55 protein-coding genes and 1 pseudogene (1 of these 56 cut by a window edge) are annotated in these 56,785 nt (G+C 67.2%); 26 read left to right on the forward strand and 30 right to left on the reverse strand.

Features of this window, described 5'->3' with window-relative positions:
• Positions 1–62: 62 nt before the first annotated feature.
• From ACFVH2_RS22065 to ACFVH2_RS22090, 6 genes are all read right to left on the reverse strand, one after another.
• On the reverse strand, positions 63–1,766 hold the full coding sequence (locus ACFVH2_RS22065; protein ID WP_378427126.1) for a 3-ketosteroid-delta-1-dehydrogenase: 1,704 nt from the start codon (positions 1,764–1,766) through the stop codon (positions 63–65).
• A 125-nt stretch (positions 1,767–1,891) separates the two neighbouring features.
• Positions 1,892–2,779: a mycobacterial-type methylenetetrahydrofolate reductase gene (locus tag ACFVH2_RS22070; RefSeq protein WP_378427124.1), complete on the reverse strand. Its 888-nt coding sequence runs from the start codon at positions 2,777–2,779 to the stop codon at positions 1,892–1,894.
• Between the two features lie 5 nt (positions 2,780–2,784).
• On the reverse strand, positions 2,785–3,558 hold the full coding sequence (locus ACFVH2_RS22075; RefSeq protein WP_378427122.1) for a class I SAM-dependent methyltransferase: 774 nt from the start codon (positions 3,556–3,558) through the stop codon (positions 2,785–2,787).
• Between the two features lie 11 nt (positions 3,559–3,569).
• Entirely contained in the window at positions 3,570–4,364 is a 795-nt protein-coding gene (locus ACFVH2_RS22080) for a class I SAM-dependent methyltransferase (protein WP_378427120.1), read from the reverse strand.
• A 170-nt stretch (positions 4,365–4,534) separates the two neighbouring features.
• Complete coding sequence (locus ACFVH2_RS22085; protein WP_378427118.1) at positions 4,535–4,894, reverse strand: hypothetical protein; 360 nt, start codon at positions 4,892–4,894, stop codon at positions 4,535–4,537.
• Between the two features lie 185 nt (positions 4,895–5,079).
• Positions 5,080–5,412 (reverse strand): hypothetical protein, encoded by a 333-nt coding sequence (locus ACFVH2_RS22090; protein WP_378427116.1) that lies wholly within the window; start codon positions 5,410–5,412, stop codon positions 5,080–5,082.
• Positions 5,413–5,591: 179 nt separating this feature from the next.
• On the opposite strand from ACFVH2_RS22090, the gene ACFVH2_RS22095 reads away from it, so the two are divergent.
• Complete coding sequence (locus ACFVH2_RS22095; RefSeq protein ID WP_378427114.1) at positions 5,592–6,998, forward strand: cellulase family glycosylhydrolase; 1,407 nt, start codon at positions 5,592–5,594, stop codon at positions 6,996–6,998.
• A 49-nt stretch (positions 6,999–7,047) separates the two neighbouring features.
• On the opposite strand, the gene ACFVH2_RS22100 is transcribed toward ACFVH2_RS22095, so the two are convergent.
• On the reverse strand, positions 7,048–8,481 hold the full coding sequence (locus tag ACFVH2_RS22100; RefSeq protein ID WP_378427112.1) for a PLP-dependent aminotransferase family protein: 1,434 nt from the start codon (positions 8,479–8,481) through the stop codon (positions 7,048–7,050).
• Between the two features lie 80 nt (positions 8,482–8,561).
• On the opposite strand from ACFVH2_RS22100, the gene ACFVH2_RS22105 reads away from it, so the two are divergent.
• Positions 8,562–9,221 carry a pyridoxamine 5'-phosphate oxidase family protein gene (locus ACFVH2_RS22105; protein WP_378427110.1) on the forward strand — a complete coding sequence of 220 codons (660 nt, stop codon included), beginning with the start codon at positions 8,562–8,564 and terminating at the stop codon, positions 9,219–9,221.
• 125 nt (positions 9,222–9,346) lie between these two features.
• Here the strand turns inward: ACFVH2_RS22105 and ACFVH2_RS22110 are convergent, their stop codons facing one another.
• On the reverse strand, positions 9,347–10,954 hold the full coding sequence (locus tag ACFVH2_RS22110; protein ID WP_378427130.1) for an AMP-binding protein: 1,608 nt from the start codon (positions 10,952–10,954) through the stop codon (positions 9,347–9,349).
• A gap of 125 nt (positions 10,955–11,079) precedes the next feature.
• Entirely contained in the window at positions 11,080–11,871 is a 792-nt protein-coding gene (locus ACFVH2_RS22115) for a hypothetical protein (RefSeq protein WP_378427108.1), read from the reverse strand.
• A gap of 195 nt (positions 11,872–12,066) precedes the next feature.
• On the opposite strand from ACFVH2_RS22115, the gene ACFVH2_RS22120 reads away from it, so the two are divergent.
• Both ACFVH2_RS22120 and ACFVH2_RS22125 read left to right on the forward strand, forming a co-directional pair.
• Positions 12,067–12,501: a hypothetical protein gene (locus tag ACFVH2_RS22120; protein WP_378427106.1), complete on the forward strand. Its 435-nt coding sequence runs from the start codon at positions 12,067–12,069 to the stop codon at positions 12,499–12,501.
• 170 nt (positions 12,502–12,671) lie between these two features.
• A complete protein-coding gene (locus ACFVH2_RS22125; RefSeq protein ID WP_378427104.1) occupies positions 12,672–13,076 on the forward strand; it encodes a DUF4259 domain-containing protein in 405 nt (134 codons plus the stop codon).
• A gap of 161 nt (positions 13,077–13,237) precedes the next feature.
• Here ACFVH2_RS22125 and ACFVH2_RS22130 read toward each other — a convergent pair whose 3' ends face one another.
• Together ACFVH2_RS22130 and ACFVH2_RS22135 are read right to left on the reverse strand one after the other, a co-directional pair.
• Positions 13,238–13,726, reverse strand: a complete 489-nt coding sequence (locus tag ACFVH2_RS22130) for an SRPBCC family protein (protein ID WP_378427102.1) — start codon at positions 13,724–13,726, stop codon at positions 13,238–13,240.
• Positions 13,727–13,848: 122 nt separating this feature from the next.
• Positions 13,849–14,190, reverse strand: coding sequence for a YciI family protein (locus ACFVH2_RS22135; protein WP_378427100.1), 342 nt, complete (start codon positions 14,188–14,190; stop codon positions 13,849–13,851).
• Positions 14,191–14,449: 259 nt separating this feature from the next.
• Between ACFVH2_RS22135 and ACFVH2_RS22140 the strand changes: the two genes are divergently transcribed.
• Positions 14,450–15,358, forward strand: a complete 909-nt coding sequence (locus ACFVH2_RS22140) for a hypothetical protein (RefSeq protein ID WP_378427098.1) — start codon at positions 14,450–14,452, stop codon at positions 15,356–15,358.
• Between the two features lie 131 nt (positions 15,359–15,489).
• On the opposite strand, the gene ACFVH2_RS22145 is transcribed toward ACFVH2_RS22140, so the two are convergent.
• A complete protein-coding gene (locus ACFVH2_RS22145; RefSeq protein ID WP_378427096.1) occupies positions 15,490–16,983 on the reverse strand; it encodes a GMC family oxidoreductase in 1,494 nt (497 codons plus the stop codon).
• Positions 16,984–17,128: 145 nt separating this feature from the next.
• On the reverse strand, positions 17,129–17,548 hold the full coding sequence (locus ACFVH2_RS22150; RefSeq protein ID WP_378427094.1) for a nuclear transport factor 2 family protein: 420 nt from the start codon (positions 17,546–17,548) through the stop codon (positions 17,129–17,131).
• Positions 17,549–17,703: 155 nt separating this feature from the next.
• Here ACFVH2_RS22150 and ACFVH2_RS22155 point away from each other — a divergent pair, with 155 nt between their 5' ends.
• Entirely contained in the window at positions 17,704–18,282 is a 579-nt protein-coding gene (locus ACFVH2_RS22155; RefSeq protein WP_378427093.1) for a TetR/AcrR family transcriptional regulator, read from the forward strand.
• A gap of 62 nt (positions 18,283–18,344) precedes the next feature.
• Here the strand turns inward: ACFVH2_RS22155 and ACFVH2_RS22160 are convergent, their stop codons facing one another.
• On the reverse strand, positions 18,345–18,797 hold the full coding sequence (locus ACFVH2_RS22160; protein WP_378427091.1) for a winged helix-turn-helix transcriptional regulator: 453 nt from the start codon (positions 18,795–18,797) through the stop codon (positions 18,345–18,347).
• Between the two features lie 138 nt (positions 18,798–18,935).
• On the opposite strand from ACFVH2_RS22160, the gene ACFVH2_RS22165 reads away from it, so the two are divergent.
• Together ACFVH2_RS22165 and ACFVH2_RS22170 are read left to right on the forward strand one after the other, a co-directional pair.
• Positions 18,936–19,853 (forward strand): NADP-dependent oxidoreductase, encoded by a 918-nt coding sequence (locus tag ACFVH2_RS22165; protein ID WP_378427089.1) that lies wholly within the window; start codon positions 18,936–18,938, stop codon positions 19,851–19,853.
• Positions 19,854–19,932: 79 nt separating this feature from the next.
• Positions 19,933–20,307: a DUF4267 domain-containing protein gene (locus ACFVH2_RS22170; RefSeq protein WP_378427088.1), complete on the forward strand. Its 375-nt coding sequence runs from the start codon at positions 19,933–19,935 to the stop codon at positions 20,305–20,307.
• Positions 20,308–20,814: 507 nt separating this feature from the next.
• Here the strand turns inward: ACFVH2_RS22170 and ACFVH2_RS22175 are convergent.
• Positions 20,815–21,210, reverse strand: coding sequence for a hypothetical protein (locus tag ACFVH2_RS22175; RefSeq protein ID WP_378427086.1), 396 nt, complete (start codon positions 21,208–21,210; stop codon positions 20,815–20,817).
• Positions 21,211–21,433: 223 nt separating this feature from the next.
• On the opposite strand from ACFVH2_RS22175, the gene lepB reads away from it, so the two are divergent.
• Positions 21,434–22,213 carry a signal peptidase I gene (lepB, locus tag ACFVH2_RS22180; protein ID WP_378427084.1) on the forward strand — a complete coding sequence of 260 codons (780 nt, stop codon included), beginning with the start codon at positions 21,434–21,436 and terminating at the stop codon, positions 22,211–22,213.
• A gap of 9 nt (positions 22,214–22,222) precedes the next feature.
• On the opposite strand, the gene ACFVH2_RS22185 is transcribed toward lepB, so the two are convergent.
• The 3 genes from ACFVH2_RS22185 to ACFVH2_RS22195 form a co-directional block, all read right to left on the reverse strand.
• Positions 22,223–23,413, reverse strand: coding sequence for a glycosyltransferase 87 family protein (locus tag ACFVH2_RS22185; protein WP_378427082.1), 1,191 nt, complete (start codon positions 23,411–23,413; stop codon positions 22,223–22,225).
• Positions 23,414–23,870: 457 nt separating this feature from the next.
• Complete coding sequence (locus ACFVH2_RS22190; protein WP_378427080.1) at positions 23,871–24,335, reverse strand: hypothetical protein; 465 nt, start codon at positions 24,333–24,335, stop codon at positions 23,871–23,873.
• Positions 24,336–24,457: 122 nt separating this feature from the next.
• Entirely contained in the window at positions 24,458–24,646 is a 189-nt protein-coding gene (locus ACFVH2_RS22195) for a hypothetical protein (protein ID WP_378427078.1), read from the reverse strand.
• A 656-nt stretch (positions 24,647–25,302) separates the two neighbouring features.
• Between ACFVH2_RS22195 and ACFVH2_RS22200 the strand changes: the two genes are divergently transcribed.
• Complete coding sequence (locus ACFVH2_RS22200; protein ID WP_378427076.1) at positions 25,303–26,220, forward strand: esterase/lipase family protein; 918 nt, start codon at positions 25,303–25,305, stop codon at positions 26,218–26,220.
• A gap of 175 nt (positions 26,221–26,395) precedes the next feature.
• On the opposite strand, the gene ACFVH2_RS22205 is transcribed toward ACFVH2_RS22200, so the two are convergent.
• The 11 genes from ACFVH2_RS22205 to ACFVH2_RS22255 all read right to left on the reverse strand — a co-directional run bounded on the left by ACFVH2_RS22205 (position 26,396) and on the right by ACFVH2_RS22255 (position 38,322).
• Positions 26,396–27,418 (reverse strand): hypothetical protein, encoded by a 1,023-nt coding sequence (locus ACFVH2_RS22205; protein WP_378427074.1) that lies wholly within the window; start codon positions 27,416–27,418, stop codon positions 26,396–26,398.
• 191 nt (positions 27,419–27,609) lie between these two features.
• Positions 27,610–28,122 (reverse strand): DUF664 domain-containing protein, encoded by a 513-nt coding sequence (locus tag ACFVH2_RS22210; RefSeq protein ID WP_378427072.1) that lies wholly within the window; start codon positions 28,120–28,122, stop codon positions 27,610–27,612.
• 533 nt (positions 28,123–28,655) lie between these two features.
• The gene (locus tag ACFVH2_RS22215) at positions 28,656–29,405 is read right to left on the reverse strand and encodes an SDR family NAD(P)-dependent oxidoreductase (RefSeq protein ID WP_378427070.1); all 750 of its coding nucleotides are present in this window, start codon (positions 29,403–29,405) and stop codon (positions 28,656–28,658) included.
• 3 nt (positions 29,406–29,408) lie between these two features.
• Positions 29,409–29,939: an SRPBCC domain-containing protein gene (locus tag ACFVH2_RS22220; protein WP_378427068.1), complete on the reverse strand. Its 531-nt coding sequence runs from the start codon at positions 29,937–29,939 to the stop codon at positions 29,409–29,411.
• A 254-nt stretch (positions 29,940–30,193) separates the two neighbouring features.
• The gene (locus ACFVH2_RS22225; protein WP_378427066.1) at positions 30,194–31,297 is read right to left on the reverse strand and encodes an alkene reductase; all 1,104 of its coding nucleotides are present in this window, start codon (positions 31,295–31,297) and stop codon (positions 30,194–30,196) included.
• Between the two features lie 45 nt (positions 31,298–31,342).
• A complete protein-coding gene (locus ACFVH2_RS22230; protein WP_378427064.1) occupies positions 31,343–32,386 on the reverse strand; it encodes a 2Fe-2S iron-sulfur cluster-binding protein in 1,044 nt (347 codons plus the stop codon).
• Between the two features lie 57 nt (positions 32,387–32,443).
• On the reverse strand, positions 32,444–34,096 hold the full coding sequence (locus ACFVH2_RS22235) for a flavin-containing monooxygenase (RefSeq protein WP_378427062.1): 1,653 nt from the start codon (positions 34,094–34,096) through the stop codon (positions 32,444–32,446).
• 86 nt (positions 34,097–34,182) lie between these two features.
• Positions 34,183–34,908 carry an SDR family NAD(P)-dependent oxidoreductase gene (locus ACFVH2_RS22240; protein ID WP_378427060.1) on the reverse strand — a complete coding sequence of 242 codons (726 nt, stop codon included), beginning with the start codon at positions 34,906–34,908 and terminating at the stop codon, positions 34,183–34,185.
• Positions 34,901–35,881 carry an alpha/beta hydrolase gene (locus ACFVH2_RS22245; RefSeq protein ID WP_378427058.1) on the reverse strand — a complete coding sequence of 327 codons (981 nt, stop codon included), beginning with the start codon at positions 35,879–35,881 and terminating at the stop codon, positions 34,901–34,903. The genes ACFVH2_RS22240 and ACFVH2_RS22245 overlap by 8 nt, the downstream gene beginning before the upstream one ends.
• 161 nt (positions 35,882–36,042) lie before the next feature.
• Complete coding sequence (locus ACFVH2_RS22250; RefSeq protein ID WP_378427056.1) at positions 36,043–36,861, reverse strand: SDR family NAD(P)-dependent oxidoreductase; 819 nt, start codon at positions 36,859–36,861, stop codon at positions 36,043–36,045.
• Between the two features lie 84 nt (positions 36,862–36,945).
• A complete protein-coding gene (locus tag ACFVH2_RS22255; protein WP_378427054.1) occupies positions 36,946–38,322 on the reverse strand; it encodes an MFS transporter in 1,377 nt (458 codons plus the stop codon).
• A gap of 461 nt (positions 38,323–38,783) precedes the next feature.
• Here ACFVH2_RS22255 and ACFVH2_RS22260 point away from each other — a divergent pair, with 461 nt between their 5' ends.
• Positions 38,784–39,812 carry a TetR/AcrR family transcriptional regulator gene (locus tag ACFVH2_RS22260; RefSeq protein WP_378427053.1) on the forward strand — a complete coding sequence of 343 codons (1,029 nt, stop codon included), beginning with the start codon at positions 38,784–38,786 and terminating at the stop codon, positions 39,810–39,812.
• Positions 39,813–39,893: 81 nt separating this feature from the next.
• Here the strand turns inward: ACFVH2_RS22260 and ACFVH2_RS22265 are convergent, their stop codons facing one another.
• Positions 39,894–41,114: a Zn-dependent alcohol dehydrogenase gene (locus ACFVH2_RS22265; protein WP_378427051.1), complete on the reverse strand. Its 1,221-nt coding sequence runs from the start codon at positions 41,112–41,114 to the stop codon at positions 39,894–39,896.
• 373 nt (positions 41,115–41,487) lie between these two features.
• Between ACFVH2_RS22265 and ACFVH2_RS22270 the strand changes: the two genes are divergently transcribed.
• The 15 genes and pseudogenes from ACFVH2_RS22270 to ACFVH2_RS22340 all read left to right on the forward strand — a co-directional run.
• Positions 41,488–42,513 carry a Rieske 2Fe-2S domain-containing protein gene (locus ACFVH2_RS22270; RefSeq protein WP_378427049.1) on the forward strand — a complete coding sequence of 342 codons (1,026 nt, stop codon included), beginning with the start codon at positions 41,488–41,490 and terminating at the stop codon, positions 42,511–42,513.
• On the forward strand, positions 42,510–43,667 hold the full coding sequence (locus ACFVH2_RS22275) for an acyl-CoA dehydrogenase family protein (RefSeq protein WP_378427048.1): 1,158 nt from the start codon (positions 42,510–42,512) through the stop codon (positions 43,665–43,667). The genes ACFVH2_RS22270 and ACFVH2_RS22275 overlap by 4 nt, the downstream gene beginning before the upstream one ends.
• A gap of 6 nt (positions 43,668–43,673) precedes the next feature.
• On the forward strand, positions 43,674–44,759 hold the full coding sequence (locus ACFVH2_RS22280; RefSeq protein WP_378427046.1) for an acyl-CoA dehydrogenase family protein: 1,086 nt from the start codon (positions 43,674–43,676) through the stop codon (positions 44,757–44,759).
• Positions 44,756–45,565 (forward strand): enoyl-CoA hydratase, encoded by an 810-nt coding sequence (locus ACFVH2_RS22285; RefSeq protein WP_378427044.1) that lies wholly within the window; start codon positions 44,756–44,758, stop codon positions 45,563–45,565. Before ACFVH2_RS22280 ends, ACFVH2_RS22285 begins: the two co-directional genes overlap by 4 nt.
• Positions 45,562–47,130, forward strand: a complete 1,569-nt coding sequence (locus ACFVH2_RS22290) for a class I adenylate-forming enzyme family protein (RefSeq protein WP_378427042.1) — start codon at positions 45,562–45,564, stop codon at positions 47,128–47,130. The genes ACFVH2_RS22285 and ACFVH2_RS22290 overlap by 4 nt, the downstream gene beginning before the upstream one ends.
• A 45-nt stretch (positions 47,131–47,175) precedes the next feature.
• Positions 47,176–49,071 (forward strand): flavin-containing monooxygenase, encoded by a 1,896-nt coding sequence (locus ACFVH2_RS22295; protein WP_378427040.1) that lies wholly within the window; start codon positions 47,176–47,178, stop codon positions 49,069–49,071.
• A gap of 53 nt (positions 49,072–49,124) precedes the next feature.
• Positions 49,125–50,183 (forward strand): alcohol dehydrogenase catalytic domain-containing protein, encoded by a 1,059-nt coding sequence (locus ACFVH2_RS22300; protein WP_378427038.1) that lies wholly within the window; start codon positions 49,125–49,127, stop codon positions 50,181–50,183.
• A gap of 9 nt (positions 50,184–50,192) precedes the next feature.
• Complete coding sequence (locus ACFVH2_RS22305) at positions 50,193–51,029, forward strand: mycofactocin-coupled SDR family oxidoreductase (protein WP_378427036.1); 837 nt, start codon at positions 50,193–50,195, stop codon at positions 51,027–51,029.
• 320 nt (positions 51,030–51,349) lie between these two features.
• Positions 51,350–52,102: an IclR family transcriptional regulator gene (locus ACFVH2_RS22310; protein ID WP_378427034.1), complete on the forward strand. Its 753-nt coding sequence runs from the start codon at positions 51,350–51,352 to the stop codon at positions 52,100–52,102.
• A 693-nt stretch (positions 52,103–52,795) separates the two neighbouring features.
• Entirely contained in the window at positions 52,796–54,325 is a 1,530-nt protein-coding gene (locus ACFVH2_RS22315) for an MFS transporter (protein ID WP_378427032.1), read from the forward strand.
• 185 nt (positions 54,326–54,510) lie between these two features.
• Positions 54,511–55,446, forward strand: a complete 936-nt coding sequence (locus tag ACFVH2_RS22320) for a tyrosine-protein phosphatase (RefSeq protein WP_378427030.1) — start codon at positions 54,511–54,513, stop codon at positions 55,444–55,446.
• 97 nt (positions 55,447–55,543) lie between these two features.
• Positions 55,544–55,756 (forward strand): annotated as a pseudogene (locus ACFVH2_RS22325) (hypothetical protein); the annotation flags it as partial.
• A gap of 171 nt (positions 55,757–55,927) precedes the next feature.
• The gene (locus tag ACFVH2_RS22330; RefSeq protein ID WP_378475726.1) at positions 55,928–56,125 is read left to right on the forward strand and encodes a hypothetical protein; all 198 of its coding nucleotides are present in this window, start codon (positions 55,928–55,930) and stop codon (positions 56,123–56,125) included.
• A gap of 59 nt (positions 56,126–56,184) precedes the next feature.
• Positions 56,185–56,307 carry a hypothetical protein gene (locus ACFVH2_RS22335; RefSeq protein WP_378475725.1) on the forward strand — a complete coding sequence of 41 codons (123 nt, stop codon included), beginning with the start codon at positions 56,185–56,187 and terminating at the stop codon, positions 56,305–56,307.
• 289 nt (positions 56,308–56,596) lie between these two features.
• Positions 56,597–56,785, forward strand: partial view of a cyclase family protein gene (locus ACFVH2_RS22340; RefSeq protein WP_378427025.1) — the beginning only. 705 nt of this gene lie beyond the right edge of the window; 189 of the gene's 894 nt are visible here — the first part of the coding sequence; it begins with the start codon at positions 56,597–56,599; its stop codon lies off the right edge, out of view.

Here is a 56,785-nt window from a genome sequence, read left to right on the forward strand (position 1 = left end):
GATAATCCGGCGCCGCCCGTCTTCCCGCGGGCGGCCCGGCTACCGGGTTGCTCGGGTGGGGGTCAGTTCGACTGCTGCGCGGCGTCGAGTGCCGCGATGTAGCCGTACACGAGTCCCTGGCCGATGGTGGCGCCGGCTCCCGGGTAGACCTTGCCGAATGCGTTGCCCGCGGTGTTGCCGATGGCGTAGAGCCCGGCCACCGCGCTGCCGTCCTCGCGCAGCACCCGGGCCCGCTCGTCGGCCTGGACGCCGCCGCAGGTCCCGAGGTCGCTGAGCGTCATCTTCACCGCGAAGTACGGGCCCTTCTCGAGCGGCCGCAGGTTCGGGTTCGGGGCGACGGTCGGGTCGCCGTAGTAGCGGTCGTAGGCGCTGGCGCCGCGCTGGAAGTCGGGGTCGTTGCCGGCGGCCGCGTTCTCGTTGAACCCGCGGAAGGTGTCGACGAACGTCTCCTCCGGCACGCCGATCGCGCGTGCGAGTTCGGCCGGATCGGCGGCGCGGTGGGCGATCCCGGCGTCGTACCAGGCCTGCGGCAGCGGCTGCCGCGGGAACAGCGCGCCGGCCATGATGTAGCTGTTGCGGTACGTCTGGTCGAACACGATCCACATGGACTCGATCGGGTCACCGGCCCGCTCGCGGTCGAGGACGAGCTGCCCGAAGGACATGTAGTCCTTCGCCTCGTTGACGAATCGCTTGCCGGTCTGATCGACGATGAACGAGCCGGGCAGCGCCCGCTCGGCGAGCATGACCGACGGCGTGCCGCCCGGCAGCGCCGCGATCGCCGGGAACCACCAGGACTGGTCCATCAGCGTGATACCGGCGTCGACGCCCTGCTGCGCGATCTTGATCGCGTCGCCGGTGTTGCCCTCCGCGCCGAGGCTCTCGTGGTCGGCGAGGTTCTCCGACTGGAACTTGTGGCGCATGTCCATGTCGTGGTCGAAGCCGCCCGCGGCCAGCACGACGCCGCGCCGGGCGGTCACGGTGAACTCGCGGCCACCCTGCTCGACGACGGCGCCGGTGACCTTGTCGCCCTCGGTGACCAGGCGCACCAGGGACGTCTCGGTCCACACCGGGATGCCGGCGCGCAGCACGCCGGCGAACATGCCTGCGGCGAGCGCCTGACCGCCGGCCATGTACTCGCGGCCCAGCGCGAGCCCGCCGATGCCCTGGGCGACACGCTTGAGGATGCGCGGGATGCCCTTGGTCGGGACCTTGGCCATCAGGTTCATCCACTTGTAGTCCGCGCCGGTGGTCGGCATGGGGACCGGGGCCTCCATCACGCCCGGCCGCAGCCGGCCCCGCTCGCCCTTGAGCACCGAGGCATTGAACGGGCGGCACTCGCAGGTGCGCCCGGCCGCGGATCCGCCGGGGAGCTCGGGGTGGTAGTCGGAGTAGCCCTCGGCCCAGAAGAACTTCATCGGGGTGGTGCGGCTGAGCATGTCCACCGTGGCGGCGCCGTGGTCGAGGAAGGCCTGGCCGCGCTCGGCGGGCGCGGAGTCGCCGACCACCGCCTGCACGTAGGTCTCCGCCTTCGCGGGGCTGTCGCCGGCGCCGGCCTCCCGCAGGATCGGGTTGTCCGGGATCCAGAACGCGCCACCGGAGCGGGCCGTCGACCCGCCCACGTACTTCGTCTTCTCGACGATCAGGGTCGACAGGCCCTTCTCGTGCGCGGTCAGCGCGGCCGCCATGCCGGTGCCGGCCCCGATCACGAGCAGGTCGACCGTGGTGTCGTGTGCGGGTGTGGCCGCCGGTGCTACGCGCTTGCCCATGGGGGAACTCCTACTTCTCCAGGTTGTGCTGCCGACGCTAGGAGGGTGAGGACCACCACGCCACGGTGGTGTCCGCGGAGTGGGAGGAGATCTTGGCGGTCGAGCCCTGCCGGGTTCGGCGGACTCTACCGAGCGCGCGGTGACCAGTGGTCGAGCATCGTCGCGAAGGTCTCGCACGCCGACTCGGAGACGCCGTAGGGCGCCTCGAGATGCACGCTCAACGGAAATCCGAGATCGCGCACGCCGTCGACGACGCGTCGATACAGGTCGACCAGGTCGCGTCGACGCTGCCGTGACGAGCCGCTCGCCGTGTGTGCGACGAACTCCCGCTCCTGACGGACCAGGTCGTTCCCCGGGTCACGGATGAGCCAATCGATCAGGCGCACCTGCCGTTCCATGCCGGGGACGAATCCGAACGACAGGAGGATCTCGGGGCGGTGCTCGCAGTGTGCCGCGAATTCGCGCAGGAACCCCACGATCCGATCGGAGTACAGCAGCTGCGTCAGCGCGAAGGTCGCACCGCGGTCGCACTTGTCCACGAACCTGCCGCGCTCACCCCGTCGGGTGGGAATCAGCACCACCCCGCGGTGGGGGAGCAGACTCCGGAAGCGAGCCACGGCCTCGTCGGGGGAGACGCCCCGAGCCTCGCTTGCCGGTAGCCCGTGGGGCTTGCCGACGAACGTGATGCCGTCCATCCCGGCGTCACACAACCGCTGCACGCGGGCGGTGAGCTGCTCGCGGCCCTGGAAGACGGTGACCTGGGTGCACAGGCCGGAGACGGCGCCGAACGACGGGCGCGCTGCCGCCCAGAAATCGAGCACGTCCATCCGTGTCGTCAGCGCCACGGGCCGATCCGGATCCTCGGCGACGAGGCCCGGGATCATCACGTGTCTGACGTGGTCGGCCAGCCCGTGGCGGCGGCAGTGCTCGGCGGCGGTCCGACTCGCCTCGGCGGCCCGGGCCGTGCCCGCCTGCAGTTCGGGCGGCACCAGCTCCAGTGCCACCGTGGTCATGGCGGTCAAGGACGTTCGGCCGTGGCCAGCCAGGCCGGAGCGAGGAGGCGGTCGCGGGCGTCGAAATCGAGTGCTGCGGCGACGGCGGCCAGCGACGACGTGGGTTGCTGCGCCAGATCGTCCCGGGTGATTGCGGTGGTGTACGTGGTGCGTTCGAGCCGTCGGACCAGCCATCCGGCATCGCCGAGGGTGCCCCGAAGGTTGTCCTCGGTGATGCGGAAGGGGCCGGGGAACTCGTCGGGAACCTGATCGGAGAAACACACCAGATGCAGCAGAGCGTGCGGGCGGCAGGCACCGTGCACCGCCGCGACGTAGCCGTGGCGCTGGTCTTCGGGGAAGCAGTGGTACAGCGCGCTGTCCATGACGGTGCTGAACCGATCGGTGTAGCCGCTCAGGACTGTGGCGTCGGCAACGTCGAACTCGACGGCGCGCTCCAGCCCGCGCTGCCGGGCCCGTTCGCGCGCGATGTCGATTGCTGCGGGTGCGGCGTCGAGGCCGCACACCCGATACCCCCGATCGGCGAGGAACAACGCGTTCTCGCCTGGGCCGCAGCCGATGTCGAGCACTTCACTGGTGAACTGACCGTCGGCCTCCAGGTTGCGGACCGCCGGTTGCGCCTCGCCGATGTCCCAGGGCACCCGGTCGAACTGGAACTCGATGTACGGCGCGGTGCCGGCCGGCTGTGCGATGCGCTTGAAGGTGTCGAAGTCGCCGCGGTACAGCGCATCGAACGCGGCGGGGCTCGGCTGGTCGGGCGATTGGGGGATGTCGCTAGTCACGAGCTGCTCCTTCACGGCGACGTGGACTTCCGATCCCGGGTGGCGATCGGCGCTCGGGCTCGTACGGTGAGCATGTTGTACTGCTGACGGCTGTAGATGCGTGCGCATCCGAGCTTCTCGAGCAGGATCGCCAGGTCGTCAGGGTTGAACATGCGCGCCCCGCCGAAGTGCCCGAGGAGGTCCGTGAGCGGGCCGGTGACCGCGGCGGCGGGTCCGTCGGGTCGGCACGGGACCATCACCAGCAGCCACCCGCCCGGTGCCACGACCCGGATCATTTCCGTCAGCGCGTCGACCGGTTCGGGTACGAGCATGATCACCGCAGTAGCGCAGGCGGAGTCGACGCTGTGGTCGCGCAGCGGGAGCCGGGTGGCATCGGCACGCAGAAGTCCGATGTTGGGGCGGGACTGACGGGCGGCGAGCGCCAACATCGGGGCGGAGAGATCCACCCCGACCGCCATTCCGTGCGGACCGACCGCGTCGGCCAGTCTGTTGGTGACGTTGCCGGGCCCACACCCCACATCGACGACCGTCTGCCCCGGCCGGAGTTGGAGCTGGGCGGCGATGGTGGCGTATCCCGGCGCCAACAGCGCGGCTACGACTCGTTGCACCCGTTGGTACAGCGACGCCCCGAGTGATGTCTGCCAGGCGGCCTGCGCTCGTCCCGGTGGAGGTACGGTCACGCCCGGTAGGGCGTCCATGAATCCGTCCGGGGAGGGCACCCACGTGACGTCGGGTCGAAGCAGTGCTTGCAGCCGCTGCGCGGTCGCGAGGGTCGAGATTCGTTCCGGCTCCGACGGTCGGGTCACCGCGACCATCCCCCTTCGCTGTCTGCCCAACCATGGGCGCGAGACGAGTGAAGCGAGGCGGGTGACTCTGGATGTGCCGCCCCGGCCAGGATTTCATCCGAGTCTAAACCCGACCGATGGCGATGTGAACCTTCGCGTCGGCGAAGGGGAGTCGGTCGGACCGACACCACCTATCGCCAGATGTAGACCTTTCCGCCTGCGTACCCGGCGCCGGACCCCGAGCCGAAGAGTCCGATCGCGGCGGCCGCGTTCTCGAGGGCGTGTGCCTTGCCCTGGGGATCGGTCTGGCTCGCGTAGAAGAACCCGTGCCAGGAACCGCATTCGATACGGTCCGTGCCGTACGGGCTGAGGACGACCTTCTTGTCGGTGGTCCAGGCCTGCGGATCGAGCGGCACCACGAACTGGTCGCTGCACGGCTGCCACTCCGGTCCACCCCGTCCCGTGGTCGCGTCGGCGGCTGCGGTCGGAGCGAGCGCCGTTCCGAGGGCGACTGCCAGGGCCCAGGAGCCCACGAGGAGTGCGCGGTTCATCGTCGGTCGCCTCTCGGAGCGTGAAGAAGAACGGACAGTCGGTTCATCGGATGGCCCCGTGCCCCCGTTACGCGCGCGGTGCGCGATGCCGGCCCACACGTCCCGAGCGTTGGGCGGCAAGGTATGCGCACCAATCGTTTCGGAGGAACCGGCACCGTCCGTTCGACCAACCGTCGAGCGTCCGCCTAGCCCGTCCTGGCGAGATGTGCCGCAATGACTGATTCGACGGCGTCGGGGTCTCGGGGGGTGAATGCGGGCGTACCGCGCCCCAGGATCTCCAACACGATGGCGGTGTGCTTCGTCGGCCGCAGCAGATCGAGGCTGTACCAACAGCTGAAATCCGTGGTGCCCCAGATTCTCCAGCGCCCGCCGAGACCGGGTAGCACGCCGCTGTGCACGGATTCGATCCTCTCGTACGGCACCGTCTTGCCGACGAATGGGAAGTAGTAGTGCCGAATCGTCACGCCTCTGCTGTCGATTCGTACGGTCCCGTCCTGATAAAGCGTTCCGGCGTTCACCTCTCCGACGGTAGCCGCACGCACCCTCGTGTCGTCCACCGCAACGAGTCTGGGCAAGATGTGCAGTGCGATCCCGGGTGTACGCGTGTCTGGACCCATGTACAGTGCGCGAAACACTCGGGGGTCGGGTTGCCGTGAGGATGGGGCGCATTCAGGTGAGATGGCTCGGTTCCGTTGTCGTGTCGGTATTTCTGGTGGTCGGTGGATACACCACGAGTGCGTCGGCTGCCCCGATCGAGTCGGGGCCGCCGACGACGGTGACGGGTGAGAACGGCGTCGTCTACCCGGCCGATTCCGAGGGCCGTGCCCTGCTGTTGCGGGGGTGGGAGTTCTCCGACGACTCGTGCGGGCCGAACCCGTTCTCCGGCGCGGCCGAGAAGTTCCGGCAGATGGCGGCGCTCGGCTACAACGCGGTACGGGTGCCGTTCAACTGGGAGTGCGTCGAGCCGACCCTCGGTGCCTACGACGAGGCCTACCTCGGCGCCTTCGCGCGGGTCTTCCGAGCGGCCGAGGACGCGCATCTGATGGTCACGCCCGACCTCAACGACCACTTCCCGACGTGGGTGCTCGACCGTGCCCGGCGCCAACCGGGTACGAGCTCAGCCGAGTTCGGCTCCACGGCTCTCGGTTCCGCCGAGCTCGGCCCCTCCGTGCTCGGCAAGCACGGCGACCTGGGGTTCCTCGCCGCCTGGGGTCTGGTCTACGACAATCCCGAGGTGCGGGGCCGTGTCCTGGACCTGTGGTCGATGTTCGCCGGCCGCTTCCACGAGGAACCCTCGCTGTTCGGCTACGACCTGTTCAACGAACCGTTGTTCGACCCTCTGGCCCAGGGCGCCGGCCCGATCGACCCCCTCGCCGCCGAGGCCGACAAGCTCACCCCGCTCTACCAGGACATCACCGACAGGATCCGCGCGATCGACACCACGCACTGGGTGCTGGTCGAGCCCTTCTGGGCCGGTGTCGGCAGCCTCGCCCAACCCACCCGCCTCGGCGAGATCCACGACCCGCAGCGGAAGATCGCCTACGCACCCCACATCTACGACCTGGTCATGGAATCCGGCGGCGACTACGACCCGGCCGGTGGATTCGTCCAGAGATACTGGGATGCGGTGGTGCGCTATCCGCAGCAGCACGGGCTGCCGCTGCTGATCTGGGAGTGGGGGCCGCGTGACCCGAAGTCCCCCAACGCCGGTCGCTACGTAGACGAGGTGACCGCGGGCATCGATGCCCATGCCGCCGGTTCGATGGCCTTCGTGTGGTGCACGGGTCTGTCCGGTTGGTGCAACCTCGACGAGAACGGGATCCCCGGCGCCGCCATGGCCGGGACCGTCAGTGCGTATCCGCAGCGGATTGCGGGCGTGCCGATCACGCTCGGCACGAGCCGGGTCGGTACCAACCTGCGCTACCGTCCGAGCGGTGACCAGCCCACGCTGATGGTCGTGCCCAAGGCGGCGTACCCCCGAGGCTACGAGGTCGACGTCGTCGGGGCGACGTACACCGTGACGCCCGACGACACGTTCGATGTCGTTGGTATCAGCGCCGATCCGGCGTCCGCCACGGTCGAGGTGACGGTACGGCCTCAGTGAGCCGACGCTGACCGAGGGCCAACCCCGCCACGGCCCGGTGATTCCGGATTCAGGCGAGGTGCCGCCGCGTCACGTCGGCGATGAGCGCGGCGACCCCGTCCGCCTGAGTCTCGGTAAGGCGCGCGTATCCGCACACCAGCCCCCGTGGGCCGCGGGAGTCGGCGAGGAACGAGGACAGCGGCGGCAGGGTGACTCCGCGGCGGCCGAGGTCCGTGGCGATGGCGGCGTCGTCGCTTCCGTCGGGCAGGCGAAGCACCAGATGCAGCCCCGCCTCGACGCCGGACAAGCCGACTCCGCCGTAGTGCCGCCGGAGCGAACTGACGAGGGCGGACCGGCGAGCGGAGTAGGTGCGCGATGCCCTGGCGAGGTGCCGGGTGAGGGCGCCGGACTCGATGAACCGTGCCAATGCCAGTCCGGTGACCGTGCAGACGGTTTCGCCGCTGAGCGTGAGCGCCTCGGCTACCGGTTCCCGCAGAGCGGCCGGCGGCAGTATCCAGGCCAGTCGCAGCGAGGGCGCGAGAACCTTCGAGGCCGTGCCGACGTAGGCCACGCAGTCGCGACCGCCGTCGATGCTGCGCATCGCGGGCAGGGCGGATACGTCGTACCGGAACTCGCCGTCGTAGTCGTCCTCGATGAGCAGTCGTCGGGAGTCGGCGGCCTCCGCGACGAGTTGGGCGCGCCGGGGAACGGGAAGACGCGCGCCGAGCGGATACTGGTGTGCCGGCGTGCAATACACGGCTGCATCGGTGTCCCGCAGGGACGCCGGGTCGAGGCCGTCTGTGTCGACCCGGACGGAACGCATCCGGGCGCCGGACATCTGGAGGGCCCGCCGCGCCTCGGCGTAGCCCGGTTCCTCGAACGCGACAGTGCGGCCGGCGAGGCCGGCCGCCGCGGTGAGCGCCCGCAGGGCGGATGCCACACCCGGCACTACGATCAATTCGTCTGGGCTCGAAACGATTCCGCGCGTGCGGCGCAGGTGTCCGGTGAGAGCGAGACGAAGCTCGGTGTGCCCGCCGGGTCCCACCGGGGTTGTCGGGACCGGAGCGGCGGCGGCTGCCCGCCAGGCGCGGCGCCAGTCGGTGGTGGAGATCAGGGTCGTGTCCGGTTGGCCGGGGGTGAGATCCCACGTCGGCGGCGGTTGCTGCGACGCCCGGGCCGTCGCGGTGGCCGCGGTCGCCGCAGGAACGTGCGAGGCGGCGCCCGCGGTGGCCGCGGAGTCCGCGCCGGCGGCGACCCGGGTGCCGGACCCGGATCGTGCGACGACGTAGCCGGCCGCCGCGAGTTCGTCGTACGCGTCCACCACGGAACTTCTGGCCACGGCCAGTTCCGTGGCCAGGGTGCGCGTCGACGGGAGAGCGTCGCCGGGGTGGAGGCGACCCAAGCGGATCTGCTCGACGATCGCCTCCGCGATGCGGTGCCGCAGCGGCGACTCGCTGACCGGCAGCCGCAAGGCGAGGTGCAGGTCGTGGGCATGACGGGACACGACGGACAGGATAGTGGTCTGGCAGTTTGGTGCAGTTCTGGACCTTCCGGGCATGCCGGAATGTGGGGACGATTCGGTGCATGGAGAAGATCAGGAGATACCCCGACCTAGCCGGCAGCCACCGAGCCGACCTCGACGCGGTGCTCGACGCCGCGGCGGTGGGCACCCTCGCGACGGTGGTGGACGGATTGCCGTGGGTCGTGCCCATGCTCTACGCCCGTGACGGCGACCGCATCGTGCTGCACGGGTCGACGGGTGCGGGTGCCCTGCGCCACGTCGCGGCCGGTGCGCCGGTGGCACTGGCCGTCACGATGCTCGACGGAATCGTGGTGGCGGACACTCTTTTCGACTCCACCGCCAACTACCGATCCGCTGTCGTGCGTGGTCGGTTGACCGTGCTCGACGGAGGCGGCGCCGTGCACGCCCTCGATCTGATGTCCGACTCGCTGATCCCCGGTCGTAGCTCGGAGGTACGCACCCACACCAAGAAGGAACTCGCGGCGACCCTCGCGATGGCCCTGCCCATCGAACCGGGTTGCTGGACGGTGAAGGTGCGCGACGCGCCGCCGCCGGAGCCGTCGGCGGACTCCGGCGGCTGGGCGGGGGTGGTCCCGCTGCGGACCTCGGCGTGTGAGCCGGTCGCCGCCCCGTGGGTGGAGGCGGGCACGGTGCAACCCGAATCGGTGCGCCGCCTGGTCGGCGGGCGCTCGTCCTCTCCGCGGGCTCGGCTGCGGCTGTAGTCGTCGCGGCATGGATCCGTGCCGGGCACCCGACCGGTGACCCGCGGCGGCCTGCGAACGTGAAGGCCGCCCCTCCCGCGACGGGAGGGGCGGCCTTCGCCGGCGGTAGGTCCTTCTGCTTCCGGCTACGGGGAGGCCAGGTCCGTCGCCCAGCGATAGTCGGCCTTGCCCGCCGGGGTTCGCTTGACCTCGTCGACGAGGATGATCGTGCGCGGAACCTTGTAGCCGGCCAACGTCTTACGGCAGTGCTCCTGAACCTCGTCCAGGGAGAGCTCGGGCGAGCCGGGATAGGTCGCGATGACAGCCGCGACCTGCTGTCCCATCCGGGCGTCGGGCGCAGGCACGACGAGGGCGTCGACGATCGTCGGGTGCGCGTGCAGCGCGGCCTCGACCTCCTCGGCGAAGACCTTCTCGCCGCCGGTGTTGATGCACTGCGAACCGCGGCCGAGGAAGACGATGGTGCCGTCCGATTCGACCTTGCCCATGTCGCCCAGCACCGAGATGCGGGTGCCGTCGGAGCGGGTCGGGAAGGTCCGGGCCGTCTTCTCCTCGTCCTTGTAGTAGCCGAGGGGGACGTTGCCGATACGCGCGATGTAGCCGACGTCGTCCGATCCCGGTGCGATCTCGTTCAGGCTCTCGTCGACCAGGATCATGTTGGGAGACGGCGGCATTCGCAGATTGCCTGCCTCGTCGATCGAGAAGGCTCCGTCGTTCCCCGATTCCGAGGCTCCGAAGTTGTCGCGCAGCAGCAGGTCCGGCTTCACCGCCAGCATGCGATCCCGCACGCTCGTCGACCAGAGCGCTCCACCCGAGGTGATCGAGAAGAGCGAGCTGAAGTCGACCTCGCCTTGGCGGCGCTCCATCTCGTCGACCAGCGGCAGGCCCATGCCGTCGCCGACGATCAGGATCACCTGCACTCGGTCCTTCTCGATGGCTTCGACCACCTTCCATGGGTCGAAGTCGCGCCTGAGGACGACACGGGCGCCGAGGGTGAAGAAGGTGAACAGCGAGTACATCGCCGCCCCGTGCATGAGGGGCGCGGCGATGAGAAACGCGAGTTCGGGAAACTCCTTCGCGGCGGCGGCGACCTCGGCGAGATCCTGCCTGGCGTCGTCGCCGTACGGATTTCCGCCGGAGAGCGGCTTGCGGAAGAAGTCGTCGTGGCGCCACATGACGCCCTTCGGATACCCGGTGGTCCCGCCGGTGTAGAGCAGGTACAGGTCGTCACCCGAGCGGGTGGCGAACTCGGCGGTGGGCGACATCTCGTCCGCGTCGGCGAAGGCGATCACGGAGACCGCGCGGTCCTCGGCAGCTGCGCGGAGCTCGTCGACGGTGTCCCCGACGACGAACACCGTCCGAAGCATCGGGCAGCGGTCGAGGAGCGAGGCGAGAACACGCTGGTGCTCGGGGAGCTCGACGACAACCGCGACCGAGTCGGAGTTGGTGAAGATGTACTCGAGTTCGGCCGGCGTGTACCGGTAGTTGACGTTGATCGGCACCGCGCGGATCTTGATCAACCCCAAGATGCTCGTGACGTGCTCAACGCTGTTCTTCAGGAACAGGGCCACGTGATCGTCTCGGGAGATGCCGGCCTGCGCGAGGAGGTGCGCGGTCCTGTTGGCCGCGGCGTCCAGCTGCGCATAGGTGAGGTTCTGGCCCTCGTAGGTCAATGCGACACGATCGGGCACGGCGGAGGCGACGGTCTCGAAGACGTCCGCGAGGTTGAACTGCATCGTCATTCCTTCCAGGCTGGGCCGCGATGTCGAGGCCATGACCTAAACCTAGAACACGTTGCAAGTCCTGGGCGCAGTAACGAACCGAATGATTATTTCGGATCACCCCGACATTCCGGACCCGACTACTGGCGTCGAAGGTCCAGGTCGGAGCTGATGTCTCCGATGGCCGAGCCGGAAGAGCCGACGGAACCGTTCCCCTCGGCCCCGCCGGGTGCCGGGTTGTCCGAGGGTTCGCGCACGTAGGCGTACATCTGCGAGGGGGAGGTGGACGTGCCGCCGAAGTAGAATCCGGAGTACCACTTTCCGGTGTCGGCGGGGCTCGCGGGGCAGAACCGGGGAAGCGTGGCCGCCTCGTGGATGACCCGGTCGCGGACGGTGCCGTCGATGGCGAAACGGTAGACGGACCCGTCGATCTGGATCGAGTACCTCAGGGGCGCGCTGGCCGCGAGGTCGTCGTGGGAGAGCGTGACGAGTGCGTTGTCCGGGTATTGATGCACGCCGTTGGCATTGGCGTACGGCACCAGTTCGAGTACGCGGGGCGACGTGTCGGTGCGCCACCGCCAGCCGAACATTGCGCCGTTGCGAGCGAGGTCGAAGTCGCCGCAGTCCGAGAAGCCGGGCAGCTTGTTCCAGTCGAACTGGTCCTCGGGTTGGGTGGGCGAGGTGAGGACGTACTCCGCGGTCGGGGTCAGCACGAAGTCGTAGGTCCGCGACGCGCCACCCGGGCTGATCCAGCCCGCCAGGGGTCCGGTCGCGCCGGCGGGGCGATCCACCGACGCACTGTGCGCTCCCTGCGCGATGGTGTAGCTCGACCATCCGGAGGGCGTGCCGGGGGCCAGGCAGCCGCTCAGCCCGGTGGCCGTCGCCAGCACGACGGTGGCGATGCCTACCTTTCGGATGATCGTGCGGCTCACGGTGCTCCCTCCGGTTCGGTGCCGCGATCCTTCCACACCTCCTCGCGCCCGTCCGCGAGATCTGAATGTGCGCTGTGGCAATCTGGCGAGGTGGCGGAACGGGCGGGCGCAACGACACCTCGACCCGTCGGTGGCAGCGGGGGGAGCTTCGGTTCGCGACGCGAGGGTGGGGGATACCTGCGTGGCACTGCCTGGGTGGCGGGGGTGGCACTTCTGCCGCTGCTGCTCCTCCTCGGATCGCTGCTGGGTGCGCTCGTCGAGGACAATCGGGGAACGATGATCGGCGACGTGCTGACTTTCTGGAACCTCGTCGGCATCTTCGGCTTCGTGGTGTACGTCCCGGTAATGGCGATCTCACTGTCCGGTGCACTTCTCCTGCCAAGGAAGTTCCGACTCGGGCGGTGGCTGGCGTCGATCGGGAGCGTGGCGATGGTGTTCGTGGCTGCCGCCCTCGTCTTCGCTGGGATTGCCGACGTGGTTGCGCCGCCCGAGCATCGCGATCCGGACAGTTGGGCGGGTCCGCTCTCGCCCTTCGGGACGGCGGTCTTCGTCGCTCCGTATGTGGCGATGTTGGCAGCGAATGTGGTTGTGCTCGTACGCCTCTGGAAGCGGACGAAGCGTCCGGCATAGCGCGACAGGCGGGTCCGGCCCGCGGCGACGAAAGCCCGCCGCTACCGCCAGAGGCCACGTGGTCCCGCCACGACACGGTCAGGTTGCCGGCGGCAGTTGTCCGCTGTCGGTGGTCGATCGTACGGTCGACCCGACAGGCAGTGCAGTTCGAGGAGCGGGAGGAATGGCGAATGGGAACCTGGGGTAGCGGACCGTTCGAGAACGACGGAGCGGGAGATCTGCTCGCGGCGCTTCGAGCCGGTGACTTCGACATCGACGACTACCACAGGCACGTCGACGAGGAGTACGTCGAGGCCGACGACGCGCAGGCCGCCGTCGCGCTCGCGGAGGTCGTCGCGGTGGCCCACGGACTGCGGCCGGCGCCACCGCAACTCGACGGCATCGACGCCGCCGCCTACGCAGGCTCCTTGACCCCGGAGCAGCGCGGGTGGATCCTCGCGACCCTCGAACGCGCGATCGCCGACAGCGACACCTCGGAGCTCCACGAGTTGTGGGCCGAGAACGGTCCGGAAGATCTCGAGGCGTGGCGGGCACCGATCCTGGCGAGGCTGGAGGGTCTCAGGGCGCTGGGGTGAGCCGAGCGCTGCCTGGATGGACTCGACTCGGACATGATCCGAGGGTCAGCGCAGCGGCGATGGTCGCCACCTGCTGACGCTCGCCCGCGCGGACCGCTGGGCGCGGACAAGCCGGCCGCGTCAATCTTGGCGCGGCGCGGCGCGGCGCGGCGCCGCCGCCGTCAACCGGCGAGCTGCTTGAGCGCCGACAGGTTGGCTTCCATGCCCGCTCGCCACACGGCCATCCGGCGGGCGAGAATCGTACCCTCCTTGTCCGGGTGCTGGTCGATGAAGTCGGAGAGCGGTGACCGCCCGGTGCCCACCTTTGCCCACTGCCGAACGACGGCACCGTCACCGTCAGGGTCGACTTCGAATCCCCAGACAGCGAGTGGCGCGTCCGCCGGACCGACCCTCCACACCCAGCGGCGGCCGTCCTCGACCTCGATGATCTCCGGCTCGGTGTGCCACTCTCCGATCCGTGGGTCGGCGTTGTACCCGCGGAATCGGGCACCGACGGCGACCCCGGTCGCCCCGTCCAGCCACTCTGCTCGCTGCAATTCGCCGTCGGCACGGGTGGGCAGTTCGATGTCGGTGATCAGAGCCCAGGCGCGCTCAGGGCTGCAGGCCAGATGTTCGGTGACCTCGACGGTTGGCGTATCGCGCAGACGCATGGGGCTCCTTCGGGTATCGAGGTGGAGTTCGGTGTCGATCCTATTCGAAACCCACCAGGTCACCCTGCAGCAATACAGGAACGTCGCCCACGGCGGGCCGGGCCCCGGGAGGTCGAACTCCGTCAGCTGGCGGGGTCGTAGTGGAACGCGCGCACCTCCTGTGCGCACCGACAGGCAGCCGCGAGTTTCGCGGCCCAGTCCAGTGCCGCCTCGCGGGAGGGCAACTCCAGCACCGCGTAGCCGCCGTCGATCTGCCTCGTCTGCGGGTACGTGCCCTCGGTCACCGTGCCGTCCCCATCGACCAGGACCGGCGGAACGCTCTCGTCGATTCCGCCGCCGAACACCCAGACGCCGGCGTCCTTCGCCTCCTCCACCACGGCGTGCGACGCCTCCGAAGCCGCCTGCAGATCCTCGTCGGGAAGGACCATGGCGCCGCTCGGGAACGAGATCAGGTACTTCGTCATCGCGTGGACTCCTTCTTCACGTTTCAGGGATCGGACCCATCCTCGCCGACGCGGGCACGCTGCGCACAGGACTCGCTCCACCCCCAAGGGGCGGAAGAGGCTGCCGGAGCGGCGGTTCCGCCGCAACCGAATGCGTGACCGCCCAAGAACCGCAGGATCGTGCGAGACGACGCGGTCTTGACACGGCGTTGGTCGCGGAGTTTGACTGGGACGCAAGCTTGTGTTGCCTCGCCCCGACGGTGTTCTGGGAGGTTGACGTATGCGCTGCACAGGGTTAACGGGTCCGGGGCATCGCCGCGGCGCAACTCCCCGCCGCAGGACCATTCCGGTACTGGCGCTGGTTGGGGCGTGCCTTCTCGCCCTGGCAACCACCCAGACAGCAAGCGGCGAGCCGGCGGCAGACGCCGTCGACACCGGGTTCGCGATCCCGTTCGCCGGGGCGCCCGGCTACGAGCGACTGGCACCGACGCAGATGACCGATCCGGGTCAGCTCAACCAGCCACTCGGACAGCAGGCGGCGGACGAGATCGCCGGCCAGGTGGGACTCAGCAGGGCCGACGCCCTGTCCGAGCAGCAGTATCGCGACCTCGTCACCGGCGGCGGAGTCGGCGGCAGCCGCGAAGCCGCCGAGGTGATCGATGCCTGCGCCCGGATTCTCACCAACACGAACGGCCGTCCCCTCTATTCCAACGTCGACGGCCACCCCACATCGTCGGTCCTGGCGAGTTACGGGCTCTACGTCAACACCGGCGGACTGCTGGAGAGTCCGGCCAACGCGGATGCGCCGACAAGGCAGGTGAACTCGCTGATCGCTCCCGGCGGTTTCGTCGGCACCTGGATGAGGAACAACGGTGCGACCCGAAGCCTGATAGCGCTGTACCAGTCGGCGTACACGGTGCAAGCGGTCTATGGCTTTGCGTCGCAACAGATGTCGGGCGCCGCTCAACTGGTGACCAACACCAAGGCGGGTGTGAGTTCGGAGGTGGGCATGTCGATGGCGCCGCCGCTCTGGATAGTGAACTTCGCCCTGCTCTACATATTGAAGCCCTCCCTGGCGGCCGCCATGCCTGCGCACTGGGCTCCGATACCTTCGGTGGTGGCCGACGCCGTGAGGTCGAGCCCCACCGGCCAGGTTCCCTTCGGCGACTACGCGTCCTACTTCCGGTGATGGTTTGGCAGCGCAATATGTTGTGACAGAAGAGTATTCGGTTCACTGCTGGCCGGAGTGGGTGGCCAGGGCGCGGAAGGTGGCAGCGGCCGTCGCGGCGACCGCTACGACGAACGGCAGGGCGCCGTACCTCAGATCAGTTGCGCGGCGCGTTCGGCCATCATCACGCAGCCCAGGTAGGTGTTGCCCGCGGGCAGCACCGGCATCGCGGACGCATCCACGACCCGCAGGCCCGCCACCCCTCGCACGCGGCAGCGGGCATCCAGGACGGCGTTCGGTTCGCCGTCCGGGCCCATCGCGCACGTGCCGCCCAGGTGCGCGTAGCTGATCACGCCGCCGTCGACGAGTCCGGCCGCGACGCCCTCGGCGGCCAGGTCGGCCATCGGCTGGACGCGCGTGGCGCCGAGTTCGGCGAACGGACCGGTCGACTCCAGCGCGGCGATGCGACCGAGGATCCAGTCGAGGCGCTCGAGGTCGTGCGCGGACAGCGCCGGCATCACCACATCCGGTTCGGCGTCCGGATCGGCAGAGGCGATCCGGACCGTTCCCCGACCGGTGACGTCGAGCAGGTAGGGGACGACCGAGAAGTACGCGCCGTCGGCGGTCGGTTCGGCGATCGGCAGGTTCAGCACGTGGAAGTCGATCGTGTCCGACTGCGGGGTACGGCCCACCCACACCGGCTGGACCGGGCCGCCGCGCAGCGGACCGCCGCCCGCGTGGTGGTAGAGAAGCGGAAAGCCGAGGTGGTCCTGCAGGTTCGCCCCGACCCCGGCGAGGTCGGCGACGACGGGGATGCCGAGGCCGTCGAGCAGGTCCCTCGGGCCGATGCCCGACCGCTGCAGCAGTGCGGGTGACCCGGTGGCGCCGCAGCTGACGACGACCTCGCCGCCCGACAGTTCCCGGCCGTCGGCGGTGACGACACCTGTCGCCCGCCCGTCCTCGACGACGACCCGGTCCACGGTGACACCGGTCTCGACGGTCAGGTTCGGGCGCGACCGGACTTCCGCGGTCAGGTAGGCGCGGCTCACGGTCAGCCGCTCGCCGCCGTCCTCGGACACCGTCAGCGGGAAGATGCCGACCCCGGGGAGCTGCCGGGGGTCGTTGACGTCGTCGACCCAGGGCACGTCGATCTCCCGCAGCCCGGCGAGGAACGCTCGGTGGGATTCGGTCTGTTGGTCGGGGGTGGAGCGGCGCACGACGAGCGGGCCCTCGGAGCCGTGCAACTCCGATGCGCCGCAGTCCAGGTCGTTCTCCATGGCCCGGAACGTCGCGAGGATGTCCGGCCAGCTCCACCCGTCGAGCCCACGCGCGGCCCACCCGTCGTAGTCGGCCGGCTGGCCGCGCATCGTGGCGAGGTAGTTCACCGCGGAGGTGCCGCCCAGGACGCGCCCGCGCATCATCTGGACCGTGCCGTCGCCCGCACCCCGCATCGAGAACGCCTGCGCGAAAGGGGTTCCGGCCCACACGTTCCCCGCCGAGGCGGGCAGCAGGACGGTGTCGTCGTACGCCGCGTCGTCCGGACCCTGCTCGAGCAGCAGGACCCGTCGCCCGGGGTCCTCAGACAGCCGTGCGGCCAGTACCGCACCGCTGGTCCCGCCGCCCACGACGATCGCATCCGCGTCCATCGCCACCCCTGTCCCGACCGCTCGTTCGGTGTTTCACATTGCTCGACCCGGTCACACTACGAGCAGGCTCGTGACGGGGCGGGCGTTTCACGGCCATTGCGTGACAGAGAATGCGCGAGGGCGCGCCATGACTTCGCCGTGACGGTCACCTCGCGTGGGGCGCCTGGATCTCCGTTGCCTGTGACCAGATCGCCTGCCAGCGGCCGTCGCGGAGTTCGTAGCTGTCGGTGTGCCAATAGCGTGTCCGGGGAACGCGATACGCGTCGAAGACGATCTCGAGCGTCGCCCGATAGCGAAGGATCGCCGCGTCGCCGAGCAGACGGACCTCGATCTCGTCGGGTTCCCACAGCAGGTAGTCGATCTGGCCCGCGGCGATCGCGCCCAGGTACTCGTCACGGGTCAGTGCGGCACCGATGGGTGTGATGAGTTGGAAGTCGTGGCCGTGCATCGCCCGGGCGGTTTCGACGTCGGCAGCGACGAGCGCGCGTAGGCGGGCGCGCTCGGTGGTGCGGATGAGTTCTGTCGTCGATCTCGCGTCACTCGTGGAATCGTGGCTCTCGGTCATGGGTGCTGCCTTTCGAATTGGGCGGGATGCTCAGCGCATGCCGCGAAGCCCGGGCAGTCGGGGCCGGACGATCCCGCCCATGTCTGGACACACTGACACTATTCGTCCAACTGAACAAGTGGACGCTATTGGTCCAATCTGTCAGGCTCGCGTTTGTGGCTGATGACGAGAAGACCGCGCGGATCCTCGATGCGTCGCTCGCCGTCTTCTGTCAGTACGGTTTCGGCAAGACGACGATGCAGGACATCGCCCGCGCGGCCGGGATGTCCCGCGCGGCGCTCTATCTGCACTTCAACAACAAGGAAGAGCTCTTTCGCGCCGGATCCGAGCGTGCCCACCTCCAGGTCATGACCGAGGTCGACGCCGCACTGGCCGCCGATGGTGACGTCATCGACCGCATCGATGCCGCGATGACCGCCTACCTCGGCGGCCTCATGGAAGAGATCAGCGCCAGCGCGCACGGCGCGGAACTCTTCGACGCGGGCCGTGCTCTGACCGGCGAGATCAGCCGCAACACTCAGACCTGGCTCGTCGAGCGGCTGGGGGAGGCCCTCGACTCCGCCGCTACTGCGGGTGAGATCGTGCTCTCCGGGGTCGACGCGCCCCCGGCTGAGCTTGCCGCCATGATCCTCGCGACCGCGGACGGCATCAAGAACACGCAGGGTGGCGGTGCGGCGCTGCGGACGGGCAACTCACTTCTCATGCGTGTGCTGCGGGCGGCGCTCGTCCGCTGAGTCGCAGCGAATATTGACCATTGCCGTCATCGTCGAGATGTGACGGTCGACTTCTCGTCGAATCAGTCGGCGGCGTCGCACTGCCCGTGGTCGTAGTCGTCGCGATGGGTGAGGACCTCCTCCATGTGGCCCTCCGCCCATTCCTTGATTCCCCGCATGACTCCCTGGAGCGAGAGACCGAGGTCGGTCAGCTCATAGGTGACGGTGACGGGCACCGTGGGGGTCACGGTCCTGGTCACCATCCCGTCGCGCTCGAGTGAGCGCAACGTCTGCGTCAGCATCTTCTGGCTCACGCCCGAGATCCGGCGTGACAGCTCGGAGAAGCGCATGGGCCGGGGTTCGCCGCCGGGGGCAGCCCCAGGACGCGGGCCGTCCCCGCCCAGGGCGGCGAGCACAAGGGCGACCCACTTGTCGGAGAGTCGTTCCAGAAGTTGGCGACTGGGACATGCCGCCAAGAAGGCGTCGTACTCCGCTTTGGCTACGGCCCGCCGCTGGGACGCGGTGCTGGTCGGCATGACTCATCTCTTCCGCTCGGTGACTTACGCACTTCAAGGTGCCTACTTCCCCAGGGGAAGCGGGTGCCTCCATGCTGGTCCTGCACCACACCGATGGCAAGACCACCTCACACGACCTCCACGAAGGAGCAGATGGCGATGAATCAGATTACGTCTCGGCGGGCCGTGGTCCGCGTGCCTTCCGGGCCCCAGTCGATCGAGACCGTCGACGTCCCGGTGGTTGATCCGGGGCCGGCGGAGATCCGCGTCAAGATTGCCGGCGCAGCGATCAACCCGGTCGACCTGGGGGTGGCCGGGGGCGTCTTTCACCAACTCGGATTGGTCCACCAACCGGACTACACCGGTCTCGGTTGGGACTTCGCCGGCACCGTCGATGCGGCCGGGCCCGGCGTCGAGCTGCCGGTCGGCACCCGTGTTGCCGGGTTCATCGACGGTTTCGACCGCGACCACGGATCCCATGCCGAGCACCTCCTCGTCTCCGCCGCGACTGTCGCTGTCGTTCCGGACGGGATGGGCCTGGTCGAGGCGGCGGCGGTGCCGCTCAACGTCACCGCCGCAGCCCAGCTCGTCGACCTCCTCGGTGAGGCGTCGAGCGGGGCTCGGCGCTTGCTTGTGACCGGCGCGGCCGGTGCGGTGGGCGCGCACGTCGCCGTACTCGCCCAGGACCGCGGCTGGCAGGTGACCGGGATGGCCCGAGCGGCCGACGAGCCGTTCATCCGGGGCCTCGGCGTCGACTTCGCCACCGATCTCGGGCAGGGCTGGGATGCCGTCGCCGACGCCGGAGCCCTGCAGGAGCACGCCCTCCGGGCGGTGCGCGACGGTGGCCGTTTCGTCGGCGTGCAGCCGGCCTCGCGGCTTCCAGAGGAGCGCGGCATCGCCGTCGAGGTCGTGTTCGCCCGTCCCGACGGTGCGCTTCTCGCCCGGTTGCTCGCGCGGGTGGCGACGGGGGAACTGCCTGCTCGCGTCCACGCCGTCGCGTCGCTCGACGAAGCAGCCGGTGCCTACCAGGCGATGGCCAAGGGCGGCATCCGCGGCCGGATCGTTCTCGTCCCGTGACAGCGAGGTGTCGTCTCGCAACTCCGATCCACGACAACAACTTCGTCACAAGGTATTCGCCCGACGGACAGGACAACTGATGCTCACCACCATTGCCACTGTTCTCGCAGGCCTGCTCGGCGCGGCCCTTGTCTTCATGGGTGGGAGCGCCTTCACCACGCCGCAGGCCGCCGTCGGTTTCGGCATTCCCGATACACCGGCCGACAACCCCGCCTTCCGGACCTGGCTGCGCGTGAAGGGATTGCGCGAGATCGCGTTTGGGGTCTCCGTCTTCGTTCTGATTCTCGTCGCGACGACGTCGGTGCTGGGTTGGTACATGATGGTGCTCGCTGCGGTACCCGCCGGGGACGCGGTGGTCGTGCTGCGCAGCGGTGGGCCGAAGGCCACCGCGTACGGCGTCCACGCCGCAACGGCGGTGGTGATGCTGGCGACCAGCGTCGGCCTTCTGGTCTGACTCGCCATCGAGATCCGATCCCGACTACGAGGCAGGGCATGGCGTGTTCCGCCGAGGCTCCCGCGTCGCCACCCACGGGCCGTCGGTTCGAGGCCGGCCGAGTCGCTCGACATCGACGGACAGCGCCGATCGCGCGATGCGGACAGCGTCCGTCTTGCGGCGTTGGATGGCTGCAGGGTCGCTAGTGCCCCTTGCCCCCCCTGCCTGATGTCTCGTCGAGTCGTCTTACGGTGCGCACCGTTCCGCAGAACACGCGACGGGATGGCGGGCGTTGGGAGAGCCCGCTCAGGATAGGTCGATGAGATTGCTTCAGCGGTGGCGAAACCCGTCGCTGGCAGTGAGGCGCCTACGCCGTTGTCGCTTTCCTCGACAATTCTTGTGGGGTAGAGAGTTTCGGCCTACTCACTGATCTTGAGGAGCGTTCGGTACGGCATGACTGGCCTTTTTGACAGTCACCGGCGGCTGTTCGCACCGCGTGGTCGAGTGGGGGCCGGATCCGGGTAGTCGTCAGCCGAACCCCGGGATCATCCCCGGATACATGAACACGCCCGTCGCCGGTGTCGAGGCGAGGGACCCGAAGCTCCCCATGCCGAAGACGAAATCGAGCTTCTGCGGGCTTCCGTCCCGGTCGGCCTGCCAGCACTCGGTGTCGATGCGGTAGCCGGTGCACACGATCTTGGCGGTTCGCCCGTAAGGGGTGATGATGCGGGTCATGCCGATTGTGGGATTCCAGAATTCGAGTTGATCAGGCATGAGGACGAGATTCGTGACGTCCACCGGACGGCTCGGGCTGCCGTCCCCCGGATCGACCGGCCAGGCGTCCTGGGCGTTGGCCACGCCCGAGCCGAGTGTCAGGAGTCCAATGGCCAGTGCGCCGGCGCGGACGAGAGTTGAGCGCTTCATTCAGGTCTACCCCCCGTGAAAGTCATGGTCGGTCTGTTTGTCCGTTTCGGGGCGGGTGACGTTACAGGCGGTCGTCTCTGTCTGTGTTCGCGTGGGTCACTCCGCGCGAGCCGTGGACGATCTGACTTCACTTCTTCCAGTTGTTCTCTTCGACGACAGTTGGACAGGACACCCGTCAGGCCGAACGGGAGTGTCGCGACGACTCCTCGAATAGGTTTGACAGGTGGCGGAACTTGGGGGGCCTGATCCTGCATCCATCGACCCGGAAACGGGCGACCGCGCCGACGGTGGTCCGCGCGAGTCGACGGCGTTGCCGCCGCGGCGCCGATCCGTGTGGCTCGAGCTGCCGGTTCTCGTAGTGGTCGCGCTGGCGATGAGTTTTCTGCTGCAGACGTTCGTGGGCCGGGTCTACCTGATTCCGTCGGAGTCGATGGAACCGACGTTGCACGGCTGCACGGGGTGCACGGGGGATCGGATCGTGGTGGACAAGATCACCTACCGGTTCGGCGACCCGGAACCGGGAGACGTCGTGGTCTTCGAGGGGCCACCGTCGTGGAACACGGACTACTCGTCGCGGCGGTCGGGGAACCCTGTTCTGCGGGGGATCGAGAATGTCGGTTCGGCGGTGGGGCTGGTACCGCCGGACGAGAACGATCTCGTCAAACGTGTTGTCGCCGTGGCCGGTCAGACCGTGCAGTGCCGGCCCGGCGACGAAGGGGTGAAGGTCGACGGCAAGGCACTGGTCGAGCCGTACATCGACAGCCGGACCTCCCCGGGCAACGGTGTCCCGTGTCAGGGGATCTTCTTCGGCCCGGTGGTCGTGCCCGAGGACAGCGTGTGGGTGATGGGCGACAACCGGGCCAATTCGAAGGACTCGCGATTCCACATGGCCGACGAACTCGGCGGTGCGGTCCCCGTCGCGAACATCGTCGGCAGGGTGCGGCTGATCGTCCTTCCCCCGTCGCGGTGGGGAGTCGTGCACGCCGTCGACCCGCGGCAGTAGACGTCTTGCTCAGCGGTGGGATTGCCTGATCGCGAGAAGGGCAACGCCGGAGGTGGATCCGAGACGAGACGACTCCTGGCGGCGGTGCCGTTTCGCGCGAACGGTGATCGTCGCCGCGACCACCATCACCACCGCGTAGACGAGTACGTACGTGTTCTGCAGCACGGTGGTGAGTGCCCACGACGGCGGAAACAGGAAGAGTCCGACCACCACGATCTTCTCGTCCCACCTGTACGCCCACGCGCCGGCGGCCGCGTAGATTCCCAGGACCGCCGTCCACCACCACTGGTTCGCCAGCGCCCGGTGCACGGCGTAGACCATCAGCGGAACGAACCACACCCAGTGGTGGCTCCACGAGAACGGCGACACCACCGCGGCGCTCATCCCGGCAACGGTCACCGCCAGGAGACGCTCACCGTCCCGGTGAAGCCGCGCGACCACCCACGTACTCGTCGCGACGACGCCCGAAGCGAGCAGCAGCCACAACCACGTCGGGGCCGGCGCGCCCGTCAGGTGTGCGATCACCCCCCGCAGCGACTGGTTCGACGGGTGCGTGTCCTCCGCGATCCGGGTGGACTCGAAGAACGTGTCGGTCCAGTACTGACGCGAATCTCGCGGCAGCGCAATCCAGCTCACCCCGATGGTGGCGACGATCGTCGCCACAGCGACCACTGCGGCCCGCCACCGGCGCAGCGCCAGGTAATACAGCACGAAGTAGGTGGGGGTGAGCTTGATACCCGCCGCGATACCGACCCCGACGCCGGCCAGCCTGCTGCGCTCGCTCCGGGAGCAGTCCCACAGCACCAGCAGCATCAACACCAGATTGATCTGTCCGTAGAACAGTGTGGTGCGCACCGGTTCGAGGAAAGTGCACGACATCGCCAACAGTGCCGAGACCGCCACCAGGTGTGGGGTGATCCGGTAGCCGAGCATCTGCCAGCACAGCGCGACGATCCCCACCAGCAGAACGATGTTGAGCCCCATCCAGATGTACTTGTCGCTACCGCCCGGCAGCAGCCCGAACGGGATGAACACCAGCGTCGAGAACGGGGTGTAGGTGTAGAGCAGGCCGTGGATGACGGGGCCTGCGTACAGCGGAAGCCCCTGCATCACACGTCGGGCGCCGTCTCGATACACGTCCAGGTCAGCACCGCCCGCGAACAACCCGATCTCGGGCATCCACGGACTGACCGTCGTCACCAACAACACCACCGAGGCCGCCGCGCACAGCAGAAGAACTGCAAGGGTGGACCGTTCGGTGGACAACAGGCGTGGTCCGGTTGGTCGGAGCTCCCCTTCCGGCGCCATCGACGGTTTCACTTTCGCGCGCCGCATGCTGCAGTCCCTCCCCGGACTCGATCCACCTGCCGAAGTGGGCAAAAGTAGATGCGATTTCAAAGCGACGATCTGTATGTCAGGTGCGCACCGAGGGTTCCGATGGGCGGGAGACGGTGATGGACCAGCTCGACGAGGTGCGCCGATGCCGGACTGCGTGGACGCTCGCGCGGGGCGAATCAGACCGAGGCGACCTGCAAGTCTGCGGCGGGTGAGAAGTGCGGCCGTGTCCGAAGGTCGTCAGGGCCGAGAGGGCTGCGGGCCCCGCGAGGGGCGGGGCCCGCAGCGTCCTCGCGGTACGGTCAACCCTGTTGCCAGGCTGTTACCTGGCGAAACTGAAGTATGCGACGCCGGCGCAGTCGGCGGCGCACACAGCGGGGGTGTTCGCGAACGACCAGCTGACGTTCGGGTCGATCCCTCGCGGATCCCAGGTGGCGATCGGCCCGGCCAGACCCACCTGACCGAACGTGCCGGGAGCGACGGCGAAGGTATCCGGTGGCCGCTGGCCGAGCACAACGAACTTGGTGGATGGCGAGGACAGCGTGCTGCGATCGGTGATGACACGGTAGAAGACCGTCGGAATCGAATACCACGGCGGCTTCTGGGTTCCAGTGGCCTCAACGATCGGCAAGCCGGCATCGAACGCGGCAGCGAGTGCTCCTCCGGTCAGGGAGGGCAGCGCCGGTGGTGCCGGCGGCGGGTTCGCCCCGGCGGTCGGTGTCACCACGATCCCGATTCCCGCTACCAACGCGGACAGAGCCAGTGCGCCGCGGCTACGTTTCCCCATTTCGCTCCTTCAGATTTTCGACACGTCGGATGATCTTCGAACGGCTGCAATGACACTCAGCGGCGACCGTTTCAGGCGGGCAGGTGTGTCGGTTGTTCGCACGCAGACTGCCCGGCCTTGATTCAGCTCAGGGTGTTCCAGCTACCGAAGGGGCTTCCCGCCGCCGGTATGGAAGCGTCGGCGGCAAGCTCGAGCACCCCCGCCGCAACCGCCCGCGGATCCTGGAGGCCGGTGAACGGCAAGGTGACCGGCTGAGTTTGGCCTGCGCCGAGCTTCTTCACGCTCTTGTCGTTGGTGTCGGAGACGTACACATCTCCGTGATCGGATCCGCTGCCACTGGCGCTGCCCCCGAGATTCCCACACCCGCGGCGACTGCCGCCGTCACCGCAAGTCCAGCTGTCCGCTTCCTGACGATCGACATTCTTGTCTCCCACCCGTAGTTTGTTGCCACAGTCCCCAAGCTCCTGTGGCCCCCGCGACGTTAGATCCACTAACGACGTCCTCCGCCCGTTCTTCGTCGGTGGCTCACGTTTCGTTACGGAGCGCTACGGCGACGACGCCAACTTCTCCGTCCACGACAGTGGGGCCTTGTTCGTCACTCGCCCAGACGAGGAAGTGATCTACGCGCGTGGGGTCTGGCTGCGTATTGACAAGTCGACCAAAGAGGGCGACTCCGCGGCGGGGAGGCCGTCGCTGATGGGACACGCAGCCGCTACGTGCTCGAGCCCTGACCGACTCGGCCACCCGCGGCCCGCGGCCGCCGTTCTCAGGGCATGTCCGAATCGCACGACACAGCTAGGCCTGGCGCTGCTCGGCATCGTCGGTACCGACTGGGTTGTTACCTTGCTGGCGGTCGAATTCGGAGATCGTGCAATCGAATTGGCGTATTCTCGGTCGCCGGACGGTGACCGGGCTGTTCTGGCCGAAGATGTGGTGGCGTTGACTCGATATCGGGAGGCGTACGGCGATGCGTAGGACGACGGTGGTCGGTGTCCTGTTGGCCCTTGCCCTTGCTGCGGGAGGTGGGACGGCGCAGGCTGAGCCGACGTATCCCGTTCCGCATGGCTATCTCGACGGTGTGGCAGCACAGCTCACCCACCCGGGGCAGGCGCCGCCGGGAGCGAACGACATGTCGTGCAAGCCGAGCCGTGAACATCCGAATCCTGTTGTCCTGCTGAACGGGTTCGCCTCCACCGACACGCTGGCCTGGCAGACGCTGTCACCGCTGCTGGCCAACGACGGGTACTGCGTCTTCAGCACCACCATCGGCAAGACCACGTTCGGTGGCTACGGCGGATTCGCCAGCGTGCAGGACAGCGCCCGCGAAGTCGACGCGTTCGTCACACGAGTACGGGAAGCGACCAGTGCCCCCAAGGTCGACATCGTCGCGCACTCGGTCGGCGGGGCCGTCGCCTTCTGGTACCTCACCGAACTCGGCGGGGCGCAGTCGGTTCGCAACCTCGTGAGCCTCGGGACTCCATTCCACGGATCCGATCTCGACGGGACGTCCGGTCTGTTGACGATTGCGGGTGCGGCGGACGGGCTTTCGCGGGTGTGTGCACAGTGTCGCCAGCTGGCAGCCGCGTCGCCGTTCCTCGCCGAGCTGAATCCCGACCCGGCGCGGGTGCCGGATGTGCATTTCACCGACATCGTGTCCCGATACGACGAGGTAGCGACGCCGTACCTCACCGGACTGTTGTCGGACGGTCCGAATGTGCGAAACGAGGTCCTGCAAGATCGGTGCGCCACCGATTATGCCGATCATCTGCAGTTGCCGTACGACCCGGTGGCGATCGAGGTGGTGCGGGAGGCACTGGAGCCGGGGCGGGGTGGGAGCGCGGTTTGTGCGGTGGTGTTGCCGGCGCCGGTGGGGACTGTGAACTGACGGGCCGCTCGGACGGCGGTGCGTCTGGGACAACCGCGTCACCAAGGATCAAGATCAGCCGGGACGAGTTGTACCTGCGCCGGTCGCCTCTCAGCCGCGTCCTGAAGTAGCCGATGAGCATGCGGTCGGGGCCTACTGTGACCGTGCATCCACCCCACGGCCGCGCGATTCAGGCTCAGTCTGGGGTGCGGACGTCGGTGTCGGCGAGTACGGGCGTGAGGTCGACGCCGGGCGGGGGACGCAGGCGGCGTAGGTTGCCGTCGATGCTGGTGACATACAGCGCCCAGCCCTGTCCGTCGCGGGCGATCCGGACCGAGGTCGGGCCGTTGGGCGGCATGGGGCTCGAGGTCTGCCAGCCGGAAGCGATGGTGCAGGTCGAGCCCGTTGCCGTATCCATGCTGTAGACGCTGCCGGAGGTGTCGCCGGCGAGGTAGAGCTGCCCGGCCTGGGTGGCCTCGATGTCGTCGAGTCCCGGGAAGAGACCGTCGTGAACGCCGGCGACCACGGTTGCGGTCGTCGGCGCATCCAGCGGAATCCTCAGCACCTGCGAGGTGAAGTCGTTCTCGGTGTAGATGGCTGTCCGGTCCGCTGTCAGCGCAATACCGTTGGGGTAGGGCGTATTCGACCAGTGCGGGGTGAATTCACCGGTGGAGGGCCGATACCGGCTCATGCCCACCGGTATGGGAATCGACAGGTGGGAGATGAGCAGGTCCCCGTCGGGAAGCAGCAGCAACCCGTTGGGTTGAACCAGCCCGGTCAACAGCGTGGTCATCGCGCCGGTGGTCACGTCGTAGCGCCGCAGGGTGCCGGTGCCGGTGAATGCGGTGCCGTCGCCGGTCAGGAAGTACAGGTCGTCACCGACCAGCCGCAACCCAGCCGGATTGTCCAGACCCGACAGCAGTGTGGCGACCTCGCCGCTGGAATCGACGTGGTACAGGACGCCTCTGACGATGCCGGACAAGTAGAAGCCGCCGAACCCGTCGGGCTCGAGATTCTCCAGACCGCCCAGACCCGACGCGAGAATATCGGCTTGCCAGCCCTGCGCGCACGAACTGCCATCGGTCTCCGCGTGCGAGGAGCCGGCGGTCTCTGCGTGCGCGACCGGAGCGGTCGCGATCAGTCCCGCGACGGCGGCCGCCGCACATGCGCTCGACAGCAACCTGTGAATCCGATGAACTTCTCCCACCCCGATCGGCATGCGGCAAATCCTATCCATGGGGACTCACATCTGCAGTGCCCACCGGCAAGCGATCCGCACCCGCTCGGTCGAATAGGCCCAGCACTCCCGAGGCTGACCCGAAGTGCAAAGCAGCGCCCGTTCAGCGTGGTCGAGCCGGAGCAGCTTCGGATTCGTTCGCCACCTTGCGCTCGGTCGCATCCGCAAATTGGTCAGGTTCCGGTGAGCTGGGCCGCCTGCGCGCCGTCGATCGACTCGCGGATCACGTCCGCGTGACCGGCGTGTCGGGCCTGCTCCTCGATCTGGTGCAGCACCAACCACCGCACGTCGTGAACGCCCGCGTCGAACCACTGCGCAACCTCGGCCGGGATGGCGGGCCGCCGGGTGAGATCGTCCTCGGCTCGAACCCGCGCCGCCATCCGCGCGGCCACCGCGTCCTGCCGGGCGAGCAGGGTCGCGACGGTCTCCTCCGTGGACACTTGCCAGCCGGCCAGCCAGCCGGCGACCGGGTCGGGATCGGCGTCGCCCGTTTCGCCGGTGAGCAGCGCGAGCGCCTGCTCCTCGCCGCGGACAACGTGTTTCAGCAGGGCGGCCAGGCTCATCGAGCTGGCGCTGGGCACACTTCGGGCCTGGTCTTCGGTGAGCCCGGAGAGGGCGCCGCGCAGGGCCGCGCGTTGGCGGGCGAGCAGGCCGAGGAGGACGTCGCGTTCGTCGGGGGTAGTCATGGACCCAGCGTGGCAGCGATTGCGGACGATTTCGGTCCTCGATCGGCGATCTGGGCGGAGGTTTCGGATCCCTGGCTGGTCAGGGCTCTGAGGAGTGTTCACCGATGGCGGGTCGATCAGGGCTGCATGCCGATTGGACAGGTTGACCAGTCGGTAAAGATGGCGCCGGTCCAGTCGTGGCCCGCCGATCGACGGAGCCGACCCGCCAGCTCCGAGAGACGATCGGCGGCGGCGTCACCGACGGGCCTGCTGGACCTGTGAGTGAGTTGAGGGAGATCTGATCTGGGCCTCTGAGAGAGATGGATGGTTCGGAATGGACGCGCTCGGGTTCCGGAATCTTGATCACTACATCATGCGGTCACTGGCGCATTCCGGTCGGTGGCGGGATCGGATCAACGCACTCTGAAGCAGGAAGCGCCGCTTGTCCAGCCGACGCGGGTTCGAACCTCGTCGAGGTTCGAACCCCCGTCGGCTCGTCTCTACCTACTCCGATCGCCCATTCCTCTTCTCACTGACGTCGCTCCCGGCGCGATTCAGACTCCTACCGCGCGTCGACCTGCGGTCGCCCCTCCATCGACGACCAGATCGTGACCGGTGACGTAGTTACCTTCGTCCGAGGCAAGGAACAGGACCCCTGCCGCCATCTGAGCCGGATTCGCGGCGTATCCGACGGGCTGGAGCTTGTCGAGAACCTCGACAATTCCATCCACGTCCGGCACCATGCCGGTGAGCATCGTTCCCGGCGAGATCGTGTTCACGCGGACACCCTTGGGCGCCAGCTCGATGGCGCATGCCTTCGACAGTGCCACCACCGCCGCCTTCGTACCGCTGTAGACGGCCATGTCTTCCGAAGGGGAACACCCGCCGTTCGAGGCGGTGTTGACGATGGCGCCGAATCCCTGCTCCACCATCACCCGACCCGCCGCCCTCGTGCCGTAGAAGACCCCTCCGAAGTTGACGGTCACCATGCGGTCGAAAGCTTCGTTTGTCGTATCGAGGACCGGCGCGGTGGCGATGACACCGGCGTTGTTGCACATCACGTCGAGGCGCCCGAACCGGGCCACGGTGCCGGCGACCAGAGCCTCGACCTCCGCCGGGTCGCCGACGTCGGTACGGACGAATTCCGCACCGATCGTGTTCGCCACCGCCTCCCCCGCCTCCGCGTTGATGTCCGCGATGACGACACGGGCACCCTCGGCGATCATCAGTTCGGCCGTCGCTCGCCCCAGCCCCGACGATCCGCCGGTGACGATGACGATCTTGTCCTGCATGCGGTGTGCCATCGCTCAGCCTTTCCGAGCCATCGTGCCGGACCGCAGATTTTCACGACGGCGGTCGGCGTGAAGGGCCTCGCTCCGCTCCTTCAGTGCCACGGCGGTGTCGTCGAATGCACTCTTCACCCAAGCGCCGCTCTCCTCCATGATCTCTTGCGCCGCCTCACCGAGGAACGCGTCCGTGGAGTAGTAGAGACAACGATTCTCGTCGATGTGCTCGATTACCTGGTCACGTCGGGCTGCGTCCCGGGAGACCTCGGTGGGCCGCAGTTCCCAGGACAGCAGGCGCTCCGGCACCACGGCGCAGACGTACTCGGTGTGCGGGAACGTTCCCGTGCCACCGGAGTAGTCCGCCAGCGTCATCTCCACGGGCGCACCCACTTCCAGCGTCGACCTCACCGACACGCAGAAGGGGTTCCAGTGCGGATAACTGTCGAGGTCGGTGAGAACCTCCCACACGACCCTCGCAGGCGCCTCGATCTCGACCGCTACGGATCGAACAAGAGTGGCCGGATCGTAACTCGGGATGTGCAATTCGGACATTGAACCTCCAGTGAGAAGCGGAACTAACTAACTCGGCACCGATCGGCGTGAGCGAGCAAGTCCAGGGACTCGTTCGCAGACGTCGACGGTGTTGGGAATCAAGCGAAAACGGCTCGGCCACCGGACAGGACGACACTCGGGTACCCAGGTCCACGCCCCGCCACTGGGCGGGAGACGGCGCAGTATCGATCATCGGTGAGAGTCCTTCTCGCTCTGCGTTGTTGGACGACGCCTTCGGAAAACGCGACGGCGGGTCACACGGTCGCCGGGTCGAACCTCGGGTAGTCGAGGTAGCCCTCCGCACCACCGCCGTAGTACGAGTCCCGATCGGGTGTCGTGAGGGGCCACCCGTTCTGCAAGCGCTCGACGAGGTCGGGGTTGGCGATGAACGGCTGCCCGAACGCGGCGAGATCGATCACGTTCTTCGCCGCCAGCTCCTCCGCCAGTTCTCGGGTCATGCCTCCGGCAAAGATGATCGTTCCCCGGTACTCGGCTCGGACAGCGGCGAGAAAGTCGACGTCGATGAGGCGATCACCTGATGGAAGCTGATCGACGAGATGCACGTAGGCAAGGTCTCGGCGGGACAGCTCGGATGCCAGATACAGGTAGGTGTCGGCGGTTTCAGCGTAGGCAGGCATGTCGAACAGCTCACCGAAGGGCGACAGCCGAAGTCCGACACGGGTGGAACCGATCGCCTCACTCACCCGATCGACGGTCTCGAGGAGGAACCGGGCACGATGTCGAATCGACCCACCGTAGTGATCGGTTCTCGTGTTGGTAGAGGGGTTGAGGAACTGTTCGAACAGGTAGCCGTTGGCTCCGTGCAGCTCGACGCCGTCGAAGCCGGCCTCCCGCGCATTGGTTGCACCGCAGGCGAAGTCACGAGCAACCCGACTTACTTCCTGCGTGGACAACGGCCGGGGCGTGCTCACGTCGACGAAGCCGACCGTGCCGTCGTCGGTGAACGCGAAGGTCTTGCCCTCATGGGCCGGTGCTGCGCCGGCACCGACCGGATGGCGCCGTCCAGGCTGGAGCGAGGTGTGCGACAGACGGCCGACGTGCCAGAGCTGGGCGAAGATGCGGCCCTCCTCGTTGTGGACGGCATCGGTTACCCCGCGCCATCCGGCGACCTGTTCCCTGGACCAGATACCGGGAACGTACGCATACCCCTGACCTTCCGGGGAGATCGGTGTTCCTTCGGTGACGATCAGTCCTGCGGTCGCGCGCTGGCGGTAGTACTCCGCGGTCACTGCACCCGCGATGGTGTCGACGCTTCGGGCACGGGTCATGGGGGCCATCACCACGCGGTTTCGGAGAACGATGTCACCAAGTCGGAAATTGTCGAACAACCGAGTCATTCGATGTCACTTTCTCAAAGGTTGGTTTCAGAGACCATTCGGATTTCAGAACTCGATTTCGATCGGCCCCGAATCAGGACGAGATTGGCACCCGAGCACGAAGCCTTCGGCGATGTCCGCGGGGTCCAGGATGTCCGCGTTCTCCATCACGACCTTGCCGGACACGAGAGTGCACGCACAGGAACCGCACTCGCCCGATCTGCAGGAGAACGGGACGTCGACCCCGCGATCCAAGAGCACATCGACGAGAGTTCGGCCGACCGGCCAGCCGAACTGATGAGATTCGCCGGCCAGGTGGACGATCGTGTCGACCACCGAGTCCGACTGATCGCCCGCGATCGGCCGGGGTGCTTCGAAGGGGTCGCCCGAGATCGACACGAACACTTCCTGGTGGTGACGTTCCTTCGCCACACCCGCTGCACGAAGACCCGCAGCCACCGTATCCATGAATGGCGCAGGGCCACATACGAAGACTTCACATGACGAGTCGTCCGCCACCAACTCGGCAATTCCCTCCTGCGACGGAAAGCCGTGGATGGTGTCGAGCCAGTAGTGCACCGTCAGTCGGTCTCCGAACTTGTCGGAGTAGTCGTCGAGCTCCCGGCGGAAGATCACCGAGCCGCTGTCGCGATTCGCGTAGAACAGCACCACCGAACAGTCGGATCGGAGCAAGGCGGTCTTCAGGATGGAGATGATCGGCGTGATGCCGCTGCCTGCCGCGAACAGCAACAGGTCGTCGGTGAAGCTTGCGGGTGTGAACCGGCCCGACGGGGGCAGGACGGTCATCAGGCTCCCGGGTGTGACGTTGTCGCACAACCAGTTCGAGCCGTATCCGCCGGCCGTGCGCTTGACGGTCACCTTCAGATCGTCGTCGACGTCGGGGGCGCTCGACAACGAGTACGACCGGGCGATGTGCCCAGTGCGGTCACTCGGGATACGGATGGTCAAGAACTGGCCGGGCCGGTAGGTGAAGAGTTCACGGTATTTATCCGGCCGCCGCAGCACGATCGACTTGGAGTCCGAGGTTTCCTCGATAACGTCGGCAACGGTCAGTTCGTGCCCGATGACGGCGCCTCGCGATGTACTCACGTTCAGTCGCCTACCCTCTCGGTGGTTCGTCGTTGATTCGGTATTCGAGGGCCGGCCCTACGGCAGAGACACCACCCGCTGCTTCTTGTCGAATTCTGCGTACCCCTGCTCCGTGGCTCGGGTGCACCAGTTGGAGTACCGCTCGAATCCGCCGACGTACATCAGCAGCACTCGCGGCTTGCCGGGAATGTTCGCGCCCGTGTACCAGGAGTCCGTCTTCGAGTGCATCGTGCGTGAGGCGACGGTGTCCAATTCGGTGGCCCACCCGTCCTCCTGCGCGGAGGTGGCACCGAAACGAGAGATCTGATGGTCCTCGAGGTAGTCGATGGTTCGCAGGATCCAGTCGACCTGCCACTCGCCCGTGGTGATCATCTGCGCCAGGACCGACGGGCTACCGGGCCCGTGCACCATGAACAGGTTCGGGAGGTCGGCGGTCATCAGCCCGAAGACCGTCTTCGGACCGTCGGCCCACCTGTCGGCGAGTCGTACCCCGCCCTGCCCGGTCGCGTTCAGCTTCAGCATCGAACCGGTCATCGCGTCGAATCCGGTCGCAAAGATGATCACGTCGAGCTCGTAGTCAGAATCGTCTGTGCGAATCCCAGATTCGGTGACCTCCTCGATGGGATGCGCCCGTACGTCGACCAGCTTCACGTTGTCCCGATTGAACGTCTGGTAGTAGCCGGAGTCCACGCAGATCCGCTTGCCGCCGATCGGATAGGTCTTGGGGCACAGAAGCTCGGCGGTCTCCGGGTCGTCGACGACGGCACGGATCTTGTTCCGCACGAACTCGGCCAGAATCTCGTTCGCCTCCGGGTCGATGGAGGTGTCGGTGAACGTACGGATGAACTCGAGTCCGTTCCGGGCGTTCCATGCGCGCTCCATCACCTCTTCGCGCTCGTCGGCGGTGTAGTCGAAGATCGAGCGCTGCTCGGCGGCGTTGCTCATCAGCACGGCGCCGTGGGTCTTCAGCACATCCTGGCGGCGCAGGGGGTAGTCGGCCTTCCACTCCCGCACGTACTCGGGATCCAGCTCCCGGTTGAACGAAGGGAGGCTGAAGTTCGGGGTCCGCTGGAAGACGGTGAGGTGGTCGGCGACGGCGGCCACCTCCGGGACGAGCTGGATGCCGGTGGAACCGGTGCCGATCAGGCCCACGCGCTTGCCGGCGAGCTCGACGCCCCCCTTGGGCCACCGCGACGTGTGGTACGCCTCGCCGCGGAAACCGTCCAGACCGGGCCAGGCGGGGACGTTCGAGACGTCCAGACTGCCGGTGGCCGCGATCACGTACTTGGCGACGAATCGCTCGCCCTGTGCGGTGCCAACGTGCCATTCGTCCGCTGCCTCGTCGAAGGTCAGCTCGTTGACACGAGTCTCGAACCGGATGTCCTCGCGCAGCTCGAATCGGTCGGCGACGTGGTTGGCGTATGCCTCCAGGTCAGGCTGCGGCGAGAAGTGCTCCGACCACTCCCACTCCTGCTGGAGGTCGTCGTCGAAGGAGTAGGAGTACTGCATGCTTTCGATGTCGACGCGGGCGCCCGGGTAGCGGTTCCAGAACCAGGTTCCGCCGACGCCGTCACCGGCTTCCAGGCAGACGACCCGTCGACCCTGTTGGCGGAGACGGTGCAGCGCATACATTCCGCTGAATCCCGCGCCGATGACGACGACGTCGAAGTGTTGGGCGGTGGGGTCGGCTGCCGGATTCGAGGTGGACATGTGTCTCCAAAGATCGGGATCTGCATCAGCGGCACGTGATGTGGTCGGCTGACGGGGTCGGGTTGGGGGGGGGAAGGGTGGCGCTGCTACCCGAGTAGGGCGCCGCCGTCCGCGATGACGTCGGTGCCGTTGACGAACGATGCATCGTCCGAGGCGAGGAACACCACGGCGTTCGCGGTCTCCTGCGGGTCCGCCTGACGCTTCAAACCGGTCGGGGCATCGGCGGAGCCGGTCGTCGGCGACATGTCGGTCCGGATGTTGCCGGGGAGAACGGCATTCACCCGAATGTTCGACGGCGCGAGCTCGATCGCCGCGGTCCTCGTCAGTCCACGCAGGGCCCACTTGGACATGCTGTACGACCCGTGCGCCGGGTACGACGTGGTTCCGGCGAGCGACGACACGTTCACGATCGCCCCGCCGGACCGGGCGCGCATGGCGGGGATGACGGCCTGGATGCCGAGAAACGGTCCGTGCAGGTTGACGTCGAGGACCTTGTCGAGGTCGGCGACGGTCTCGTCCTCGAGCAGCTGCCTGCGGTAGATCGCCGCATTGTTGACGAGGACGTCGAGCCCGCCGAACGTCGACGTCGCCACTGCGACTGCCTGCGCCCAGTCGGTCGGGGACGTCACGTCGAGACGGGTGTAGACGACGGACGCGCCGAGGTCGTCGGCGACCGCCTTTCCCTGATCGTCGAGGACGTCGCCGATCACGACCGAGCAGCCCTCACGTGCCAGCGCCCGAACGACCTGTTCACCCTGCCCGCGTGCGCCACCGGTGACGATCGCGACCTTTCCTTCAAAACGATTAGGCATGATTCTCCGATGTCAGTGGTGTACTCGTGGCCCAGCTGTACAGCGCTCGCCGGATGGCGGCCGTGTAGTCGGCGTCGATCCGCTGGGAGATCGCCGCCTGCGGGAACACTCCCGACGATCCATGGAAGGTCCCGGGGTGCAACCGCAGTTCGGTGGGCACACCGGCGCGAGTCAGTCGTTGTGCGTAGTCGATCCCCTCGTCGCGGAGGGGATCGTACGAGGACACCGCGATGTAGGCAGGCGGCAATCCCGTGAGGTCGCGTGCGCGCGCCGGAGCCGCATACTCCGATGTCCGATCGCGGTCGGCGTCGGCCCCGAGGTAGTGGCACCAACTGTCCATCGAATTCTGGCGGTTCCACAGCGGGGAATCGGTGTACTCGGTCGCCGATGCGGTGAGCAGGCGGTCGTCGAGGACGGGCGAGTCCAGTGCCTGGAAACAGATTGTGGGACCGCCGCTTTCGCGTGCCTTGAGCGCTACTGCCGCAGCGAGTCCGGCGCCGGCGCTGATCCCGGCGACGGCGATCCTGGCCGGGTCGATCCCGAGGTCGTTGTCGCCGGCCATCCAAGTCAGGGCGGTGAAGCAGTCGTCGAACGGCGTCGGGAACGGGTACTCGGGAGCGAGGCGATAGTTGACCGACACCACCACTGCACCGAGGTCTGCAGCGAGTGCCGACGGAACCCGGACGTCGGTGTTCGCGTCACCGAAGACGAACCCTCCGCCGTGGAAGTACGCGATACCGGGGAGCGGCTGCTCGATGCGGTGTTCCGGCCGGAACACGACGAGTTCGATGCCCGCCCCGTCGGCTGCCGGCACTGTCCGACGTTCCACCACGACGGCCGCGGGCACGGTCGCCATCGGATCCTCCGCGCCCATCGAGCGAACGAGCGTGCGCGCCGCTACGGCGTCGGAGACGTCGAGGCGCGGAAGGAATCCCAGCATCGGCAGGTACTCGGGATCGACGGCGTACGACATCGATTCCTCCTTGTGGGCTAGGGGGTGAATGCCATCGGTCGACCGCGACCGATACGGAGTGACGTGACCGCGGTCACTGTTCCCGAGTGAACTGTAGCCATTGGCTACTTCTTCGTCAACCGGCAAAGCTGGACAATCCCCGAGGGGCCCGGTCGGCCGACTCAGAAACCCGACATGTCGTACGGATACTTGGTGGTGGCCCCGCCGTCGACGACCATCACCTGTCCGGTGATCGTCCGGGCGAGGTCGCTCACCAGGAAGACCAGGGCGCTCGCGACGTCGGCCGGCATCGTCACCCGCTGAAGCGGTATCTGGGTGCGAGTGTTCTCGAGCGCATCGACGTCGAGGATTGCCGCGATCCGGGGCGTGAGTACGAAACCGGGGGCCACCGCATTGACGCGAATACCTGAAGGCCCCAGCTCAATTGCCGCGGAGCGGACCAGTGATCCGAGTGCGGCCTTGTACACCCCGTAGGCGGCGTGCACCGGGGAGCTGCCGATTCCGGAGACCGACGATACGAAGGTGATGGACCCATCGCCGCGGTCGCGGAACCGGGCGCCGAAATGCCTGATCGTGAGGACCGCGTGGCGGAGAACGATGGACTCCGCCCAACTCCAGTCGTCGTCGGTGATGTCGAGCAGGGGTCCGTACCGCGCCATGCCGATGACGTCGACGATGCCGTCGATCTCACCCGCACGCCCGGCCAACGCGGCCATGTCCGTGTCGTCGGTGGCGTCAACCCGCTCGGCCGTGGCCGCCGGACCGATTTCCGCGCATACGCCGGCGGCACGACTCAGGTCGATGTCGACGACGATCACGGTGGCGCCGAGCTGAGCGAGTGCATGGGAGACCTGCCGCCCCATTCCCTGTCCGCCACCGAGCACGAGGTATCGGCGTCGCGACAGGTCGAACCGACTGAGGCAATCGACGATCCGGTCACCGTCGGCGCGGTCGGCGGACCGCGCAGGGTTCTGAGTCATACGTACTCCGATCGAGGAACTGCGTACGGCGCCGATTTTCGCGGACCCGACGCGTAAAGGTCATGGGGCCAAGAACATTGGATGTCACACCATCTTCGGAGACAGTGAAGAGTCTCTGGCCGGATCCGCGTCGACGGCGTCGATGTCGCCTGTCATGAGCGTTGCTTCGGGGGCGGCGCTGCTGTTGCTGTTCGGCATGGTGGCGATCACCACGATGCCCAAGAGGGCTGCGGCGCCGACGACGACGGAAGCGGCGTAGGGGTTCCCCGTCGCGGCGGTGAGTTTTCCTGCGAGGTAGGGACCGGCCCCGCCGCCGATCGCCGAGCCGAGGCCGAATCCGATCGCAGCGCCGGTGTAGCGGACCGCGGCCGGGAAGGCCGAGGTGAGTGTCGCGTAGACCGGGACCGCGGAGGCTCCGGCCAGACCGACGAGGAGCATGTGGCCAAGCGCGGTGACGATCAGATTCCCGCCGGTCGACTTGATGAGGAACATGATCGGGAACATCGCCACGAGGATGGTGCCCAGCCCCAGGATCATGGTGTTCCTCCGGCCGCTCCTGTCGATCATGAATCCGGAGGCGAATCCGACGGCGATGGCGAAGGCGGATCCGGCGGTGGCCAGCCAGGCGGTGGTACCGGGGGCCATACCGACCTCCCGCTGCAGGAACAGCGGCATGTACGCCGGAACCACGTAACCGATCGCGAGAACCGATGCGCTGAGCGCGATCACACGGAGCAGGGTCACGGGGTACCGCGTCACGACGGAATGCACCGGGGAGGACTGGACCTCGTGCTTGTCGGCGAGTTCCTTGAAGTCGGGGGACTCCTCGAGCCGGGTGCGCAGGAACAGCACGTACAGCATCAGCGGGAGAGACGTGAGGAGGGGAATGCGCCAACCCCAGTCGGCCATCACTTCCTCCGAGGACAGGGAGGTGGTGACGGCGACGACCAGCGGTGCAAGGGTGCCACCGAATGCGAATCCCACCGGGGTCATCGCGCTCAGGATGCCGTAGTTCTTGACAGATGCGTGCTCGGTGACGAACGTGGCCGAACCCATCTGCTCCCCGCCGGCGAAGAAGCCCTGCAGCAGGCGCGTGAAGACGAGCAGCACGGGGGCGAGAATTCCGACGGCAGAATGCGTGGGCAACAGTCCCATCAGGACGGTCGCGCCACCCATGCCGGAGATGGTGACGATCAGTGCGAACCGACGACCGAAGCGGTCACCGATTCGGCCGAAGACGATGCCTCCGACCGGACGTGCGAGGAAGCCGGTGCCCAGGACCACGAGAGAGCTCAGAATGCCGACCGCGGGGTCGTCGCTGGGAAAGAACTGGGGAGAAAGATAGGCGATGAGAAAGGTGAAAACCATGAAGTCGTAGGCCTCGACGGCAGTTCCGAAGAAGCCTGCCAGCGACGCCCTGCGAACCAGGCTGTGCGATGGCGCGATCTCGGGTGAGCTCATAGTGCTCCTGTTCGGTGTGACGTTCGATGTGATGACCGAGGAATGTTCGATTCCGAGTTCGAGCACGTGGTTCCCGCGCGCGAGTCCGGGCCGCCTCCTGGCACGTATCCGAGGACTGTCCGGGATTCCGACATGCATGCGGCTGTCACGAGGTCAGCGGTTCTCGGCAGCTGCACAGAATCTGCTCTACGACAAGGATTTTCATGTCACAGGACCGGCAGGCAGGCAGGTGTACGTCGACGCGGAGGTCTGCTGAAGTCGAGTGAAACGAGCCGCAGTCGCGTCTACGGATCACTGCAACGCTCAGTGACCACCGTCACAGTAGCCATTGGCTACGCTTGCGTCAATAGGCGCGGGTGAGTTCGCCTGGTCGCCGCGGGCGGACTGGGTGCGAATCGACGCAGTCTCGGCCGCTACTCCGTCGATTTCGGCGCCGGCGATCGTGATAAAGTTCGCGCGATATGGAAGCCCTCCGCGACCTCACCGAACCTCCTGACGACGTCTGGACCACCCCGCAGGCGGCCGAGTTTCTCGAAATCAGCCGTCAGGCGATCAACAAGCGCATCCGGAACCGGAAGATGCTCGGTTACCCGGGCGATGGGGTGACGTTGTTTCCGGTATGGCAGTTCGATCTGGAGGATCCCGGAATCCGTCCGGAGGTCCCTGAGTTTCTGGCGGCGTTCGACGAGGATGTCGAACCGCGCGCCATCGCCGAGTGGTCGATCACGAGAATCGCCGGATCGGATCGGACGCCGGCCGAACTGTTGCTGCGTCCGGACACCAGGAGGGATGCGCTTCGATTGGCCGCCGGTTACGTGGCCGGCCCGGTCGAAGAACGTTCCGCAGCGGCCTCCGGATCGAGCGTGAAGCGCACGGGCAGGGGGCTCGCCGAATGGGCACCGTCCCGGGCGGGGTCGACCGGCGCACAACACGCCATCCTTCTCGCGGCCGCAGATCTCTTCGCGAGCAAGGGTCCCGCGAAGGTGACGCTACGGGAGGTCGCCGCCGCGGCGGGTGTGTCCTACGGCCTCATCTACCGGTTCTACCGTACGAAGGAGAACCTGCTCGTCGCGGTGATGGAGTTGCTGGTCAGCTATGGCGGCGAGCGCCTCTCCGGCGAGGAGGACGCCTACGCGGCGATCGACAACTCGTTCGGCGCCGATATCGACTCGGGTCAGTTCGGACGGATGCTGATGTGGTCGGTCTTCGAGGGAACGTCACCGGATCGTTTGCTCGGCGGAGCCCGTTCGGGCGGATACCTGAAACAGATCGAGACATTGTGGAAGAACCCCGTCGAACCGCAGGTGCGGGCCGAGTTCGATTCGAGCGTTCTGGCGTCGCTGATCGGCCTCGTCGCCTCGGTGTGGGATTTGTACGAGCCCTATCTCACCGCGCTTGCCGACAATCCGGATCGTGATCGAGAAGACGTCCGGCAGGAGGTCACCGACCTGCTCAAGCTCCTCGTCTACGCGGCCCGGCCGAACCGATAGGGCGCTCGGGCATCGGGAATCCGGAACAGGCGGACGGCCCGAGGGGCTTTCCGCCTGTTCCGGCGAACGGGAAAGTCGCCGTCAGGACGGCATCAGCAGGACTCCGCGGTCGAGCTTTCCGTTCCGTGCGTCGTCCATGAGGGACTGGAAATCTTCCAGCTGATAGGTCTTGGTGACGAGTTCGTCGAGGAGGAGCCGGCCGGATCGATACAGGTCGAGGTACTTGGGGATGTCTGCGCCCGGTCGCGACGAGCCGTAGCGGCAGCCCAGCACCGAACGATCCATGTAGAAGGTGCTGGCCGGGACCGACAGCTTGGCCTCCGGACCCGCGACACCGAGCATGATCAACTGCCCTCCCCAGTCGAGCATCTCCATCGCCTGGCTGGTGATCGCCTCGCCGCCGACGCAGTCGAAGACGTGATGGGCCCCGCCGTCGGTGAGTTCCCGGACCGTGGCGACGGTGTCGCCCGCGGTCGCATCGATGAAGTGGGTGGCACCGAAAAGTCTTGTCTGAGACTCCTTGTCGGGGTTCGTGTCGATTGCGACGATCGTCGCCGCGCCCGCGACGCGAGCGGCCTGAATGACGTTGAGGCCGATGCCGCCGGCGCCGATGACGACCACCGAATCGCCGGGGCGGACATGGGCGCGGTTCAGCACCGCCCCGGCACCGGTGAGTACCGCGCAGCCGATCAGGCACGCGGTCGACAGGGGAATGTCCTTCGGGATCGACACCGCCTGCCCGGCCTGGACGACGATTCGCTCGGCGAAGGTCGAGAGCGTCGCATAGTTGTGAATCGGGGTGCCGTCGAGCTCGAACGGCGTTGCCGTCTTCCCGAACGACTCGCGGCACATCGTGGGATGTCCGGAGGTGCATGCGGCGCACTGGCCGCACGTCGCCAGTGTTGACAGCACCACGTGGTCGCCGACCGCGGGCATGGTGACGCCCGGCCCGACGGCCTCGACGATGCCCGCACCCTCGTGCCCGAGGATCACCGGGGACGGGAACGGGATCTTTCCGTTGACCACGCTCAAGTCGCTCTGGCACAAGCCGCTCGCGACGATGCGGACTTGGACTTCACCCGGGCCGGGGGCGCGGACGGTGACGCCGTCAACCAGCCTGTTTTCGGTGCCGTCGAAGACAATTGCTTTCAACGTCTGACCTCGCTGTTCTATGAGAATCCGCCCGCACAATGCGCGAAGCGCAGCGAGTTGCGGTGGGGATGAAGGTGTGATGAGGAAAAACCGAGCCAGCGCTGTGGCCTCCGTCTCAACGCTGGTGATGCTATGGGCGGACAGTTCCACCGTCAAGCTCCCCGGAGGTCGGTTGGCGTTGCACGCCGTGCACTTTGTCGTAGCGGCTCGGGCGTATCGAGAAGGCGGCGACGGTTCCGTCAAAGCCCATTTGACCTGCGACGATGACCGACCTCACACACTCTTGTTGACGCATACGTAGCCGCTGGCTACAGTGATGGCAGTCACGGTGCGGCGCAGTTGCAGTGATCTGCGGACATGATCGCGGGTCGCTTCGTCGAGCTCGAGCGGAGCGTCGTGTCGGCGCACATCTGTCGGTGGTGATCCGTGAAAGCCCTTGTCGTGGAGCAACTTCTGCGCGGGAACCGAAAATGCTGCTGTCGCAACAGTTCAGGAGGATGAAGTGTCACCAATGGCGTTATCGATGAGGCCGACGGGATGGTTCCAGATCGGCTGGTCTGCCGACCTCCAAGCCGGGGCCGTCGTACCACTGCGCTACTTCGGTCAAGACCTCGTCGCCTACCGCACGCACAGTGGCCGCCTGGTGGTTCTGAACGCATACTGCGAGCACCTCGGAGCCCACCTGGGGCACGGCGGTTCGGTGTGTGGCGACGACATCCAGTGCCCGTTCCACGGCTGGCAGTGGAGCCCGGAAGGCCGGAACACCTGCATTCCATATCAGAAGGCGACCAACCGTGTCCGCAAGATCGGCACCTGGACCACCGCCGAACGCGACGGAATCATGTACATCTGGCACGACGTCGACGGCGGCGACCCACTCTACGACGTGCCCAGCATCTTCGACCTTTTTCCTGGTTCCGGTCCGGTGAGCGACTACCACGAGCCGGGGGAAGCCGGCCGCTTCGAGTCGGCCGAGCTGCCGATTCATCCGCAGTACGCCGCCGAGAACGGCGTCGACTTCGCGCATTTCAAGTACGTTCACCGCGCCGACGAGATTCCGACCGTCGTCCACCGCGAGTTCGGTGAGTACGACTTCACAACCGAGCTGGCTCTGAACTTCAAGCGCCGCGGCGCAGACGGCGAGATCGAGACCGTCGAGGGTCGCACCAAGGCCTCGCTCCTGGGCGTGGGACTGGGCTTCTCGTACGCCGACGGCGTCGGCGCCATCTGCTCGCTGACAGCGGTGACACCCGTCGACGACGAGCACTCGATCCTGCGGTTCTCCGCGTGGGCGAGCAGGGAAGAGGGCCAGGACGACTCCCGAGTAGCCAAGCGGCAGCGCAACGCAATCGGACAGCTCAAAGCTGACGTCGCGATCTGGGAACACCAGCGCTACACCGAGCCGCCCGGACTGGCAACTGCCGAGGCCGCGGGCTTCCGCGATATCCGCAAGTGGGCTCGTCGCTTCTACCCCGAGGGCCACCTCGGCCACGGCGCCACCGAGCAGACCGCAGGCACCGACGAGCTACGGGCGGAGAACGCGTCATGAGAATGACACTGGCACAAGAGCATGAGGCCTGGCGGGCCGAGATCCGGGAGTTCCTCGACGCCGAGCTGCCGAAGGAGAACGCCTTCAACCCGGAATTCGACGATGCTCCGGACCAGTGGGCGATCGCCGTCGAGTTCAGCAAGAAGGTTGCCGCCAAGGGGTGGATCGGACTGACCTGGCCGAAGGAGTACGGCGGCAAGGGATTGTCCCCGATCGCGAACCAGATCCTCCTGGAGGAGCTGTACGCCGCGGACGCGCCGATGATCAACTCGGTCGGCATCTTCCTCGCCGCGGGCACCATCCTGGTGGGCGGCACCGAGGAGCAGAAGAAGCGCCTGCTTCCGGACATCTCCAGCATGCGGACCCTGTGGGCCGAAGGTCTCACCGAGCCGGAGGCCGGCTCCGACCTCGGCTCCCTGCGGACGAAGGCCGTCAGGGAGGGTGACGAGTGGGTCATCACCGGTGAGAAGGCGTTCACCTCCTGGGGGCCGATGTCCGACGTCCTGTACGTTGCCGCCCGCACGGCGACCGACGACTCCGCGCGCGATGCGATCAGCATCTTCGTGGTCGATCTGCGCAGCCCCGGGGTCACCCTCCACCCGATGCGCAACTACGGCGGCGGTGTCCAGTCCAGCACCTACCTCGATCACGTCCGCGTGCCGGCGAGCTCGCTGATTGGTGAAGAGGGCAAGGGCTGGCAGTACATCATGCGTGCCTTCTACGCGTCGGGGACCGTCGAACCGATCTACGCGATGCAGGAGGCCCGGCTGCGGGATCTGATCGCGTACTGCAAGAACATTCCGGGCAAGCTCGACGATCCGCACGTGCAGGCCGACCTGGCCGAACTCGCCGAGATCGTCCAGACGCAGCGCCTGCTCGCCTACGAGATCATCGGCGACAACGCGGCCGGTCGCCAGACCCCCTGGGGCGGCGGCGTCCAGCAGGTCGCAGCCAAGGAGTACGAGCCGCTGTTCGCTCAGATCTACGACCGGGTGCTAGGCCCGATCAGCCAGCTGCGGTCGGGATCGTCGTACGCCCCACTCAATGGAAAGCCCGAGGCCTGGTACCGGCAGTCGTTCGCCAACCACGCCGGAGGAACGTCCCAACTCAAGCGGATGGTGCTCGCGACGCGGGGCCTCGGCCTGCCGCGATAGGAGCAGATGATGGAATTGGCATGGGGCGAGGACTTCGCCGCCCTCGCAGATGTGAGCAAGTCGGTGTTCGCGCGCTACTCGCCGCTGGAAGACCGGTCGAACAAGGTTCCGTTCGCGGATCAGATTGCGCAGTTCGCCGAGCTCGGCTGGCTGCAGCTCGGTGATCCGACCGGCGCCGACGCCGACAGCCCGCCGCTCGGGACGATCGCAGGCGTATTCGTCGAAATGGGCCGCGCGCTGGCAGATACGCCGCTGCTCGACCTGACGATTGCCCGCGACGCGGCGCTGGTGGTCGGCACAGAGACGTCGGCAGGCGTCGCCAAACGCATCGGCAACGGTGAGGCCGTGGTGATCCCGGTGTTCCCGTCTGCCGAGTGGGGCCCGGCGGTGTCGTATGAGAACGGCGTCCTGAACGGTGTCGCGCTGGCCGTGAGCCACGCCGACCGCGCCGACAGCCTCCTGGTTCACGCCGGAGGCAGTGAAAGTGTGCTAGCCGTGGTCGATTCCGGCTCGTCGATCGGTATCGAAGCGATGCCGAACATGGGCGGCCACCCGATTTTCGCGGTGACCTTCCAAGACGTGCCGGTGAGCGACGACGCCGTGCTGGCACGCGGCGGCGAGGCCGACCGCGCCGCCCTGGTCGCCGAGCAGCGCGGCGCGGTGCTGCGTGCAGCGCAGGTGTACGGCGCCGGGCTGCGACTGCTCGACATCACCGTGCGGTACGCGCAGGAGCGGCACCAGTTCGGCGGTGCGATCGGCCGATTCCAGGCGGTGCAGTACCTGTGCACCGACATCGCGATCGCCACGCACCTCACCTCGGCGCATGTGCGTTCGGCCGCCGGAGCAATCGATGCCGGCAACGACCCACAGCCCCACCTCGGCCTGATGCGCAAGCAGGCCGCCAAGGCCGCGCTGCAGATCGTCCACTCGGCGCACGAGGTTCATGCGGGCATCGGGTACATGGTCGAGTCGAACGTGCACCTGTTCACCGACGCCGCCAAGCGCTGGCAGTACGACTTCGGGTCGGCGGCACGCAACGACGCCGAGATCGTGTCGGCCCTCGACCGGATCTACACGGGGGCGCGGCGATGAGCTACATCGACTACTCCGTGGACGGCGCCGTCGCCGTGATCACCCTCAACCGTCCGGACAAGCACAACGCCCAGGACGAGTCGCTGCTGCGCGACCTCGACGCCCGCTGGCAGCAGGCCGCCGCCGACGACGCGGTCAAGGTGATCGTCGTGCGCGCCAACGGAGACCACTTCTCCTCGGGCCACGACCTCAAAACCCCGGCGCCGGGCTACTTCCGGGAGGGCAAGACCACCCTGGAGAGCGCCTACGGCTGGGAGACCGAGCACTACCTCGGCTTCTCCCGCAAGTGGCGCGACCTGCCGAAGCCGTCGATCGCGGCGGTCCAGGGCGCCTGCGTTGCCGGCGCGCTCAACGTGATCTGGCCGTGCGATCTGATCGTCGCGGCGGACAACGCCTACTTCAGCGACCCAGTCGTGAAGTTCGGTGTCGGCGGCGTCGAGTACCACGCGCACACGTGGGAGCTCGGCGCCCGACGCGCCAAGGAGATGCTCTTCACGGCTCGCAAGTTCACCGCGGCCGAGGCATTCGACGCAGGCATGGTGAACCGGGTGGTCCCCCTCGACGAGCTCGACGCGCAGACGATGGAACTGGCGCACGAGATCTCGGCGATGGACGCGTGGGGCCTGGCCACCGCCAAGCGTGCCGTCAACCAGACCCTCGACGTCATGGGCCAGCAGGCCGCGTTGCAGTCGGCCTTCGACATCCACTGGCACGGCCACGCGAATGCCCTGCTTCGCACGGGCTACCCGCTTTTGACACCTGACCCGCTTCCGTCGGAGGCACGTAAGAAGGAGGAGAACTCGTGAACTCGGACATCGCGCCGAACGACGCGACCTCCCTGTGGGATCTACTGGCTCTCCGGGCCGCGGCCACCGGGGATACCGTCGCCGTCATCGACGAGTTCGACCGGCGGCTGACCTTCGCCGAGGTCGCCTCCACCGCCGAGCGTGTCGCGGCGGGACTGCTGGCGCGCGGCATCGAGCCCGGTTCCACGGTGAGCTGGCAACTGCCGACCCGAATCGAGACCATTGTTCTCAGCCTGGCGCTGTCGCGGCTCGGGGTGACCCAGAACCCGATCATTCCGCTCTACCGGGCCCGTGAGGTCAAGGCCATGACCGAGCAGTGCGCATCGGAATGGCTGATCACGCTGCCCGAGTTCCGCGGTTTCGACCACGCGGCGATGGCCCGGGATCTGCGTTCGGCGAGCGGTGACCGCCTCGAGCTGCTGATCGTTTCCGACGAGCTGCCCGACGGCGACCCGGCCACCCTTCCCGCTGTACCGCTCGTTCGCGACGAGGTGCGCTGGATCTACACCACCTCCGGCACCACCTCGGCGCCCAAGGGCGTCTGCCACACCGACGGCACGCTCATCGCCGGCGGCGTTGCGCTCGCAGACGCGATCGGTGCGGGCGCCGACGACGTCGGAACAATCCTGTTCCCGTACGCCCACATCGGCGGTCCCGACCTGCTGATCGCATCGTTGACGAGCGGCATGTCGCTGGTGGTGATGGAGGTGTATGAACCGGTCGCCGCGGTCGAGCTGATGCGCAGGACGGGTGCGACCATCACCGGCGGGTCGACCCCGCACTACGCTCTTCTTCTCGGCGAGCAGCGGAAGAATCCGGGCACCCCGGTCGTCCCGACACTGCGCATGGTGACCGGCGGCGGAGCGCCGATGCCGGAGAAGCTCTTCCGGGATGTACTTGCCGAGATCGGCATCCCGATTCTGCACGCCTACGGCATGACCGAGTGCCCGATGATCACCTCGGCGCGGATGAGCGACAGCGTCGAACAGCTGGCCACCACATCGGGACGTCCCGTCCTGGGATGCGAGGTGCAGATCCGCTCCGAGGAAGACGACGTGCTGTCGTCCGGCGAGGTAGGCCGGGTGTGGCTGCGCGGCCCGATGCTGTTCAAGGAGTACCGCGCCGCCGGCGAGATCGTCCGCCCCTTCGACGCCGACGGCTGGATGTTCACCGGTGACACCGGAAAGCTCGAGGCGGACGGGCACCTGGTCCTGGTCGGCCGGGAGAAGGACCTGATCATCCGCAAGGGCGAGTCGATCAGTCCCACCGAGATCGAAGAGGTGCTGGCGAAGCACTCCGCGGTCGCCGACGTCGCCGTGATCGGGCTGCCCGACGACCGGGCGGGCGAGCGCATCTGTGCAGTGCTCCAACTTCGCGACGACGCTCCCGGCGTCGGCGTCGACGAGATTCGGGACCACTGCCGCGCTGCCGGTATCTCGCCGGTGAAGTTCCCCGAGGAGGTCGTGATCGTCTCGGAGATGCCGAAGACGCCGACGATGAAGATCCGCAAGCAGACCCTGCGGCAGTCCGTCCTCGACCAGCGGGTCGAATCCGCCGCGCAATGACACGTGCCCCCTTTCCGCTGTCAGACTTGAGAATTGGAAGATCCCATGCCAGGACGTAGCTATGTGGAGCGCGCCGTCGAGTGCGCCGATGTGAACGCGTTGCGGATGGCGCTGTACCAGGCGACCCGTGATCCGGAGATCGCTGCGATCACCCCCGAACGCGTCTTCGGCCCGGTCGCGGACACCGTCGTCTTCTCCGACGACGACATCGCGCTCATCCGGGCGAAAGCTGTCGAGTACCTGCTCACCGAACCCGACGAGGCCGGGCTGCCGATCCCGTCACGTGACGAGATCGTCGAACTGCTCGAGATGGCCGAGGCCCGCAACCTGGGGCCCGACGACCTGATCATGCGCCACCACATCCCGGCCTTCGCGGACATGCCCTTCCAGGCGCAGTGGACTGGAGAGAAGACGATCCCGGAGGGGTACCACGTCGCGATCGTCGGTGCAGGCTTCGCCGGCGTCGCCATGGGTGTGCAGCTGGCTCAGCTCGGTATCCCGTTCACGGTCTACGAGCGTCGCGACGAGGTCGGTGGGGTGTGGAGTATCAACACCTACCCCGACGTCCGCGTCGACACGCTGAGCTTCACCTACGAGTACGCGTTCGAGAAGAAGTATCCGTGGACCGAATACTTCGCCCGTCAATCGGATGTCCGTGCGTACATCGATCACGTGGCGCACAAGTACGGTGTCTACGAGCACATTCGGTTCGGCTCCGATGTTCAGGCGGCCCGCTTCGACGAAATGACGCAGCGCTGGACCCTGACCGTGCGCGGGGAGGACTCCGTCGCCGACGTCGAGGCGAATGTGGTGGTCGCTGCCAGCGGCGTCTTCGCGACTCCGCGAGACCTGCCGGTGGAGGGCGTCCCCGGATTCACCGGGCAGATCGTGCACACCACCGAGTGGAGCGACGACGTCGAGTACGCCGGCAAGCGGGTCGCCATCATCGGCAACGGTTCGACCGGAGTCCAGCTCCTGTCGAAGGTCGCCGAGAAGGCGGAGTCCGTGACGGTGTATCAGCGGACGCCGCAATGGATCTCGCCGCGCACCAACTACGGTGCACCGATCGCTGACGAGCTCCAGTGGCTGATCCAGGAGATGCCCTTCTACTGGAACTGGAACAAGTACGTCGCCGGACTGGGCACGATCGATCTGCGGAACGCTCTCATGCCGGACGAGGAATGGATCGCCAATGGCGGCGACGTCAGCGAGCGCAACGACATGCTGCGTGAGATCTTGGTCGGCTACATCTCGAACCAGGTCGACGGTCGGCAGGACCTCATCGATCAGCTCGTCCCGGACTACCCGCCGATGACTCGGCGTCCGGTGGTCGACAACAACTGGTATGCCTCGTTGACCAGGAACAACGTCGAGCTCGTCACGACACCGATCGATCGGATGACCGATACCGCGATCGTCACCGCCGACGGCGAGTCGCGCGACGCGGATCTGGTCATCGCCGCGGTCGGCTTCCAGACGGAGAAGTACCTCTGGCCGACGCAGTACTACGGCCTCGGCGGTGTGACTCTGGAGGATGTCTGGACCGCCCAGGGGGCTCAGGCGCATCTCGGCATGACCGTGCCCGGGTTCCCCAACATGTTCATGCTCTACGGCCCCAACTCGCAGCCGGTGGCGAGCGGATCGGGACTACCCACGTGGTTCGAGATCTGGACCCGCTACATCGCCGAAGGCATCGCCGGCATGCTCGAAAACGGTCGTTCGTCGATGGTCATTCGCCAGGAAGCTTTCGACGACTACAACGACCAGCTGCACGAAGAGGCCAAGAAGCTCATCTACCTGTCGCCGAGCACCGTGATGGAGAAAAACTACTACGTCAACGAGTTCGGTCGGCTGCAGATGAACGCACCGTGGAGCGGCGAGAAGTTCTACGAACTGTGCGCGAGCCCCGATGAGTCGCACTTCGAGTACACAGCGCGGTAGTACGCCCTCTCCGACGAGCGGTGGGAGCGGAAAAAGTTTCGAAGGGAGTTGGCATGGCTGAAACCATGCGGGCATATCGGATCGTCCAGTGGGGGAGTGCGCCCGAGGTCGTTGAGGTCCCCGTTCCCCGACCGGGTCGCGGCGAGGTCGTGGTGCGTGTGGCCGGCTGCGGGCTGTGTCATTCCGACCTCGGCATGATGCAGATGCCGAGGGAGGTCGGCGAAGCTGTCGGATGGAAGGTGCCCTTCACTCTCGGTCACGAGACCGCCGGGTGGATTGCGGCGGTCGGGGAGGACGTGACGGGATACGCCGAGGGTGATGCGGTTGCCCTCGTATCGCCGTCGTCATGTGGCGAGTGCTGGTATTGCACTCGGGGGCAGGACAATTTGTGCCCGTTCGGTGTGTCCGGCCGAGGGTACGGACGCGACGGCGGGCTCGCCGAGTTCGTGCGGGTGACGAGCACACGCGGTCTGGTCCGGCTCGGTCGTCTCGATCCGAGCACCGCGGGCCCGCTGACCGATGCCGGTGCAACCGCCTTCCATGCGGTCCGCCGGGTGCTACCGCGGGTCACCCCCGGCGGTGTCGTGGTGGTGATCGGTGCGGGTGGGCTCGGATCGTTCGCGGTTCAGTACCTGAGTCTGCTCACGGCCGCGCGAATCGTCGTCATCGACACCAGTGAAACCAAGCGGGCTCTCGCCGAGGAGCTCGGTGCTCACAGCACGATCGCGCAGGTCGATGCGACAACCGTGAATGAGATCCGGGCCCTGACCGACGACGGGCGCGGAGCGGATGCGGTCCTCGACTTCGTCGGCATCGACGCCACGATCGGGGCGGGCACGGCCGCCACCCGCGCCGGTGGTGCGTTCGGACTGATCGGTGCTGCCAACGGAAAGCTCGACGCGCCGTGGTTCGGGGGGCTGCCCAAGGATGCCGACATCTTCACGTTCCAGGGCTCGACCATTGCGGATGTGCGCGACGTGATCGGGCTGGCCGAGTCCGGGGCGATCCGCAATGACGTACAGAAGTACACCTTCGACCGAGTGGCGGAGGCGTACCAGGATCTCGAGGCCGGCGTCCTGCGTGGTCGTGCCGTGGTCGTTTTCGACACTTAGGAGGATCGGATGGATGAATTCACGAACCGGGTCGCGCTCGTGACCGGCGCGGCTAGGGGACAGGGCAGGTCACACGCGGTAGCCCTCGCCGAGCGCGGCGCCGACGTGGTGATCTGCGATCGCTGCGAGGACAACGCGGCTGTGGCGTACCCGCTGGCAACGAAGGAGGACCTCGCCGAGACCGCGCGCCTGGTCGAGGCCACCGGTCGGAGGTGCATCGCGGTTCAGGTCGACACCGTGGACCGCAGCGCGATCGAGGCACTCGTCGCACGGGCCGAGGCGGAGCTCGGCAGGATCGACATCGCGATAGCCAACGCCGGCGTCTCCGCCGGAGCCCCGATCCAGGACCTCCCGAGCAGTCAGTGGGCCGAAGTCATCGGAACCAACCTGACCGGCGTTTTCCACACGATCGCCGCAGTCTCACCCGGAATGGTTGCCCGCGGCTACGGTCGTATCGTCACGATCGCCTCCATGCTCGGCCGCAGTGCGGCGCCGGGCCAGGCCGCCTACTGCGCCTCCAAATGGGGCGTGATCGGCATGACGAAGAGCGCCGCGCTCGACCTGGCCGGGCACGGAATCACCGTCAACGCCGTTGCCCCCGGCAACATCTCGACGCCGATGGTGCACAACGACGCCCTCTATCGGATGGTGCGCCCCGACCTCGAGGACCCGACCCGGGCAGATGTCGAGCCGGTGTTTGCGAGCCTGCACGGGCAGCCGGTTCCGTTCCTGGAACCGTTCGAGGTGACGCGCGCGGTGCTGTTTCTCGCGGCCGAGGCGAGCGCCCACATCACCGGCACCGTCATGCCGGTCGACGCGGGCGCCGCGGCGAAGGTCACGGCCTGATTCTGGGATCGGCACCGACGATCCAGCGGTGCGGGTTGCTCCACTCACGCCGCGTGATTCGCGTACGCCAGCACGACCGTCGTGAACCGGCGGTCGTGCTGGCGTCGATTTTTCGGTCGTGCTCGTCCACGTCGATCGCGACAGCAACTGGGTGACCTTTCGCCGGGAAGTCGAGGAGTATGCCGCGACTTTCGGTCGCTGCCGTATGGCTGGTCCCTCGGTGATGCAGGGTGAGAACTGTTCGACATGCCTGATGTCCGGCAGTCGAGCCGCATACGCCTGACTCCCGTTTCCATCCCGCATCGCACGAATGGAACACCATGATCAGTCCACACCACTTCGTGTCACCCAGCCAGAGCTCACACGGCGCCGCTCCTCCGTCGACTCTCGACCGCGTCTCACTCGTGATGGATCTCTTTCGTGACAGGCCACGGTTGACCCTGACCGACGTCTCCCGTGGAACGGGCATCCCGCGCACGAGCACGCTTCGCATGCTCGATCATCTGGTTCGGATCGGCTGGCTCCGGCGCCGGGGCACCGAGTACGAGCTGGGTGACACCCTCGCCAATTTTGGGGCGCTCGCCCTGTACCGCAACAAGTTCGAACTGGTGGTGGCACCCCTGCTGCGCGAACTGCATCGCGTCACCGGGTGCGTCGTGCACCTCGGCGCGCTCGAGGGCAACGAGGTCCGCTACCTCGAGAAGGTCGGGTCGCCGGACTTCCCGACCCGGGTGGGAGCACGGGTACCGGCACAGTCGTCCCCGATCGGAAGGGTGCTGCTCGCTGCCGCTCAACGGTCGGCCGTTGCGGGAGGCCCCGATCACCGCGGAGGACCCGAGTCGGGAGTCGCCTTCGCGAGCTGCGTGACCGGGTTCCGCTGGATCGGTGTACACGTCGGGGCGCTCGGTGGCATCAATGTGGGCTTGTCTGTGAGTGGGCCGGCGGACCGCGTGCGATTCGACCAGTTGCATGCCGCGCCCGTCCTGATGGCGGCCTCCGCGATCGCGCAGTACCTCTGCTCACCACAGGTGACCAGGACGCCGAACGAACGTCAACCTGCGCGGCGGGCGTGACGGGCAACCCCTGTGGCACGACTCCCCGCTGAACTTGGGCTAGTCCGATCACCCGACCCGCTCGTTGTCAGCGACACTCACGCCGCTGACAACGTGTGATCATGGCAGCGGCCGCCCTCGCCTCCTCCGCGAAATGTGCCACCGCCGCCGGCGGAACTCCGCGACCCGTGCCGCCAGGGCACCGAGTGCGTCCACTCACCGGCGTCGGGTTCGCCTTGACGTTCGTCGACTTCGCCGCTCCCACAATCTTCTTCACCTCTCAGAACCTGGTATCTGTACGCCGAGGAAGTCGCCCCTGGGCTGCGCGCAACTGCGCGAGGCCGAACACAGCGGATCCGCGAACTCACCACCGCCACAGACTGACCCACATCCGGGCCTGGCCGGTGAAATGCCGCGTCACCGGCCAGGCGTGCTTTCCCTCCGGTCACCACCACAGTCCGCGCCACCGGACCGAACCCGAGCCGCGGCGCTCGGGTCTACGGCTCACTTCCGCCGCGTCCCGGTCATATCCGCTTGGGGCTGAACGTCTTTCGCGGGAGCTTGGCGACAGGAGTTCGGCGCGAAAGTCCGCTCATCGGAAGCGTGCGTTGTGCAACACACGCCACTCGCACTGTGATGGCGGTTACACGTTGCGTTTCGTGACAAACCCCCAACCATCACACCCGTTCGACGGGCTTCCGAAGGGACCTCAACATGGCCGCTCCCGTGCAGGTCGGCATTCCGGCCGACTCTGTGGGTCAGGACGCCACCGAGCAGCAGCGGTGGACACCTCGCCTGATCCTCTCTCTGACGTCAATCGTGCTGCTGCTCGAGCTGCTTTCAATCAGCTACTGGATGATCACGATGGCGATGCCGTCGATCGCCGGACACTTCCAGACCACGCAGGGCGCCTGGCTGCTGACGTCGTTCCTGCTCGTCGGTGCGATGGCCGCGCCGCTGATCGGCAAGCTCGCCGACATGTACGGCAAGCGCAAGTTGCTGCTGGCGTGCGTCGCGGTCGCCGCACTGGGGTCGTTCATCTCCGCGGTGGCCCCGAGCTACGCGGTGCTGATCGTCGGCCGCTGCCTGACCGGTCTGCTCATCCCCTGCCTGTTCCTGAGCTACTCACTCATCCGTGACGTGTTCCCGGCCAAGACTGTCGCAATCGCGGTGAGCATCGCGACCAGCGGCATGGGCCTGATCGCGATCCCCGCGCCGTTCATCACCGGCTGGCTGATCGACAACCACGGCTTCCGCAGCATCTTCTGGTTCTCCGTCGTAGGCCTGGTCGTCCTGGGCGCGATGCTCCTGCTCACCACCGACGAGTCCACGGTCCGGCTGCGTTCGCGCCTGGACATCCTCGGCGCGGTCCTGCTGGGCTCCGGCATCGCCGGCATCCTGGTCGGCATCAGCTTCGGTCCGACCTGGGGATGGAAGTCGGGCTCGATCCTGACCTACCTGCTGGGTGGTGCGGCGCTGGTCGTGGCGTGGCTGGTCACCGCCGGCACCGTCAAGGAGCCGCTGATCGATCTGAAGGTGCTGCGTCGCCGCTCGGTTGCCTTCACCGCCACCGCGGCCGGCTTCATGTACGGCGTCAGCACCCTGTTCACCATGCTGCTGCCGATGCTGGCGATGACGCCGGCGATCATGGGCCTCGGCTACGGATTCGGTGTCGATGCCGAGGGATACGCGGTCTTTCAGGCTCCGTTCGGTGCCATGACCGTGATCGGCGGCCTGATCGTCGGCATGCTCGTCGGGCGCAACGTCCGGCCGCGTCCGCTGCTGGCGATCGGCGCCATCTCCGCCGCTGTCGGCTGCGCCGTGACCGCCTACTCGCACGACTCCAAGATCACGCTGATCGTGACCGCCGGCCTGGTCGGCCTCGGCGCGGGCATGGGCTACGCGGCGATCCCCAACCTGCTGATAGAGGCGGTCCCGCCGCAGCTGCAGGCATCCACCGCCAGCATCGTCGGTGCCTTCCAGAGCGTGTTCCCGGCCGCGCTGCCGGTCATCGCGTTCACCGTGATGAACAACTCCCATATCGCACCGATCCCGCCGGAGATGACGCAGGGCGCGGTCTTCTACACCGACCAGGGTTTCCAGGTCGGCTTCATGATCGCTGCAGCCGCTGCGGTCCTCGGAGCACTCGTCGCGCTGATGATTCCCCGCAAGATCGAGCAGCTGCAGGTTCCGTCCGCGCCGACCGTCGCGGACGATGGGACTGTGGTTGCCGCTCACGCCTAGGCATACGGGCGGCTCGGTCGCGGCTTGCCCGCGGCCGAGCCGCCCGGCACCGTCGCTCAATCACCTCACGCCGGAACGAGCGCTCACATCACCGGCACCGTCATGTCGGTCGACGTGAGCGCCGCAGCCAAAGCCACTGCCAAAGCCGCTGCCTGAGCTCTCCAACAAACCGGAAGGATCAAACCATGACGCGAATCCGCCGCGCTCTCACAGGTTCTGTGATGGCGGGAAGCCTTGTCGCAGCAGGTCTTGGCGCTGCCGGGACCGCGGACTCACAGCCCGTCGTCCCGGCCGATCTCGCCTCGCTCTTCGACGCTGGATCACTCGGTGGCTTCGGCGGTTTCGGCAGCATCGGCAACCGGACTGCGGATGCTCCGCGCCTGTCGAGTGTGCCGAATTTCCGGGATGTCGCCGGGACCGGGGACGGCTATGTCGGCGCCGGGGGTACACACCTGAACAAGGGCGTCTTCTACCGAGCCAATGCGATCGCGCCCGACGACGGCGATCTGAATGTTCTTCAGGGCCTGAATATTTCCGTGGTGTACGACCTCCGCACCGACGAGGAGGTCCACGACAAGCCGGACAGGCGGCCGGCCGGTAGCGCATACGTTCGGGTCCCGATGGCCGCCGGCAACGTCAACGAGCTCATCGAGAAGATGAAGTCTCCCGAGGACGCCCGGAACTTGATGCGGGAGATGAACCGTTCGTTCGTCACCGGAGAGTCCGACAGGGCTGCCTTCAAGACACTGCTCACCGATCTGGCAGCCGCGGACGGCAGCCAACTCTTCCACTGCACTGCCGGGAAGGATCGTACGGGCTGGACATCGATGCTTCTGCAGAGCATTGCCGGCGTCGACGACGCGACGATCATGAACGACTATCTGCTCACCAACGAGTACAACGCGGAGTGGGCGGCCGCGAATCGCGCCTACATCGTTTCCACTCAGGGAGAACAGGTTGCGCAACTGTTCGATCCACTACTCGGGGTGGAAGCAGACTACCTCCAGGCCGGATTGGACCAGATTCAGGCCACATATGGGTCTGTCGAGCAGTACATCGCCGTAGGACTCGGGTTGAACGCGGAGACCATTCAAGCACTCGAGGGCAAGCTGCTCGGCTGATTCTGCGGAGCGACCTGTTGGGGTGGGGCCCCATCGATCCCACCCCAACTGATGGCACTTTTCGACTTCCAACTCCGGCGACCGGGGACAGGGCCGCGCCCATGCGCCGGCGTTCGCGGAGCGTGGCGCCGACGTGGTGATCCCGGAGGCGGAGCTCGGGCGGATCGTCACGACCAGCTCGACGATGGGGCGGGCCGCCACGCCCGGCCTGGCCGCGTACAGCGCCGGCATCACCGTCAATACTGTTGCACCGGGCAATGTCTCGACGCCCAAGGTGCACAACGACGCGTTGTACACCCTGATGCGACCAGCCCGCGTCGCCGCCTGGCCCGTGAACGACACCAACCGATTCGCACATCCAACCACAGCGCCACCGGCACTCCCATAGCCACGCGAGGGGTGGCGGCCGAAGGCCTTTCAGGACGGGGACGATCCGGACCGCAGGTTCACTCTCGCGAACGTGCGGACCTACTTTGCCTGGGTGCGAACCGGCCTGGGACTCGTCGCGGCCGCTGTCGGACTCGAGGCATTCCGGACGGACGTGGTCGGGGCGCGCTCCACACCATCCTCGTCGTCGCGCTGCTCGTCGGTGCGGTGTGCTCGAGGTGTTCGCAGGGCGCTGCTTGCGTGTCTGGTCGCCGGCACCGGCATCACGCTCCTCATCGTCGCGGCCCGGTGAGGCCGGCGGCTGGACACAGGGACCCTGGCCTGCAACCGGAACGGACGACGCTCGCCTGGGTGCGTACCGCCGCGAGCCTGGCTGCAGTCACCTTCCTGTGCCTGCGGTACGTCCCCGGGCGTCGACCGAGGTCAAGATTCTGGGGATCTGGCCGATCGCGACGGCAGCCGCGGTGGTGGTGACGGCACGCCGCGGCCTCCGCCGTGGTCATCCTCGTTGCCTACTTCGCTGCCTGACGACCGCCATTTCACTGCCACTCGGTGCAGGTGACGAGGGCATTTCGCGGATGGTCTCGTCGAAACTAAATTAGCATGTTGACGCTTCCGTAGCCGGTGGCTACAGTGAGTCCAGTCACACAACGGATGGGTTATGTCATCGCTTACGCAGCGTTCATGAGCACCCGGTGACTCGACACTTTCAGGGCCGACTGGCAGCCAACCTCGCAACCGAGGACATCACTTTCAGGAGTCAATGTTGAGCACGCGTAAGTCGAACTGGGGTCGTTGGGGCGAGTCGGATGAATTGGGTGCGCTCAATCACCTCACACCGGAACTGGTGCTCGCCGCGCTGCGCCTGCCGAAGACCGGCAAGACCTACAGCCTGGGCATCCCGATCCAGCGGTCTGGCGTGCCGAACCTCGATTACCGCGGCACTCCGCAG

This window comes from Rhodococcus sp. NPDC127527 (assembly GCF_042672245.1).
In the GTDB taxonomy this organism is placed as follows: Bacteria; Actinomycetota; Actinomycetes; order Mycobacteriales; family Mycobacteriaceae; genus Rhodococcus_G.

Bases quoted from the DNA above. Each gene is read 5' to 3' on its own strand.
- ACFVH2_RS22065 (WP_378427126.1), bottom strand. From the start codon at position 1,766: ATGGGCAAGCGCGTAGCACCGGCGGCCACACCCGCACACGACACCACG.
- ACFVH2_RS22070 (WP_378427124.1), bottom strand. From the start codon at position 2,779: ATGACCACGGTGGCACTGGAGCTGGTGCCGCCCGAACTGCAGGCGGGC.
- ACFVH2_RS22085 (WP_378427118.1), bottom strand. From the start codon at position 4,894: ATGAACCGCGCACTCCTCGTGGGCTCCTGGGCCCTGGCAGTCGCCCTC.
- ACFVH2_RS22105 (WP_378427110.1), top strand. From the start codon at position 8,562: ATGGAGAAGATCAGGAGATACCCCGACCTAGCCGGCAGCCACCGAGCC.
- ACFVH2_RS22110 (WP_378427130.1), bottom strand. From the start codon at position 10,954: ATGCAGTTCAACCTCGCGGACGTCTTCGAGACCGTCGCCTCCGCCGTG.
- ACFVH2_RS22125 (WP_378427104.1), top strand. From the start codon at position 12,672: ATGGGAACCTGGGGTAGCGGACCGTTCGAGAACGACGGAGCGGGAGAT.
- ACFVH2_RS22130 (WP_378427102.1), bottom strand. From the start codon at position 13,726: ATGCGTCTGCGCGATACGCCAACCGTCGAGGTCACCGAACATCTGGCC.
- ACFVH2_RS22135 (WP_378427100.1), bottom strand. From the start codon at position 14,190: ATGACGAAGTACCTGATCTCGTTCCCGAGCGGCGCCATGGTCCTTCCC.
- ACFVH2_RS22140 (WP_378427098.1), top strand. From the start codon at position 14,450: ATGCGCTGCACAGGGTTAACGGGTCCGGGGCATCGCCGCGGCGCAACT.
- ACFVH2_RS22145 (WP_378427096.1), bottom strand. From the start codon at position 16,983: ATGGACGCGGATGCGATCGTCGTGGGCGGCGGGACCAGCGGTGCGGTA.
- ACFVH2_RS22150 (WP_378427094.1), bottom strand. From the start codon at position 17,548: ATGACCGAGAGCCACGATTCCACGAGTGACGCGAGATCGACGACAGAA.
- ACFVH2_RS22160 (WP_378427091.1), bottom strand. From the start codon at position 18,797: ATGCCGACCAGCACCGCGTCCCAGCGGCGGGCCGTAGCCAAAGCGGAG.
- ACFVH2_RS22165 (WP_378427089.1), top strand. From the start codon at position 18,936: ATGAATCAGATTACGTCTCGGCGGGCCGTGGTCCGCGTGCCTTCCGGG.
- ACFVH2_RS22170 (WP_378427088.1), top strand. From the start codon at position 19,933: ATGCTCACCACCATTGCCACTGTTCTCGCAGGCCTGCTCGGCGCGGCC.
- ACFVH2_RS22175 (WP_378427086.1), bottom strand. From the start codon at position 21,210: ATGAAGCGCTCAACTCTCGTCCGCGCCGGCGCACTGGCCATTGGACTC.
- ACFVH2_RS22190 (WP_378427080.1), bottom strand. From the start codon at position 24,335: ATGGGGAAACGTAGCCGCGGCGCACTGGCTCTGTCCGCGTTGGTAGCG.
- ACFVH2_RS22200 (WP_378427076.1), top strand. From the start codon at position 25,303: ATGCGTAGGACGACGGTGGTCGGTGTCCTGTTGGCCCTTGCCCTTGCT.
- ACFVH2_RS22205 (WP_378427074.1), bottom strand. From the start codon at position 27,418: ATGCCGATCGGGGTGGGAGAAGTTCATCGGATTCACAGGTTGCTGTCG.
- ACFVH2_RS22210 (WP_378427072.1), bottom strand. From the start codon at position 28,122: ATGACTACCCCCGACGAACGCGACGTCCTCCTCGGCCTGCTCGCCCGC.
- ACFVH2_RS22215 (WP_378427070.1), bottom strand. From the start codon at position 29,405: ATGGCACACCGCATGCAGGACAAGATCGTCATCGTCACCGGCGGATCG.
- ACFVH2_RS22220 (WP_378427068.1), bottom strand. From the start codon at position 29,939: ATGTCCGAATTGCACATCCCGAGTTACGATCCGGCCACTCTTGTTCGA.
- ACFVH2_RS22225 (WP_378427066.1), bottom strand. From the start codon at position 31,297: ATGACTCGGTTGTTCGACAATTTCCGACTTGGTGACATCGTTCTCCGA.
- ACFVH2_RS22235 (WP_378427062.1), bottom strand. From the start codon at position 34,096: ATGTCCACCTCGAATCCGGCAGCCGACCCCACCGCCCAACACTTCGAC.
- ACFVH2_RS22240 (WP_378427060.1), bottom strand. From the start codon at position 34,908: ATGCCTAATCGTTTTGAAGGAAAGGTCGCGATCGTCACCGGTGGCGCA.
- ACFVH2_RS22245 (WP_378427058.1), bottom strand. From the start codon at position 35,881: ATGTCGTACGCCGTCGATCCCGAGTACCTGCCGATGCTGGGATTCCTT.
- ACFVH2_RS22250 (WP_378427056.1), bottom strand. From the start codon at position 36,861: ATGACTCAGAACCCTGCGCGGTCCGCCGACCGCGCCGACGGTGACCGG.
- ACFVH2_RS22255 (WP_378427054.1), bottom strand. From the start codon at position 38,322: ATGAGCTCACCCGAGATCGCGCCATCGCACAGCCTGGTTCGCAGGGCG.
- ACFVH2_RS22260 (WP_378427053.1), top strand. From the start codon at position 38,784: ATGGAAGCCCTCCGCGACCTCACCGAACCTCCTGACGACGTCTGGACC.
- ACFVH2_RS22270 (WP_378427049.1), top strand. From the start codon at position 41,488: ATGAGGCCGACGGGATGGTTCCAGATCGGCTGGTCTGCCGACCTCCAA.
- ACFVH2_RS22275 (WP_378427048.1), top strand. From the start codon at position 42,510: ATGAGAATGACACTGGCACAAGAGCATGAGGCCTGGCGGGCCGAGATC.
- ACFVH2_RS22280 (WP_378427046.1), top strand. From the start codon at position 43,674: ATGATGGAATTGGCATGGGGCGAGGACTTCGCCGCCCTCGCAGATGTG.
- ACFVH2_RS22285 (WP_378427044.1), top strand. From the start codon at position 44,756: ATGAGCTACATCGACTACTCCGTGGACGGCGCCGTCGCCGTGATCACC.
- ACFVH2_RS22295 (WP_378427040.1), top strand. From the start codon at position 47,176: ATGCCAGGACGTAGCTATGTGGAGCGCGCCGTCGAGTGCGCCGATGTG.
- ACFVH2_RS22300 (WP_378427038.1), top strand. From the start codon at position 49,125: ATGGCTGAAACCATGCGGGCATATCGGATCGTCCAGTGGGGGAGTGCG.
- ACFVH2_RS22305 (WP_378427036.1), top strand. From the start codon at position 50,193: ATGGATGAATTCACGAACCGGGTCGCGCTCGTGACCGGCGCGGCTAGG.
- ACFVH2_RS22310 (WP_378427034.1), top strand. From the start codon at position 51,350: ATGATCAGTCCACACCACTTCGTGTCACCCAGCCAGAGCTCACACGGC.
- ACFVH2_RS22315 (WP_378427032.1), top strand. From the start codon at position 52,796: ATGGCCGCTCCCGTGCAGGTCGGCATTCCGGCCGACTCTGTGGGTCAG.
- ACFVH2_RS22320 (WP_378427030.1), top strand. From the start codon at position 54,511: ATGACGCGAATCCGCCGCGCTCTCACAGGTTCTGTGATGGCGGGAAGC.